Origin of the sequence: Rouxiella sp. S1S-2 (genome assembly GCF_009208105.1) — a bacterium.
Taxonomy (GTDB): domain Bacteria; phylum Pseudomonadota; class Gammaproteobacteria; order Enterobacterales; family Enterobacteriaceae; genus Rouxiella.
In genome coordinates this window covers 1,555,930-1,612,926 of record NZ_WFKL01000001.1, presented here as the reverse complement: position 1 = coordinate 1,612,926, position 56,997 = coordinate 1,555,930, and the positions used below count along the sequence as shown (strand labels likewise).

At 51.1% G+C, this 56,997-nt stretch carries 54 protein-coding genes, 7 tRNA genes and 3 other RNA genes (2 of these 64 cut by a window edge); 34 read left to right on the top strand and 30 right to left on the bottom strand.

Annotated elements, in window-relative coordinates; all coding sequences use genetic code 11:
* The 5 genes from lspA to GA565_RS07465 all read right to left on the bottom strand — a co-directional run.
* A protein-coding gene (gene lspA / locus GA565_RS07485; RefSeq protein ID WP_152197955.1) for a signal peptidase II crosses the window boundary here: on the bottom strand, positions 1-419 show its 5' portion. It extends 82 nt beyond the left edge of the window; the window shows 419 of its 501 coding nt (coding positions 1-419); the start codon lies at positions 417-419; its stop codon lies beyond the left edge, outside the window.
* Between the two features lie 471 nt (positions 420-890).
* Complete coding sequence (locus GA565_RS07480) at positions 891-1,742, bottom strand: MurR/RpiR family transcriptional regulator (RefSeq protein WP_152197954.1); 852 nt, start codon at positions 1,740-1,742, stop codon at positions 891-893.
* Between the two features lie 173 nt (positions 1,743-1,915).
* Entirely contained in the window at positions 1,916-2,440 is a 525-nt protein-coding gene (locus GA565_RS07475; RefSeq protein WP_152197953.1) for a cytochrome b, read from the bottom strand.
* Positions 2,441-2,607: 167 nt separating this feature from the next.
* Positions 2,608-3,873, bottom strand: a complete 1,266-nt coding sequence (alaC, locus tag GA565_RS07470) for an alanine transaminase (RefSeq protein WP_152197952.1) — start codon at positions 3,871-3,873, stop codon at positions 2,608-2,610.
* A 126-nt stretch (positions 3,874-3,999) separates the two neighbouring features.
* Positions 4,000-4,563, bottom strand: a complete 564-nt coding sequence (locus tag GA565_RS07465) for a GNAT family N-acetyltransferase (RefSeq protein ID WP_152197951.1) — start codon at positions 4,561-4,563, stop codon at positions 4,000-4,002.
* Between the two features lie 206 nt (positions 4,564-4,769).
* Here GA565_RS07465 and GA565_RS07460 point away from each other — a divergent pair, with 206 nt between their 5' ends.
* Both GA565_RS07460 and GA565_RS07455 read left to right on the top strand, forming a co-directional pair.
* Complete coding sequence (locus GA565_RS07460) at positions 4,770-6,428, top strand: LytS/YhcK type 5TM receptor domain-containing protein (protein ID WP_370518093.1); 1,659 nt, start codon at positions 4,770-4,772, stop codon at positions 6,426-6,428.
* Positions 6,425-7,162 (top strand): LytTR family DNA-binding domain-containing protein, encoded by a 738-nt coding sequence (locus GA565_RS07455; RefSeq protein WP_152197949.1) that lies wholly within the window; start codon positions 6,425-6,427, stop codon positions 7,160-7,162. The genes GA565_RS07460 and GA565_RS07455 overlap by 4 nt, the downstream gene beginning before the upstream one ends.
* Before the next feature lie 58 nt (positions 7,163-7,220).
* On the opposite strand, the gene glk is transcribed toward GA565_RS07455, so the two are convergent.
* Positions 7,221-8,186 (bottom strand): glucokinase, encoded by a 966-nt coding sequence (gene glk, locus GA565_RS07450; RefSeq protein WP_152197948.1) that lies wholly within the window; start codon positions 8,184-8,186, stop codon positions 7,221-7,223.
* Positions 8,187-8,476: 290 nt separating this feature from the next.
* Between glk and GA565_RS07445 the strand changes: the two genes are divergently transcribed.
* Positions 8,477-9,745: an ion channel protein gene (locus GA565_RS07445; protein WP_152197947.1), complete on the top strand. Its 1,269-nt coding sequence runs from the start codon at positions 8,477-8,479 to the stop codon at positions 9,743-9,745.
* A gap of 25 nt (positions 9,746-9,770) precedes the next feature.
* Here the strand turns inward: GA565_RS07445 and GA565_RS07440 are convergent, their stop codons facing one another.
* Positions 9,771-10,460 carry an aspartate/glutamate racemase family protein gene (locus GA565_RS07440; protein ID WP_152197946.1) on the bottom strand — a complete coding sequence of 230 codons (690 nt, stop codon included), beginning with the start codon at positions 10,458-10,460 and terminating at the stop codon, positions 9,771-9,773.
* A 98-nt stretch (positions 10,461-10,558) separates the two neighbouring features.
* Positions 10,559-11,041, bottom strand: coding sequence for a multidrug/biocide efflux PACE transporter (locus tag GA565_RS07435; RefSeq protein WP_082457406.1), 483 nt, complete (start codon positions 11,039-11,041; stop codon positions 10,559-10,561).
* A 150-nt stretch (positions 11,042-11,191) separates the two neighbouring features.
* Between GA565_RS07435 and GA565_RS07430 the strand changes: the two genes are divergently transcribed.
* The 3 genes from GA565_RS07430 to GA565_RS07420 all read left to right on the top strand — a co-directional run bounded on the left by GA565_RS07430 (position 11,192) and on the right by GA565_RS07420 (position 14,000).
* Positions 11,192-12,070 carry a LysR family transcriptional regulator gene (locus GA565_RS07430; protein ID WP_152197945.1) on the top strand — a complete coding sequence of 293 codons (879 nt, stop codon included), beginning with the start codon at positions 11,192-11,194 and terminating at the stop codon, positions 12,068-12,070.
* Between the two features lie 150 nt (positions 12,071-12,220).
* Entirely contained in the window at positions 12,221-13,210 is a 990-nt protein-coding gene (gene mgrA, locus GA565_RS07425) for an L-glyceraldehyde 3-phosphate reductase (protein ID WP_152197944.1), read from the top strand.
* Between the two features lie 256 nt (positions 13,211-13,466).
* Positions 13,467-14,000, top strand: a complete 534-nt coding sequence (locus tag GA565_RS07420) for a DUF2502 domain-containing protein (RefSeq protein ID WP_152197943.1) — start codon at positions 13,467-13,469, stop codon at positions 13,998-14,000.
* Between the two features lie 463 nt (positions 14,001-14,463).
* Here GA565_RS07420 and GA565_RS07415 read toward each other — a convergent pair whose 3' ends face one another.
* On the bottom strand, positions 14,464-15,183 hold the full coding sequence (locus GA565_RS07415) for a LuxR family transcriptional regulator (RefSeq protein ID WP_152197942.1): 720 nt from the start codon (positions 15,181-15,183) through the stop codon (positions 14,464-14,466).
* 200 nt (positions 15,184-15,383) lie between these two features.
* Positions 15,384-16,613: an Nramp family divalent metal transporter gene (locus tag GA565_RS07410; RefSeq protein WP_152197941.1), complete on the bottom strand. Its 1,230-nt coding sequence runs from the start codon at positions 16,611-16,613 to the stop codon at positions 15,384-15,386.
* Positions 16,614-17,017: 404 nt separating this feature from the next.
* Here GA565_RS07410 and GA565_RS07405 point away from each other — a divergent pair, with 404 nt between their 5' ends.
* Entirely contained in the window at positions 17,018-18,205 is a 1,188-nt protein-coding gene (locus GA565_RS07405) for a NupC/NupG family nucleoside CNT transporter (protein ID WP_152197940.1), read from the top strand.
* Positions 18,206-18,342: 137 nt separating this feature from the next.
* Here GA565_RS07405 and GA565_RS07400 read toward each other — a convergent pair.
* Positions 18,343-18,418, bottom strand: a tRNA-Ala gene (locus GA565_RS07400).
* A 76-nt stretch (positions 18,419-18,494) separates the two neighbouring features.
* Positions 18,495-18,570: transfer RNA gene (locus GA565_RS07395), tRNA-Ala, on the bottom strand.
* Positions 18,571-18,928: 358 nt separating this feature from the next.
* Between GA565_RS07395 and GA565_RS07390 the strand changes: the two genes are divergently transcribed.
* On the top strand, positions 18,929-19,726 hold the full coding sequence (locus tag GA565_RS07390; RefSeq protein WP_152197939.1) for a formate/nitrite transporter family protein: 798 nt from the start codon (positions 18,929-18,931) through the stop codon (positions 19,724-19,726).
* A 100-nt stretch (positions 19,727-19,826) separates the two neighbouring features.
* Here the strand turns inward: GA565_RS07390 and gltX are convergent, their stop codons facing one another.
* On the bottom strand, positions 19,827-21,242 hold the full coding sequence (gene gltX, locus GA565_RS07385) for a glutamate--tRNA ligase (RefSeq protein ID WP_152197938.1): 1,416 nt from the start codon (positions 21,240-21,242) through the stop codon (positions 19,827-19,829).
* Between the two features lie 405 nt (positions 21,243-21,647).
* Between gltX and GA565_RS07380 the strand changes: the two genes are divergently transcribed.
* The 14 genes from GA565_RS07380 to GA565_RS07315 all read left to right on the top strand — a co-directional run bounded on the left by GA565_RS07380 (position 21,648) and on the right by GA565_RS07315 (position 29,109).
* Positions 21,648-21,723: transfer RNA gene (locus GA565_RS07380), tRNA-Val, on the top strand.
* Between the two features lie 41 nt (positions 21,724-21,764).
* Positions 21,765-21,840: transfer RNA gene (locus GA565_RS07375), tRNA-Val, on the top strand.
* 39 nt (positions 21,841-21,879) lie between these two features.
* A tRNA-Val gene (locus GA565_RS07370) sits at positions 21,880-21,955 on the top strand.
* 38 nt (positions 21,956-21,993) lie between these two features.
* Positions 21,994-22,069: transfer RNA gene (locus GA565_RS07365), tRNA-Val, on the top strand.
* Between the two features lie 40 nt (positions 22,070-22,109).
* Positions 22,110-22,185, top strand: a tRNA-Lys gene (locus GA565_RS07360).
* Positions 22,186-22,262: 77 nt separating this feature from the next.
* Positions 22,263-22,388, top strand: a non-coding RNA gene (locus tag GA565_RS07355) — RtT sRNA.
* Positions 22,389-22,465: 77 nt separating this feature from the next.
* A non-coding RNA gene (locus tag GA565_RS07350) (RtT sRNA) lies at positions 22,466-22,591 on the top strand.
* 77 nt (positions 22,592-22,668) lie between these two features.
* A non-coding RNA gene (locus tag GA565_RS07345) (RtT sRNA) lies at positions 22,669-22,783 on the top strand.
* A 356-nt stretch (positions 22,784-23,139) separates the two neighbouring features.
* Entirely contained in the window at positions 23,140-23,913 is a 774-nt protein-coding gene (locus GA565_RS07340) for a glutamine amidotransferase (RefSeq protein ID WP_055773811.1), read from the top strand.
* 18 nt (positions 23,914-23,931) lie between these two features.
* Positions 23,932-24,705 (top strand): ATP-binding cassette domain-containing protein, encoded by a 774-nt coding sequence (locus GA565_RS07335; RefSeq protein ID WP_152197937.1) that lies wholly within the window; start codon positions 23,932-23,934, stop codon positions 24,703-24,705.
* Between the two features lie 34 nt (positions 24,706-24,739).
* The gene (locus GA565_RS07330) at positions 24,740-25,744 is read left to right on the top strand and encodes an autoinducer 2 ABC transporter substrate-binding protein (RefSeq protein WP_152197936.1); all 1,005 of its coding nucleotides are present in this window, start codon (positions 24,740-24,742) and stop codon (positions 25,742-25,744) included.
* A gap of 52 nt (positions 25,745-25,796) precedes the next feature.
* Positions 25,797-26,810: an ABC transporter permease gene (locus tag GA565_RS07325; RefSeq protein WP_226950923.1), complete on the top strand. Its 1,014-nt coding sequence runs from the start codon at positions 25,797-25,799 to the stop codon at positions 26,808-26,810.
* Positions 26,807-27,796, top strand: coding sequence for an ABC transporter permease (locus tag GA565_RS07320; protein WP_193311882.1), 990 nt, complete (start codon positions 26,807-26,809; stop codon positions 27,794-27,796). Before GA565_RS07325 ends, GA565_RS07320 begins: the two co-directional genes overlap by 4 nt.
* Positions 27,796-29,109: a M20 family metallopeptidase gene (locus tag GA565_RS07315; protein WP_152197935.1), complete on the top strand. Its 1,314-nt coding sequence runs from the start codon at positions 27,796-27,798 to the stop codon at positions 29,107-29,109. Before GA565_RS07320 ends, GA565_RS07315 begins: the two co-directional genes overlap by 1 nt.
* A gap of 518 nt (positions 29,110-29,627) precedes the next feature.
* Here the strand turns inward: GA565_RS07315 and eutC are convergent.
* The gene (gene eutC / locus GA565_RS07305; protein ID WP_152197933.1) at positions 29,628-30,428 is read right to left on the bottom strand and encodes an ethanolamine ammonia-lyase subunit EutC; all 801 of its coding nucleotides are present in this window, start codon (positions 30,426-30,428) and stop codon (positions 29,628-29,630) included.
* Entirely contained in the window at positions 30,428-31,816 is a 1,389-nt protein-coding gene (locus tag GA565_RS07300; protein WP_152197932.1) for an ethanolamine ammonia-lyase subunit EutB, read from the bottom strand. The genes eutC and GA565_RS07300 overlap by 1 nt, the downstream gene beginning before the upstream one ends.
* Positions 31,817-32,048: 232 nt before the next feature.
* Here GA565_RS07300 and GA565_RS07295 point away from each other — a divergent pair, with 232 nt between their 5' ends.
* Entirely contained in the window at positions 32,049-32,591 is a 543-nt protein-coding gene (locus GA565_RS07295; RefSeq protein WP_084983221.1) for a nucleotidyltransferase family protein, read from the top strand.
* Here the strand turns inward: GA565_RS07295 and GA565_RS07290 are convergent.
* Positions 32,588-33,520 carry a LysR family transcriptional regulator gene (locus GA565_RS07290; protein WP_084983222.1) on the bottom strand — a complete coding sequence of 311 codons (933 nt, stop codon included), beginning with the start codon at positions 33,518-33,520 and terminating at the stop codon, positions 32,588-32,590. The two genes, GA565_RS07295 and GA565_RS07290, sit on opposite strands and share 4 nt — an antisense overlap.
* Positions 33,521-33,624: 104 nt before the next feature.
* Here GA565_RS07290 and GA565_RS07285 point away from each other — a divergent pair, with 104 nt between their 5' ends.
* Positions 33,625-34,644, top strand: a complete 1,020-nt coding sequence (locus tag GA565_RS07285) for a bile acid:sodium symporter family protein (protein ID WP_226951021.1) — start codon at positions 33,625-33,627, stop codon at positions 34,642-34,644.
* Between the two features lie 80 nt (positions 34,645-34,724).
* Here GA565_RS07285 and GA565_RS07280 read toward each other — a convergent pair whose 3' ends face one another.
* The 3 genes from GA565_RS07280 to zipA all read right to left on the bottom strand — a co-directional run bounded on the left by GA565_RS07280 (position 34,725) and on the right by zipA (position 38,113).
* The gene (locus GA565_RS07280; protein WP_152197930.1) at positions 34,725-34,961 is read right to left on the bottom strand and encodes a DUF3820 family protein; all 237 of its coding nucleotides are present in this window, start codon (positions 34,959-34,961) and stop codon (positions 34,725-34,727) included.
* A 5-nt stretch (positions 34,962-34,966) separates the two neighbouring features.
* A complete protein-coding gene (gene ligA, locus GA565_RS07275) occupies positions 34,967-36,991 on the bottom strand; it encodes an NAD-dependent DNA ligase LigA (RefSeq protein ID WP_152197929.1) in 2,025 nt (674 codons plus the stop codon).
* Positions 36,992-37,084: 93 nt separating this feature from the next.
* Positions 37,085-38,113 (bottom strand): cell division protein ZipA, encoded by a 1,029-nt coding sequence (gene zipA, locus GA565_RS07270; RefSeq protein ID WP_152197928.1) that lies wholly within the window; start codon positions 38,111-38,113, stop codon positions 37,085-37,087.
* A gap of 238 nt (positions 38,114-38,351) precedes the next feature.
* Between zipA and cysZ the strand changes: the two genes are divergently transcribed.
* The 5 genes from cysZ (at position 38,352) to crr (ending at position 43,303) form a co-directional block, all read left to right on the top strand.
* The gene (cysZ, locus tag GA565_RS07265; RefSeq protein ID WP_152197927.1) at positions 38,352-39,110 is read left to right on the top strand and encodes a sulfate transporter CysZ; all 759 of its coding nucleotides are present in this window, start codon (positions 38,352-38,354) and stop codon (positions 39,108-39,110) included.
* Positions 39,111-39,267: 157 nt separating this feature from the next.
* Positions 39,268-40,233: a cysteine synthase A gene (gene cysK, locus GA565_RS07260; protein ID WP_055773836.1), complete on the top strand. Its 966-nt coding sequence runs from the start codon at positions 39,268-39,270 to the stop codon at positions 40,231-40,233.
* Between the two features lie 403 nt (positions 40,234-40,636).
* Positions 40,637-40,894, top strand: a complete 258-nt coding sequence (gene ptsH, locus GA565_RS07255; RefSeq protein WP_003038086.1) for a phosphocarrier protein Hpr — start codon at positions 40,637-40,639, stop codon at positions 40,892-40,894.
* 124 nt (positions 40,895-41,018) lie between these two features.
* Entirely contained in the window at positions 41,019-42,746 is a 1,728-nt protein-coding gene (gene ptsI, locus GA565_RS07250) for a phosphoenolpyruvate-protein phosphotransferase PtsI (protein ID WP_055773838.1), read from the top strand.
* Between the two features lie 47 nt (positions 42,747-42,793).
* On the top strand, positions 42,794-43,303 hold the full coding sequence (crr, locus tag GA565_RS07245) for a PTS glucose transporter subunit IIA (RefSeq protein ID WP_152197926.1): 510 nt from the start codon (positions 42,794-42,796) through the stop codon (positions 43,301-43,303).
* Positions 43,304-43,394: 91 nt separating this feature from the next.
* Here the strand turns inward: crr and GA565_RS07240 are convergent, their stop codons facing one another.
* The 10 genes from GA565_RS07240 to GA565_RS07195 form a co-directional block, all read right to left on the bottom strand.
* Complete coding sequence (locus GA565_RS07240) at positions 43,395-44,750, bottom strand: ATP-binding protein (protein WP_152197925.1); 1,356 nt, start codon at positions 44,748-44,750, stop codon at positions 43,395-43,397.
* Complete coding sequence (locus GA565_RS07235; RefSeq protein ID WP_152197924.1) at positions 44,731-45,414, bottom strand: response regulator transcription factor; 684 nt, start codon at positions 45,412-45,414, stop codon at positions 44,731-44,733. The genes GA565_RS07240 and GA565_RS07235 overlap by 20 nt, the downstream gene beginning before the upstream one ends.
* A gap of 228 nt (positions 45,415-45,642) precedes the next feature.
* Complete coding sequence (cysM, locus tag GA565_RS07230; RefSeq protein ID WP_152197923.1) at positions 45,643-46,524, bottom strand: cysteine synthase CysM; 882 nt, start codon at positions 46,522-46,524, stop codon at positions 45,643-45,645.
* Between the two features lie 134 nt (positions 46,525-46,658).
* Positions 46,659-47,753, bottom strand: coding sequence for a sulfate/thiosulfate ABC transporter ATP-binding protein CysA (gene cysA / locus GA565_RS07225; RefSeq protein WP_055773848.1), 1,095 nt, complete (start codon positions 47,751-47,753; stop codon positions 46,659-46,661).
* Positions 47,743-48,618, bottom strand: coding sequence for a sulfate/thiosulfate ABC transporter permease CysW (cysW, locus tag GA565_RS07220; RefSeq protein ID WP_152197922.1), 876 nt, complete (start codon positions 48,616-48,618; stop codon positions 47,743-47,745). Before cysW ends, cysA begins: the two co-directional genes overlap by 11 nt.
* Positions 48,618-49,448: a sulfate/thiosulfate ABC transporter permease CysT gene (gene cysT, locus GA565_RS07215; protein ID WP_152197921.1), complete on the bottom strand. Its 831-nt coding sequence runs from the start codon at positions 49,446-49,448 to the stop codon at positions 48,618-48,620. The genes cysW and cysT overlap by 1 nt, the downstream gene beginning before the upstream one ends.
* On the bottom strand, positions 49,448-50,476 hold the full coding sequence (locus GA565_RS07210; protein WP_152197920.1) for a sulfate ABC transporter substrate-binding protein: 1,029 nt from the start codon (positions 50,474-50,476) through the stop codon (positions 49,448-49,450). The genes cysT and GA565_RS07210 overlap by 1 nt, the downstream gene beginning before the upstream one ends.
* A 219-nt stretch (positions 50,477-50,695) precedes the next feature.
* Positions 50,696-51,595, bottom strand: coding sequence for a Dyp-type peroxidase (locus GA565_RS07205; protein WP_152197919.1), 900 nt, complete (start codon positions 51,593-51,595; stop codon positions 50,696-50,698).
* A 130-nt stretch (positions 51,596-51,725) separates the two neighbouring features.
* Entirely contained in the window at positions 51,726-52,316 is a 591-nt protein-coding gene (locus GA565_RS07200; RefSeq protein WP_152197918.1) for an RpoE-regulated lipoprotein, read from the bottom strand.
* Between the two features lie 120 nt (positions 52,317-52,436).
* The gene (locus tag GA565_RS07195) at positions 52,437-52,880 is read right to left on the bottom strand and encodes a DUF2919 domain-containing protein (RefSeq protein ID WP_152197917.1); all 444 of its coding nucleotides are present in this window, start codon (positions 52,878-52,880) and stop codon (positions 52,437-52,439) included.
* A gap of 290 nt (positions 52,881-53,170) precedes the next feature.
* On the opposite strand from GA565_RS07195, the gene GA565_RS07190 reads away from it, so the two are divergent.
* Positions 53,171-53,560: a YgiW/YdeI family stress tolerance OB fold protein gene (locus GA565_RS07190; RefSeq protein WP_193311973.1), complete on the top strand. Its 390-nt coding sequence runs from the start codon at positions 53,171-53,173 to the stop codon at positions 53,558-53,560.
* A gap of 86 nt (positions 53,561-53,646) precedes the next feature.
* Here the strand turns inward: GA565_RS07190 and GA565_RS07185 are convergent, their stop codons facing one another.
* Positions 53,647-54,072, bottom strand: coding sequence for a GNAT family acetyltransferase (locus tag GA565_RS07185; protein WP_152197915.1), 426 nt, complete (start codon positions 54,070-54,072; stop codon positions 53,647-53,649).
* Between the two features lie 224 nt (positions 54,073-54,296).
* On the opposite strand from GA565_RS07185, the gene amiA reads away from it, so the two are divergent.
* The 4 genes from amiA to rbsK all read left to right on the top strand — a co-directional run.
* Complete coding sequence (gene amiA, locus GA565_RS07180) at positions 54,297-55,181, top strand: N-acetylmuramoyl-L-alanine amidase AmiA (protein ID WP_055773868.1); 885 nt, start codon at positions 54,297-54,299, stop codon at positions 55,179-55,181.
* 69 nt (positions 55,182-55,250) lie between these two features.
* Complete coding sequence (gene hemF / locus GA565_RS07175) at positions 55,251-56,174, top strand: oxygen-dependent coproporphyrinogen oxidase (protein WP_152197914.1); 924 nt, start codon at positions 55,251-55,253, stop codon at positions 56,172-56,174.
* Positions 56,174-56,626, top strand: a complete 453-nt coding sequence (locus GA565_RS07170; RefSeq protein ID WP_152197913.1) for a YaiI/YqxD family protein — start codon at positions 56,174-56,176, stop codon at positions 56,624-56,626. Before hemF ends, GA565_RS07170 begins: the two co-directional genes overlap by 1 nt.
* Before the next feature lie 233 nt (positions 56,627-56,859).
* A protein-coding gene (gene rbsK / locus GA565_RS07165) for a ribokinase (protein ID WP_152197912.1) crosses the window boundary here: on the top strand, positions 56,860-56,997 show its start. Its footprint extends 1,077 nt past the window's final position; 138 of the gene's 1,215 nt are visible here — the first part of the coding sequence; the start codon lies at positions 56,860-56,862; the stop codon falls past the right edge of the window.

The following is a 56,997-nucleotide window of genomic DNA, read 5'->3' as shown; positions in this document are numbered from 1 at the left end:
ACGTTAAACACGCCGGTATGCAAACTGCCCGCACTAACGTTCATAAAATCAACCACATAACCGCCATAAACAATACGATCCAGCAAGTTGCTAATGCCACCCGAGAACACCATCGTCAATGAGGCCACAGTGATTGCATCCGCACGTTTGTTAAACAGGGTATAAAGCAGTAACGCCAGTAAAAAAGCGCCGATCCCGACAATCATCAGACCGTAACGCAGGTTGGCGGGCAAGGTGCCGCCCAGCCCCAGAAACGTGCCAGTATTGTGGGTTAGTAATAATTTAATGCTGCCACCGAGGTATTCTCGTACCGAATCCATCGACAGCGTTGTTTTCGCAATCGTTTTGGTAATTTGATCAACACCAACACACAGTGCAAAAACGACAATCATCAGGCCAAGCCGTTTACTAAACTTCATGATTTACACCAAGGTAGGAAAAGTTATTCCAAGTATAACCAGCCATGATGGCCTCAGCCAGACAACAAATGCCCACGCAATAGCCGGTAACCTTTTACGTCTTATCATTACCCTACAATAAAATGACCTGACAAAAATCGACACCAGCCTGACCGTTATGCGCCCTGCGTCATAAAAATAAATATTCCAATAAAAAATATTTGAAATTTAAATTCCGAATGATTACATTCAAATGGACGTTACGGCCATTCTTTTCATTAAGAATCTCATATCGGTCACTCCCCATGAAGGCGTTTCCTGAAGACGGTGCGGTCGTCACGTTACACGGAGGGCTTAGAAATAAAATGTACCTCAAAGAGCGGGCGTAACTCGTCTCGGCAACGGCAGCGCTTCCTGTAGGTGCCGAGGTTACACCGAAAAACGCCGGCTCTTTGGAGGTGCGGCCTTTACGACAAGGACGTCGTAACGGTTTTACTTGGTCAATGTCGTTATTTTATGCGCATTTTTTAAAGCCAGTGACATCATCAGGGTCTGCGCCAGGCACATGGAGGCGATCTGCGATCGGAAACCGTCAACCTGGGCCTCACGAACGATGAAACATACTTCACTAAAGGCGGTAAGCGGACTGACCAGACTGTCGGTAATCGCTATCTGCTTAGCCCCCTGCGCGGCCCCCATTGATACTAAGTCCACCACTTCCTGCGCGTAAGGTGAATTACTTATCGAGATAACCACATCAGTCGGACGAACCATATTCAACTGTTCGGTAAACATGCCGCCCAGCCCGTCGATCAGAAAAGTGCGACGTTCAAGATGGCGAAATGCGTAGGTCAGGTAAGCGGCAATACTGAATGAGCGGCGAAAACCAATGACGTAAATATTCTCGGCCTCATCCAGCAGCTTAACGGCACGCTCAAGATCATCAGCTTTGATTTGGCCGCTTAACTGCTGCAGCGCCTGCTCGTTGACCATGCTGAATACTTTGAGTATTTCGGCAGGCGTTTCAGGCGCACCGGGATCGTCACTCGCCGTTTGACGCGACAGACTGGCACGCTCGGCATAGTTTACCGTACCTTCCATCAGGTGCTGACGAAACACCTGCTTCATCTCGTTGAAACCATCAAAGCCATAATTATTGGCAAATCGAATTAGCGTCGAGGGCGGAACGTCGGCTTTATCGGCAATAGAAGCGATAGTTTCGAAAGGAATGGTGTTGCCGTTATCCAGAATATAACGGGCAACCTGCTTGAGCCTCTTGCTCAAAGAATCATAACTGGTGCGAATTTGTTCTTGCAGCTGCGCGAGTTGTGATGGAGTAGCCATAATTATCAGATGTACCTTAAGTCAAACTATCATGGCAGCTAGGGAGCCCCTCTCTGCGCCAACCTCATGTCTTTATAAGGGTAAGTTTACCCTTTTCAATGAGTGACAAATAGGACTCAGATCAGAAAACCTAAAACACTCGATGATAAACAAGCAGTTAAGCTGAAAAGCGTTTATTTGCCCGGCATCATGCGTTTGAAGGTGTCATCTTTAATGAAATAGTGGTGAAACAGCGCGGCAAGCGCGTGCAGACCCACCAGATAATACCCTACCGTTGCCACCAGTTCATGGGTGTCTCTTAACACCGGACGTAGCTCGGGACGAGGGGTAATAAACTGCGGAACTTCCCATCCAAACAGGAAAATGGCGCGACCGGCAAACATCACGGTCAAAAAACCCAGCGTTGGCAAGGCGAGAAAAAGCAGATACAGCGCCCAGTGGGTAAGCGTTGCGACGTGTGCCTGCCAGCGCGGCAGTGGCGGGACGATCGGCGGTGTGCGAAAACGATGGCGCAGGATGATACGAATTAGCACCAGCGCCCATACGGTCAATCCAAAGTTGTAATGCAGTTGACGCACCAGTAAACGGTATTCATCGGGAAAATAGTCTCTTCCGAGCATCACGCTGTAAGCGAGAATTATCATCAACAACGTCAGCCAATGCAGGCTAATCTGCAACAAAGAGTAGCGGTTTTTCATCTATTTTCCCTATACGCGCAAAGAGTTACAAAATACGTCAGTCTCTGTAGAAATAATAGCGCCAAATTAAGGGGTATTTATGAAAAAACGATTATTTACGCCGCGTTCATGACGAAAAAAAACCGGGCGATTAATGGCCCGGTTTTAATACTCTGCGCCGTTGGTGCTTACACCTCGTCGCTAAGCGATTTCTTATCCTGACTCACCGCATCGGCGGTGATTTTCTTCTGCGGGATCAGGCCATCGGCGCGGAACATGGCTTTAATCCCGCGCACCGCCTGACGAATACGATCCTGATTTTCAATCAAAGCAAAGCGCACGTGGGTGTCGCCATAGTCACCGAATCCCACGCCCGGCGAGACGCAAACTTTGGCGTCGGCAAGCAAGCGTTTGGCAAACTCCAGCGAGCCTAAATGGGCATAGGCATCGGGAATTTTGGCCCAAACGTACATTGACGCCTTGGGATTATCAACCATCCAACCGGCCTCATGCAGCCCACGAACCAGCACATTGCGGCGCTGACGATACTGTTCTGCAATGTCTTTAACACACTGCTGGTCCCCCTCAAGGGCCGCAATAGCTGCCACTTGCAACGGCGTAAACGTGCCGTAGTCGTGATAGCTTTTAATACGCGCCAGGGCATTCACCAGCTCTTCGTTGCCGACCATAAAGCCAATGCGCCAACCGGCCATATTGTAGCTTTTCGACAAGGTGAAGAATTCAACCGCGATATCTTTTGCGCCTGGAACCTGCATAATCGACGGCGCTTTCCAACCGTCATAAACGATATCGGCATAGGCCAAGTCGTGGATAACCATCACATTATACTGCTTGGCCAACGCGACAACCCGCTCGAAAAAGTCCAGCTCCACGCATTGCGCAGTCGGGTTGGACGGGAAGCCTAAAATCATCATTTTTGGACGAGGAATACTTTCTTTGATTGCGCGCTCAAGCTCGCCGAAGAAGTCCACCCCTTCGACCAGCGGCACGGAACGCACCTGCGCCCCAGCAATGACCGCGCCGTAAATATGAATGGGATAGCTAGGATTGGGCACCAGCACCGTATCGCCGTGGTCTAAGGTAGCCAGCATCAGGTGAGCCAGGCCCTCTTTAGAACCGATGGTCACAATCGCTTCACTTTCAGGGTCGATATCAACCTGGTAACGATCGGCATACCAGCGAGAAATGGCACGACGCAGGCGAGGAATACCGCGTGAGGTCGAATAGCCGTGCGTGTCTTCACGTTGGGCAACGGTAACCAGTTTCTCGACAATGTGCGGCGGCGTTGGGCCATCCGGATTACCCATGCTGAAATCAATAATATCTTCGCCGCGACGTCGCGCAGCCATTTTTAATTCAGCGGTAATGTTGAAAACATAAGGGGGAAGACGATCGATACGTGTGAAACGACGTTTAGGACTGGATTCAGCCATGATTTCCTCGATTAACGTTAGCGCCCGGACCCTCCGAGCGACGCTGGTCTGTTTTTTCTGCCATTGAGGGCAGCCGCCACAGACCGATAAATCAACATATCGCAGTGTTCAAAAACTGTCGATAGATTAATCTAATTTATTTTCAGGCGCGGCTGCGGGCGCATTGTCCGTTTTGAGTAATCCCAGTACCCAGTCATTTTTCCATTCAGCGCCCAGCCGATAACTTTCGCGCAGACAGCCTTCAAGTTGAAAACCGCACTTCTCCAGTAGGCCACGCGAGGCCATATTGCCTTCCAGTACGTTGGCCTGAAGCCGGTGAAATCCACACACCTCAAAGGCGTACTTCACCACTTCGCGCAGAGACTCCTCACCGTAACCTTTGCCCTGATATTCAGGCAGTAACATAAAGCCGACCTCTGCTTGCTTATAAGGTTTCCAGTCGGGGAAGAATCCAGTCAGCCCGATCGCGACACCGGTTTCCCGCTCGCGAATCACCATACACAGCCAAAAGTCGGCATATTTGTCCCAGCGGCCCAAACGTTGGTCAAAACGGTGGCGGATCTCACCGGATATCTCGATATCATTGATGAATCTCATCACCGCAGGGTCCTGATGCAGGGTTAAAAAAAGCGGCCAATCTTCACGCGCAATCGACTTCATGGTCAGTCTTGGCGTAGTCAGCAAAATCATGCTGCTTCTCCTTGTTTATACGGATTATTTTTTCTGAAAAGAGGAAACCAGTGCGTCATTAACCCTGACCGTTTAGAACACTTTATTGAGATGAATCAGCTTATTGTAGATTAACCACGCTGTGTATAGCGTGCGCCAGTTCATTTCCTTATAATCATCACTACGCCCGCACCCACCGAGAGTCTGCTGTGCAAAACGTCTTTGATATGACGCTGGCGGTGTTTGATCGCGCCGCGTTAATGCTGATTTGCCTGTTTTTTCTGACCCGAACCCGCCTGTTCCGCAGACTGCTGCAAAAAGAGAGCGATGCGCATACGCCGCTCGAGCTGGCCGCGGTGACGGCTATTTTCTCACTTTTCGCCATATTCGGCACACTTTCCGGCATTAACGTTGAAGGGTCATTAATCAACGTTCGCACCATCGCCATTGTCTCCGGCGGGATACTTTTTGGCCCCTGGGTCGGCATTATTACCGGGCTAATTTCCGGCTCCCACCGCTTCCTGATTGATATTCACGGCGTTACGTCAATCCCCTGCCTGATAACCAGCATTATTGCCGGATTTCTTTCAGGTTATATCAATTTAAAAGTAAAAAAACAGCATCATTGGAAAGTGGGTATTGTCGCGGGCATGCTGTGTGAATCGCTGACCATGCTGTTGATTCTGCTGCTCTCTCATCCTTTCTCGCTCGGGCTGGACATTGTGATGAGCATCTCTGCGCCGCTGATCCTCGGGGCTATTTCAATCGGTCCGATTGTGCTGTTGGTGCAAAGCGTCGCCGATGAAAAAGAGGCCATTGCCGCCCGCCAGGCCAGGCTGGCGCTGGATATTGCCAATAAAACGCTACCCTATTTTCGCAATATCAATGCCGAATCGATGGCGACGGTGTGCAATATTATTCGTGAAGATATCAACGCCGATGCCGTAGCAATCACCGACACCAAAAATATTCTCGCCTACGTCGGTACAGGTGCGGATCAGTATAATATCGGCCACGAAATTATCAGCGATAATACCAAAGAGGTGATCACCAGCGGGAGGATCACTATTAAAAACAATGATGAAATGGACAGAACGCCGCAGATCCACTCGCAAATGATCATCCCGCTGTGGGAGCAAGGGGTTATCACCGGATCGTTGAAAATCTATTATTGCCACTCGCACCGAATTACCTATTCGCTCAAAGTGATGGCGGTCGGACTTTCACAAATAATATCGACGCAGATGGAAGTTTCCCGCGCCGAACAGCTGCGAGAAATGGCCAACAAAGCCGAAATGCGCGCCCTGCAAAGCAAGATAAATCCCCATTTTCTGTTTAACGCACTCAATGCCATCTCGTCGTCGATCCGAATTAATCCAGATACCTCGCGCCAGTTGATCATTAACCTGTCGCGCTACCTGCGCTACAATCTTGAGCTTAACGATGAAATGATCGACCTGCGCAAAGAGCTGCATCAGGTTCAGGATTATATCGCGATTGAACAGGCAAGATTCGGCAGCAAGCTGACGGTTATCTACGACATAGACGACGATATTTCGGTGTCTATCCCAAGCCTGCTTATTCAACCGCTGGTAGAAAATGCCATCGTACACGGCATTCAACCGTGCAGGGGCAAAGGCGTGGTGGTGATTGCCGTGAAACATGCCGGAAACAAAATTAAAGTGTCGGTAAAAGATACCGGCCAAGGTATTCTGCAGTCGATTATTGAGCGGGTCGCAAATAACGAAATGCCCGGCAATAAAATTGGTCTGCTCAACGTACATCATCGCGTCAGCCTGCTTTACGGGCAGGGGTTACAGATCCGCCGGCTTGAACCGGGCACAGAGATCTCATTTTTGATTGACAGGGAAAAGAAACGCGCTTGAAAGCCATAATTGTCGAGGATGAATTTCTGGCTCGGGAAGAGCTAAGTTACCTGGTGGGCGCGCACAGCACCATCGACGTCGTCGGCAAATTTGATGACGGTCTTGAGGTGCTTAAGTATTTGCAAACGCATCAGGTCGACGCCATTTTTCTGGATATCAATATTCCCTCCCTCGACGGCGTGTTGCTGGCGCAAAACATCAGTAAATTCGCCCACCGACCTTACATCATTTTCATTACCGCTTATAAAGAACACGCCGCAGAAGCCTTTGAAATAGAAGCCTTTGACTACATCCTGAAGCCTTATCACGAGTCGCGAATTGTCACCATGCTGCAAAAGCTGGAGGCACATTTTAAGCGTGACCACCAAGTAGATGCACCGGCGAACACCGGCAACCCTCGCGTGAGCCACAGCATCAATTTGATTAAAGATGAGCGCATAATCGTGACGGATATCAATGATATCTATTACGCGGCGGCGCAGGAAAAAGTGACGCAAGTTTATACCCGACGTGAAGAATTCACGATGCCGATGAACATTTCAGAACTGTGTCATCGACTGCCGGAAGAGCATTTCTTCCGCTGCCACCGTTCTTACTGTGTGAATTTGTCGAAGATCCGCGAAATCGTACCTTGGTTTAACAACACCTATATCTTACGTTTAAGCGATCTTGATTTTGAAGTGCCTGTGAGCCGCAGCAAGGTCAAAGCCTTCCGTCAGCTGATGGGGCTGTAATCCGCTGCCTTCGCCCCCAAAAGAGGGTGTGAAGGCAGAGGTTTTAGACGGTCATCGATTAAATTTTCATACCGATTGACTGACGCAGGTAAGCACCCGCGCCGAGCAGACCTGGATTATCGTGGGTTATCAGATAAACCGGGATGTCGTGCAAATAATCTTTGAAACGGCCTTTATCTTCAAATGCCGCACGGAAACCCGAGGCCTTAAAGAACTCAAGGAAACGAGGCACGATACCGCCTGCAATATAAACGCCGCCAAAAGTTCCCAGGGTCAACGCCAGGTTGCCGCCAAAACGTCCCATAATCACGCAGAACAGCGACAGTGCACGGCGGCAGTCAAGATTGTCTTCTAAAGCCAACTTGGTTACGTCTTTGGGGGCGTAGTTTTCTGGCTCGCGATTGTCGGACTTAACGATGGCGCGATAAAGATTCACCAGCCCCGGTCCCGAAAGAATTCGCTCGGCGGACACGTGCCCCATTTCGGTACGCAGCTGCTCGAGAATAATATCTTCTTCTTCACTGTTAGGGGCGAAATCAACGTGACCGCCTTCACCCGGCAGACTCAACCAGCGGCCGTGCGCGTGAATAACGTGGGCAACGCCTAAACCTGTGCCCGCACCGTAAATTACCGCCGGTTTGCCGTCTTGTGGCTTTTTGCCCCCGAACTGCATCAGGTCAGCGTCTTTGAGCATCGGTATCGCCATGGAAACGGCGGTAAAGTCGTTAATAACTTCCAGATGCTGCAGGCCCAGACTTTTTCTCATCTCGGCAATGGAGAATGCCCAGGTATGGTTAGTCATCGCGACCCAGTCACCTACGATTGGGCAGGCGATGGCAATGCAGGCATCTTCAACTTCCTGATGCTGCTGCAACTCCAGATAATGGCGAACGGCCGCTTCAAGACTGTCGTAATCCAGGCCGGAAAACGTCTGGGCCTGAGAAATCTCACCGCTGTCCAGAGCGCAAAGCGCCAGACGGCAGTTAGTGCCTCCGACATCGCCCACCAGAGAGTACTTGGTCATTTTTTTCTCCGCAAAAATTAAATTGCTCGCCCTGCTTTCGGCTCGCATTCAGTGATGGCAGTCAGCCTTTTCCAACATGTCCGATTATGGGCTGGAAAAAGCCCGCCAGCAGGACTATAAGTGCTTACAGATTTGTGAGGGCAAAATAGCGGTAATTACCCTATGCTGCAACGCCGAATTAGCCTATTGGTGATTTAAGCAGCGGCATTGCGCAAAATAAATTGCAATTAAAACAAAATTCAGACGATCCTGTGTACCACGGAAGCCCAGAATAATAAGGGAATTGTTGCATGCTGCATCCCCGTGCAAAAACCATGTTGACCTTCGCCGTGCCCGCGCTGATTATCGGCTGCGGCTCCAGTATCATTTTGGTTGCCGTCATGCGATTTGCCAGCGCGCTGCAACAGCTGCTTTGGCTTCACATTCCGGACGCCTTAAACATTAGCACGCAATCAGCAGGTTGGGTGCTGTTTATGTTAACCCTCACTGGCATTGCGGTTGGCGCGCTTATCCGTTATATGCCTGGGCATGCGGGGCCGGACCCGGCCAGCGACTCGCTCATTAGTATGCCGGTTTCTCCCGTGGCTATTCCGGGATTAATGCTGGCGTTGGTGATTGGCCTGGCCGGCGGCGTGAGTCTTGGACCTGAAAATCCGATCATAGCCATCAATATTGCCGTGGCGGTTACCGCTGGCAGCCTGCTGTTTCCCCGCGTGGCTTCTACCGACTGGATTATTCTCTCGGCAGCAGGCACGTTGGGCGCACTGTTTGGCACGCCGGTTGCGGCAGCGCTTATCTTTTCGCAAACCTTAAATGGTGGAAAAGACGTGCCGCTGTGGGACCGGCTGTTTGCTCCCCTGCTTGCCGCAAGCGCCGGCGCACTGACCAGTAATCTGTTCTTTGAACCCGACTTTTCGTTGAGTCTCACCCCCTACGTTGAAACAAATTTCCTTGATATTATCAGCGGCTCAATCGTTGCGTTAATAGCGATAGCCTTAGGGATGCTGGCGGTGTGGTGCTTCCCGCACGTACATCGCCTTTTTCACGCTATTCCCAATCCGGTTATCATGCTGGGAATTGGCGGCTTTTGCCTCGGATTACTGGCGCTGATTGGCGGGCAAATCACGCTGTTTCGCGGGTTCGATGAGATGAAACTGCTGGCATTGAGCAGCGACAGTCTTTCTTTAGGCCAACTGTTGGCGATCACGCTCAGTAAACTGGCCGCGCTGGTGATTGCGGCCGCCTGCGGCTTTCGCGGTGGGAGAATTTTTCCTGCGGTGTTTGTAGGCGTATCACTCGGCATTATGCTGCACAATCACGTCGACTCAGTACCTGCGGCAATCACGGTTTCTTGTGCAGTCATGGGGTTGGTGTTGGTCGTGACGCGAGACGGCTGGCTGAGTCTATTTATGGCCGTTGCGGTGGTGCCCGACCTTAAACTGCTGCCGATATTGTGTATTGTCATGCTGCCCGCGTGGCTGGTATTGGCCGGAAAACCGCTGATGCTGGTTATCCGTACCGAAAGCCCTTCACAGGACGACGCACCGCGAGAAGATTAATATGGCTGCATCCGCGTCATGGCTTTTAACTGAGCGAATAGGCTGCCGCCGCGTAGGCATGGATGGCGGTGGTATCAAATACTGGCACGCTGGCGTCCTGTGGTCCCACCAGCAGGGTGATTTCGGTACAGCCTAAAATGATGCCCTGCGCGCCCTGCTGCTCCAGCGAACTTATTATGCGGCGATATTCATCGCGCGAAGCATCAACAATTTTCCCCAGGCACAGCTCTTCATAAATAATGCGATGCACGATGGCGCGATCTTCCTCATTGGGTGTCAGCACGTCTATGCCCTGCGCCTGCAATCGGCCGCGATAAAACGCTTGTTCCATCGTAAAACGGGTACCCAACAGGCCGATTCGGCTTAGGTTCTGCTCAATAATCGGCTTCGCGGTGGCGTCGGCAATATGCAGCAGCGGCAGCCCGCCGATACGCTCTATTGCCTCGGCCACTTTATGCATAGTATTGGTGCACACTACAATAATTTCAGCACCGGCCTTGTTTAAAGACCTGGCCGCTTCGCCCAACACTTGCCCCGCCTTTTCCCAGTCGCCCTGCGCTTGCAGTTGCTCAATCTCATAAAAATCAACGCTAAAAAGCACCAGCTTGGCAGAATGAAGCCCGCCAAGCTGCTGTTTGATTTGTTCGTTGATGGTTCGATAGTAAGGCAGAGTAGATTCCCAGCTCATGCCGCCAATCAGGCCCAGGGTTTTCATGTGCTTGTCCTTCGCTACTGCATAAAATTAAGTCGTCGAACAAACATAACCGAGCCTGATGGCACAAACAAGCCAACAGATTTGCCCACTGTGACTGTTTAACGACTGCTGGCCTGTGGCTTCACTGATGCCCGTTTATCTCTGCTTATCCAACGCTGGCGCAGGGTGTCGTAGAGCCAGTTGTAGGCAATGGTGTACGGCAAAAAGAACAGGAAAAAGCCAATTTCGAGCACGAAGGCGTCGATCAGGCTAATCTGAAGCCATCCGGCGGCAATTGGCAGGCCGAAGAGAATAAATCCGCCTTCAAACCCCAGTGCATGGCAAACGCGGATAGGAAAACTGCGCGTTACTCGGCTTACCGGCCAGAAATAATCAAAAACGCTGTTGTAGACCACGTTCCATACCATCGCCGTGGTAGAGAGCAGCAGCGCCAGTACGCCCATGTCGAAAATGGATTTGTTCATTATCCAGGCGGCGGTGGGTGCACAGATAATCAGCGCCAGCGCTTCGAAACCGACAGCGTGAAAAATACGCTCAGAGAGACTTTTGTTGGCCTTCATTGAGGCTTTTACCGATGACATTTTGACCTGCCTATCCTATTCCAATGTTTAACAGTGACCCTTCACGGTCAGATTGGCGTCATTTTCATCTAAAATAGAGATAGAATAAAGATAGTAAGTATCGATAAAATAGATGGGTTGAACTGTCATTTTCTCTTGAGGAAATATGTTATGCGTTATTCTCCGGAAGCACTGCTGGCGTTTGTAGAAACTGCGGCCAGTGGTTCTTTTTCTGCTGCTGCCAGGAAACTGCATAAAAGTCAGTCAAGTATCAGCACCGCCGTGGCAAATCTTGAGGTCGATTTAGGCATTACGCTGTTTAACCGCAAAAGCCGTCAACCCAGCTTAACGCCTCAGGGTCAGCGGGTATTAACCCACGTTCAGGCAATATTGGCGGCCAGTGAAAAACTTGATGAATTGGCCGTCCGTTTATCCACTCAAAGTGAACCCAGACTGACATTTGTCCTTTCTGACACTTATCAGCCTACGCATTACGAAATGCTGCTGGGCCGTTTTGAGCAGCGTTATCCTGATATTGAATTCGAGTGTTTGATTGCCGAAGACCAAGACGTGATAGATCTGCTGCAAACCGGCCGAGCACACATAGGCATGCTTGAGGTTCAGCAGCATTATCCGCCGGATATTGGCTATGCCAGGCTGCCTGACCAAACAGAAATGGCGCTTTTTGTCGCGAAAAAGCATCCGCTAGCCACCCTGAAAACGTTGCAGCACGAGAGTCTCAATACCTACCGGCAGCTCTGCCTGCAAACCTACGGCAGGCAGCAGAAACCTCAGGCACAGGGACAAACCTGGTCGGCACCGAGTTATCTGATGCTGCTTGAAATGGCCGAGCAGGGTTTTGGCTGGTCTCTACTGCCTCGATGGATGGTGGCGCAGTTTGGTCATCATAAATTGGTCGAACTTGAGCTGCGAGGCTGGCCAAAACTGATATCAATTGATGCTGTGTGGTCTAAAAACAATCAACCAGGTCCTGCTGGTCGGTGGTTTATAGATAACCTGCTGGATCCTTTACTCTTACAAGGTCAATAAGCCGGTGTTGATGAGCTAGCGCAGTGTTAAGAGTTTTCCTTTGTTATTAAAAAAGAGTGGCGGGTGTGATCGAGACATCTGAAAATGAGAGTGAAAGCGCATACACTGAAACGCTATTTTACCTCATATTACCCTTGCACAAGGATCCCTATGTCTTATCAAGCCAGCCCCGCTCGTTATGAAAATATGCTTTATCGGCGCCTTGGAAACAGTGGTCTTAAGCTTCCGGCTATTTCATTGGGCCTGTGGCACAATTTTGGTGATGCGACGCGTTTTGAGACGAGTAGAGAGTTGATTCATCACGCTTTTGATCACGGGATCACGCATTTTGATCTAGCGAATAACTATGGGCCACCACCGGGCTCGGCGGAGGAGAATTTTGGCCGCATCCTGCGTGAAGACATATTGGCGTGGCGTGACGAGCTGATTATCTCCTCTAAAGCCGGCTACACCATGTGGGACGGCCCGTACGGCGATTGGGGTTCAAAAAAATATCTGGTGGCAAGTCTGAATCAAAGCCTCAAAAGGCTCGGTCTGGACTACGTTGATATCTTTTATCACCATCGTCCCGACCCGAATACGCCGCTTGAAGAAACCATGTCAGCACTGGATCTTATCGTCCGCCAGGGGAAAGCGCTTTATATCGGCTTATCAAACTACCCTGCCGAACTGGCGCAGCAGGCCTTTGATATACTTAAGCAACTCGGGACACCTTGCCTGATTCATCAACCTAAATACTCGATGTTTGAGCGCTGGGTTGAGGCTGACCTGCTCGATACCCTACAGCAAAACGGCGTAGGTTCTATCGCCTTCTCTCCTCTGGCCGGTGGCGTATTGACCGACCGTTATTTGGCGGGTATTCCTCAAGACTCGCGCGCGGCCAGCAGCAGCACGTTCCTTAATGCCGATCAGATTACCCCTGAAAAGCTGGAAAAAGTGCGCAAGCTCAATGACATCGCGCTGGCTCGTGGACAAAAGCTTTCTCAAATGGCGCTGGCGTGGGTGTTGCGAGGCGATCGCGTGACATCAGTATTGATTGGTGCAAGCAAAACCAGCCAAATTGATGATGCGGTAAACAGTTTGAATAATTTGCAATTAAGTGAGCAAGAAATCAGTGACATTGAAAAAATTCTAATGTAACCGCTTACCCTCAATACAGTAAGTCTGTAAAAAAAGCTTTCCAGGGCTTACTGTAAGTAAATCGTTAAACAGGGTAAATCAATCAAAACAGGATTGCAGGCAATAGATTACCCCCCGTTTACACCTTATAACTGTCATTATTGAAAACGTTAACTAACGAATTAATGCAGCCCCAATTATTTCATTGTTCAGTAAAGCGCTAAACGCCCCCTGCGGCATGAAAGAAGTCGGGCATAAGGTTGAATGGAGAAACACGATGAAAACATTACCCGTTGTAAAAATTGCTTTGGGTGCCCTGTTATTCGGCCTGTTGCCAGCCACAATGCCGGCTCACGCTGACGGCATCAGCATCAGCGTTCCTGGCCTGTCCATCAATATTGGTTCGCGCGATAACCGCGGCTACTACTGGGACGGGTATGACTGGCGCTCTCCATACTGGTGGCAGCACCGTAACGAGTACTATGGTCACCGCAACGACCGTGGCTACTATTGGGACGGTGGCCGCTGGCGCGACGGCGGTTGGTGGAATAATCACCGCAACGACCGTCCGGGCCCTCGTCCAGATTTCCACTGTGGCCCTAACTACGGTCACGGCGGTCCTGGTGGCCCAGGCCCAGATCGCGGTCACGGTGGTGGTGGTGGTGGTTACGGCGGCGGTGGTGGTCAGGGCGGTGGCGGTGGTCACGGCGGTGGCGGTGGTCACGGCGGCGGTGGTGGCCAAGGCGGCCAAGGCGGCGGAGGTGGTCAGTACCGTCCTCCTCAGGGCGGACCTGGCGGCAATAACCACTAATCGCCTTATGACCCTCGCGCACTGCGTAGTGTGAAAGATTACAATAATCCGTAGCCTCTTAAAGGTTACGGATTTTTTATTTATAGAAGGTCGTTTTAGCAAGGGAAAAATTACGCTTGTGTCAATAAATCACTCAAACCTTAGAGTAAAATAGCGTCCTTAGAACCCACTTTTTTCAGTTAATTAACGCCGGTGATCCCTCTAGGTTCTCGCCAGATTGGGAAAAGTTTAGGGAAGCCATCAATGTGCAAAGGGGAACCAGCATCACGATATCCCCATCGTCTGAGCAAGGTCCTTGTACTAAACCTTGTACACTCGGCGTAACAGGGTAAATTATCTTTATCAAGCATTGAGTTTAATGCATTTAAATAGGCAATATCACTCACGCTATTTAACACATATAAAACAGGCATGCTTTGTGAACTATTAATAAAGATTTAAGATAAGACATAGACTCTAAAATTCATCTCATCAATGGATGATAAACAATGCCAATCTCATTTGCTAAGCTAATTGCATGCTTTGCATTTTTTACTCCCATTTTTTTTACGATATTTGCCATATGAAACTTAACAGTACTAACGGTAATTATTAAAATTCTTGCCACTTCAGCATAGGTTTTTCCTGTACTGCTCCAGTAAAGTATTTCAGCCTCACGGGTGGAAAGTATATTTTTTGTTACTTGCCTTTCCTCTTGGTAGCTTTCGAGTAGCATTTCGTGGATGTAAATCAACAGCCCTTGAATTTCATCTCTATACTTAAAGATGACTTTATCTATATAAGGTATTAATAGTTTATCTATATACAATACTAATGTGGCCAAGCAATTTTTATGATCGTGGAGTACAAAAGCATGGCCGCGAATAATATCATAATTTTTTATTGCATCAATAAGCCTTCTAACCGTCCACTGAGAGTTGATTCCCAAGTTTTCATCCCACCCAAAAGACGAGATGCGATTAAGTGCATTGATAATGACAGGATCAATATTTTGATATTTATTAGAAAGATAATTATCAATAATCCCACTTGGGAAGTTACTGATAATTAACATCTCATCCATATCCCTCTTATTCATCACACCATAGACATAACTTATTTCACCATATTTAACCAATCGTCTTTCTAAAGACATCTTGATGTGAGCATTTTTCTCAGAATTTGAATAAAAACATTTACTCATTGATGTCCTAATCCTTTTTAATAGCGAAATTGAGTTCCAACATCTTAAAAGCACTAAAAAAAGGTGTCAATGTGAGGATAACGTTTACCAACAGACCAGCTCCGCTGTTTTTACCATAAAAAGCAGGTTTCATATTCACTTTAATACAAAAAAAGACACTTCACAGTGCCCTCTTTTTTAATTCGTTTAACTCCCAATCTTTATTTCAGCATACCGATCAGCAGATAACCGTTCAGGGCTATGACGATCGCCACGATAACGCGTCCGGCCCACTGCATGGCCTTTGAGTTGACCATATCGCCCATCAGCTCGCGATTGCCGGTAAATGCCAGCAGCGGCAGCAAGGCTAGTGCAATACCAAAGCTCAGCAATACCTGACTCATCACCAGTATTTTTGTGGCGTCCATTCCAAGCAGAATAACGATAAACGATGGCGCCATTGTCACCGCGCGACGTACCCACAGAGGAATATAAAACTTCACAAATCCCTGCATCACCACCTGCCCCGCCAGTGTACCCACCACGGTAGATGAAAGTCCCGCTGCAACCAGGCTCAGTCCAAACGTCGTTGCCGCCGCGTGTCCTAATAAAGGTGTTAGGGTTAGATAGGCGTCTTCAAGCTCGCTAATCCCTTTATGTCCGCTGAAGTGAAACGCCGCCGCCGCCGTTGCCATCATCGCCAAATTAACGAAACCTGCAATGGTCATGGCAATCGCCACGTCGAGCTTGGTCGCAGAATAGCGCTGCTCTTTAGAGGATTTGCTTGAGCGCTGCGTGAGGGAAGAGTGCAGATAAATAACGTGCGGCATAATCGTTGCGCCAAGCACGCCGGCGGCAAGATACACGGCGTTGCTGTCCGGCAGACTCGGGGTCAGCATGCCTTTACCCAGCTCGAGCATTTTGGGTTGAGAGAAAAACAGTTCGACAAGATAGGCCGCCGCCACAAACAACAGCAAACCGCCAATCACCAGTTCCAGTGGTTTTTGACCCCGCTTTTGCAGGCCGAGAATAATAAAGGTCGCAATACCGGTCAGCACCGCCCCTTGCAGCAGGGACACACCCAGAAGTAGTTTAAATCCAATGGCCGCGCCGATAAACTCGGCCAAATCAGTTGCCATTGCAATAATTTCGGCCTGAACCCAATAAGCCCAAACGGCGGGCCGGGGAAAGCGGTCGCGAATGTGTTCGGCCAGATTCTTGCCGGTAGCTATGCCTAATTTGGCAGACATCAGCTGAATCAGCATCGCCATCACGTTTGCCCAAACCACCACCCACAGCAGTTGATAGCCGTACGAGGCTCCTGCCTGAATATTGGTCGCAAAGTTACCCGGATCGATGTAGCCAATGGCGGCAATGAAAGCAGGCCCCATTAAAGAAAGCTTTATCTTCCTGGAAGAACGGCGGGAGGACTCAGCTCGGCTATTCAACATATCAGTTAACCCTTACATTTATTGCGCTTATAGAGATAATAAACAATTGAGAATGATTATCAAGCGCATTTAGATAGACCTTGGTTATTTCTCTGATAGGGAACAAGCAGCTAAGTAAAACAGACAGGTTTCATGCGTTAGAAGCCAAAAGAACCAATGATGACTCGCTTTCCTAATACAGACTTTTTAGAATACTCGGGACGTACTACGGCTTTTAATAAACCTAGCACAATAAATCCAACTATGCGTCGTTTTCTTAACATCTTCACTTTTCGTGTTATGTTGCTGGAAATGTTGCTTTTTATCAGCTTAATTCCTATATTTGCAATAGATATCACATTTTTTATGTACGTGTTACATAAAATGTCCGTCGAAATATTGCCTGCCTCAAATTTGGAGCACACATGTCCCGAATACTGCACTTTGTATTAGCATTAGCCGTTGTCGCAGTACTGGCCTTACTGGTGAGTCGTGATCGTAAAAATATTCGTTTACGTTTCGTTGTTCAGTTATTGGTCATTGAAGTCTTATTAGCCTATTTCTTCCTTAATTCAGAAATTGGATTAGGTTTTGTAAAAGGTTTCTCAGACTTGTTTGAAAAGCTTTTGAAATTCGCAGCAGAAGGGACAGGTTTCGTATTTGGAGGCATGAACGAAAAAGGATTAGCGTTCTTCTTCCTCAATGTACTGTGCCCAATCGTCTTTATCTCTGCACTGATTGGTATTCTGCAGCATGTCCGCATTCTGCCGGTAGTTATCCGCATAATCGGTACTATTTTGTCTAAAATCAATGGTATGGGAAAACTGGAATCCTTTAATGCCGTGAGCTCGCTGATCCTTGGTCAGTCAGAAAACTTTATCGCGTATAAAGATATTCTGGGCAAAATGTCTGAAAAACGCATGTACACCATGGCCGCAACGGCAATGTCGACAGTTTCAATGTCGATTGTCGGTGCTTACATGACCATGTTGGAACCTAAGTTCGTTGTTGCGGCGCTGATCCTGAATATGTTCAGTACCTTCATCGTTCTTTCACTGATCAACCCTTATAAGGTTGAGGGTGAAGAAGACCTGCAAATGACCAATGCACACGCAGGACAGAGCTTCTTTGAAATGCTGGGTGAATATATCCTGGCCGGTTTCAAAGTAGCAATTATCGTTGCAGCCATGCTGATCGGCTTTATTGCGCTGATCTCTTGCCTGAACGCCCTGTTTGATACTGTGTTTGGCATCAGCTTCCAGGGTGTGCTTGGTTATGTCTTCTATCCGTTCGCATGGGTGATGGGTGTTCCAAGCCACGAAGCGCTGCAGGTTGGCAGCATCATGGCCACCAAGCTGGTTTCCAACGAGTTCGTTGCGATGCTTGATTTGCAGAAAGTCGCTCACGATCTGTCACCGCGCGGCGTCGGTATTCTGTCGGTGTTCCTGGTGTCGTTCGCCAACTTCTCGTCGATTGGTATCGTTGCTGGTGCAATCAAGGGCCTGAACGAGCAACAAGGTAACGTGGTCTCTCGCTTCGGCCTGAAACTGCTGTACGGTTCAACGCTGGTGAGCGTGCTGTCTGCGTCTATCGCCGGTCTGGTACTGGCATAACGTTATCGGCAGAAACTGTATGAAAAGGCGCTTCGGCGCCTTTTTTTATGGGCGCAAAATAGCGCTAAGGGAAGTTCTGGAAACTAAAAAGCAGAATATAGAAAAGCAAAAACCCGCCGAAGCGGGTTCTTTAAATTTGGTGGAGATAAGCGGGATCGAACCGCTGACCTCTTGCATGCCATGCAAGCGCTCTCCCAGCTGAGCTATACCCCCACGGGTGTTCCGATTTACTGTCTTCTGCTTACATCTTGGGAAGATGTAAGCGACCAACCTGCTCTGAGAAGAAGATTGGTGGAGATAAGCGGGATCGAACCGCTGACCTCTTGCATGCCATGCAAGCGCTCTCCCAGCTGAGCTATACCCCCGTTCCAGACACATTAAATCTTGTGAACGGGGCGCATAATATGAAACCCCGCCTAGCCTGTCAACGGCTAAATTTGATTATGTAATTAAGCGCTGAAAAAGACGCCAAATACTGGCTGCGAAAGCGATTTTTCACTTACCTTGAACAAAAGATGCGCACACGGCCAACTCTGCCTTATCATTTGAGAGCAAACATTCTCCCGCCACTTAATTGATCCCATTACGCATTTCCCTTACAAACTGTGGCCTCTTTATTAACGAACCGTTAACGAGGTGCTTAAGGCATCTTGTTCTCAGAGAATTCTCATAATAAACTTCAATCGCTTTATAACAATTATCAATCACTATTCGAGCCTACTCATGTCCCTGTATTCACCTAAAGAGATAGCTTCACTCGCCGTTGCGGCCGGTGTGAGCAAAAGTCGTTCGTCCGTAGCCAATTTGCTTATCCTTGGTTTTCTTGCTGGTGCCTTTATCGCTATAGGCTTCCTGCTTGACTTGCATGTTGTAGGGACACTGCCTGCAGCCTGGGGTTCATTTGGCGGCCTGCTGGGCGCGGCAGTCTTCCCGGTTGGTCTGATCCTCACCGTCTTGGCGGGCGGCGAACTGCTGACCGGTAATATGATGACCCTGCCAATGGCCTGGTTTGCACGTCAAATCAGCCTGTTCGCCGTCGTGCGCAACTGGTTCTGGGTGACCGTTGCCAACCTTATCGGCAGCATCGCCGTGGCCTACTTCTTCGGCCATGTTTTGGGTATGACCGAAGGCGTATTTCTGGCAAAAACCGTTGCAACGGCACAGGCTAAGGTCAGCGCTGACTTTATGCATTCGTTCATTTCCGGCGTAGGCTGTAACTGGCTGGTGTGTCTGGCGGTGTGGCTGGCTTTCGCGAGTAAAGAGATGGGTGGCAAAGTTATTGGCATGTGGTTCCCGGTTATGGCGTTCGTCGCCATCGGTTTCCAGCACGTTGTGGCCAACATGTTTATCATTCCGGCCGCCATTTTCGCCGGGGCCCTGAGCTGGTCACAGTACTTCCCTAACTTTGTAGCGGTATTCCTGGGCAATGCGGTGGGCGGTGCTGGATTCGTAGGCCTGATGTACTTTATGGCTTACCGTCCAACGGCGGCATCAGCAGAGTCGACTTCTCAGTCTCGCTAAACACTTTTGAAGATTGATTAAAAAAGGCCAGTGGATCGCTCCACTGGCCTTTTGTCTATCTGGCGTTTAAGGCCAGATTAGGTGTGATAATGAGCAGGACTTAAGCCTGAGCTTCTCGCTCGGCGATGTAAACCAACGCCTTGTCGATGCGAGAAAGTGTGCGGCTCTGACCGATAGCGTGCACGGTAACGTCCATGCCCGGAGACATGCCTGCGCCGGTAACGGCAACGCGCAGTGGCATACCCACTTTGCCCATGCCCACACCTAATTCGTCTGCGGTGCCCTGAATCGCGTTATGCACGTTTTCAGGTGTCCAGGCAGTGATGGCCGCAAGATTGGCACGCACGGCTTCCAGAGGCTGACGTGCAACGGGACGCAAATGTTTTTTAGCTGCGGCTTCGTCAAACTCGCTAAAATCCTGATAGAAGTAGTGGCAAGATTCAGCCATTTCTTTCAAGGTCTTACAGCGCTCACCCAGCAGTTTTACCAGGTCGGCAAGTTCAGGACCGTTGCGGGTCTCGATGCCCTGCTGTTCAATGTGCCACTGCAAATGGGTAGCAACGTACTCCGGCGGCAGGGAGTTAATATAATGATGGTTCAGCCACTGCAGCTTTTCAGTGTTGAAGGCGCTGGCAGACTTGCTGACGTTGTCGAGGCTGAACATCGCCTTCATTTCGTCAACGCTGAAGATTTCCTGATCGCCGTGTGACCATCCCAAACGCACCAGGTAGTTCAGCAGCGCTTCAGGCAGATAGCCGTCGTCGCGATACTGCATAACACCCACTGCGCCGTGACGCTTGGACAGCTTTTTACCGTCATCACCCAAAATCATCGAGACGTGTGCGTAAATTGGCACCGGCGCGCCCAGCGCTTTGAGGATGTTAATCTGACGCGGCGTGTTGTTGATGTGGTCTTCACCACGAATAACGTGGGTGATTTCCATATCCCAGTCATCGATAACGACGCAGAAGTTATACGTTGGGGCACCATCAGTACGGCGAATAATCAGATCGTCTAGCTCAAGGTTGCTGAATTCGATCGGGCCACGGATTTGGTCGTCGAAAATAACAGAACCTTCCTGCGGGTTGCGAAAACGCACTACGCATGGCTCATCGTCGGCATGATGCTCATGGCTATCGCGGCAGCGACCGTCGTAGCGAGGCTTTTCATTATTCGCCATTTGCTCTTCACGCAGCGCTTCGAGACGCTCTTTAGAGCAGTAACACTTATAGGCCGTGCCATTTTCCAGCATCTGATCGATAACGGCGTTATAACGGTCAAAGCGTTTGGTCTGGAAGTACGGACCTTCATCCCAATCAAGATTCAGCCAGTTCATGCCATCCATAATCGCATCGATTGCCGCCTGAGTGGAGCGCTCCAGATCGGTATCTTCTATACGTAACACAAACTCTCCGCCCAGATTGCGCGCATAAAGCCAGGAGTAAAGTGCTGTACGAGCGCCGCCAACGTGCAAATAGCCGGTTGGACTGGGAGCAAAACGGGTTTTGATTTTCATCGGGAAAGCAGCCTTAACTATGTTTCAAATAGATGTCGCGTTAAAACGTGACACTCATAATACGATACTTAACGTAAATAGAAGTGCGGCAAGGCCGCTGCATCTTCATATACGAAGGGTATAAAGTGGGCTCATTCTACCACCCTGCACTGGATCCTCAACGTTGATAGGTGGAAAGATAGCAATATCCTTCCACATTCGTTGGGGATAGCGCGAATTGAATGCAACCGGCAGCGGGTTAATTTCTGTGATAAACGGCTTTTTCAGGTCGTTGATGCATAAAGAATAGACCGGATTGCATAATTTTTTGGCGTCTTGTCTAGTTTTACGCCGAACAGTCATTTTTGTTTTTAAAAACCGTTGACTCAATTCGAACTATCCCTATAATGCGACTCCATCACGACGGGGCGATTAGCTCAGTTGGTAGAGCATCTCCTTTACACGGAGGGGGTCGGCGGTTCGAACCCGTCATCGCCCACCACTCATTACGAGTGACCGCGTTGTGATAAGCCATCTTATGATGGGCGATTAGCTCAGTTGGTAGAGCATCTCCTTTACACGGAGGGGGTCGGCGGTTCGAACCCGTCATCGCCCACCACTCTTATGAGTGATGGTGCAGTAAGAAGAAATGAGAAATGGGCGATTAGCTCAGTTGGTAGAGCATCTCCTTTACACGGAGGGGGTCGGCGGTTCGAACCCGTCATCGCCCACCATTTCTCGGTAATCTTCTTACGAAACAGTTTTCAGAAGTGGGCGATTAGCTCAGTTGGTAGAGCATCTCCTTTACACGGAGGGGGTCGGCGGTTCGAACCCGTCATCGCCCACCACTTCTGATAAGCAGTTAAGCAGTAAAAGCCACTAAACAGTGGGCCGTTAGCTCAGTTGGTAGAGCAGTTGACTTTTAATCAATTGGTCGCAGGTTCGAATCCCGCACGGCCCACCACTTAGTAAGAAAAAAGCGCCTAACGGGCGTTTTTTGCGTTTCAGCGATACTGAAAATTTTGCTCGCTCAAAACCCACAAATTCCGCTAGCCGCGTGGGTGAGAAGCTGCGTTCAGGTTCGAGCCGAGCGAAGCGAGACGACAACGCACTCGCGTTGCCCGAAGGGTGAGGCCAAAGGCCGAATCAATCCCGCACGGCCCACCATTTAGTAAGAAAAAAGCGCCTAACGGGCGTTTTTTGCGTTTCAGCGATACTGAAAATTTTGCTCGCTCAAAACCCACAAATTCCGCTAGCCGCGTGGGTGAGAAGCTGCGTTCAGGTTCGAGCCGAGCGAAGCGAGACGACAACGCACTCGCGTTGCCCGAAGGGTGAGGCCAAAGGCCGAATCAATCCCGCACGGCCCACCACTTAGTAAGAAAAAAGCGCCTAACGGGCGTTTTTTGCGTTTCAGCGACACTGAAAATTTTGCTCGCTCAAAACCCACAAATTCCGCTAGCCGCGTGGGTGAGAAGCTGCGTTCAGGTTCGAGCCGAGCGAAGCGAGACGACAACGCACTCGCGTTGCCCGAAGGGTGAGAAAATATTTCGTGCTCAGCCGCAGAATATAACGCCGGATTTTATGCCAAACACCGCCCTCTTAACTCTCCCTGCCCTGACCCAAAGTCTCATAAACACTGGGCTGCTTATTAACCAAAAAGTCCCCTTTCCATAAGTAAATCCTTTCAACAAAAACGGCTTTTCGTGACCCACCATACATTTGGCTTATATTTCACCAAATAGCTCAATTTACCACCACTAAACCGCTTTACTAAACCGGTTTACTTTGATATCAACCTGTAATGAGCCGTAAAGATGCATGTGGATCTCTTCTCGGATCCGGGCGAAAACCACGTAATCGAACATTTCTATTTTCAATCCCTGAGGTGAAATAAACACCTCGTTCAGGAGAAAGCAGTATGAGCAAACGCGTATTGTTGTTAGGTGAAAGCTGGGTAAGTTCGGCCACCCATTACAAAGGATTTGATCAGTTTGGCAGTGTGACTTTTCATCTCGGCGCTGAACCGTTAGTAAAAGCGCTGGAAAATACTGAATTTGAACTGACTTATATGCCGGCTCACGAGGTGGTCGAAAAGCTGCCGTTTGATATGGAAGGCCTCAAAGCCTACGACGCAATTATTTTATCCGATATCGGCGCCAACTCTCTGCTGCTGCCCCCTGCGGTTTGGATGCACAGCAAACCGATGCCCAATCGCCTGAAGCTTTTGCGCCAATGGACCGCAGAGGGCGGCGGCCTGATGATGATTGGCGGTTATTTCTCTTTCCAGGGAATCGACGGCAAAGCGCGCTGGCGCAATACGCCGGTTGAAGATGCACTGCCGGTCACCTGCCTGCCGTATGACGACCGCCTTGAGATCCCTGAAGGATTTTCGGCAAAAATCACCGCCCCGCAGGATCACCCTATTCTCAACGGCATTACCGGCCAGTGGCCATTGCTGCTCGGCGCAAACGAAGTATTGCTAAAAGAAGGCGCTGAAGTGCTTGCCACACTGCCTGACGACGAAGGCGGTCACCCGCTGCTGGTGAGCGGCACCTATGGCGAAGGCCGTTCGTTAGTTTGGACTTCCGATATTGGCCCACACTGGGTACCCGGAGAGTTCATTCAATGGCCCGGCTACGACCAGCTGTGGAAAAACTGCCTGAGCTGGCTCACCCGGCTTGAAGACGCCTGATAACTGAGGGGATTGCGCATGAGTCAGCCCTACGTTCAGGCCAAACATATCACCAAACGCTTTGGCGCCCTGACTGCACTTAACGATATTAATATTGATATCTATGCCGGGGAAGTGTTGGCGTTGCTCGGCGATAACGGTGCCGGAAAGTCTACTTTCACCAAAGTGCTGGCCGGTGCCTACCCAGCGACGGAAGGCCAACTGCTGGTTGCGGGGAAACCCGCAGTATTTTCCTCACCGAAAGAGGCGGCAGACAGCGGTATTGCGACAATTTTTCAAGAGCTTGCACTGTCTGAAAATCTGTCGATAGCCGAAAATGTGTTTCTTGGCCGTGAGCTTAAACGCCACTTTTTGGGCATTCCTTTTTTACGCCAACAGGCAATGCAGACCCGCGTTGCAGAGTTGCTGCTCGAACTTGAAGCCCATATCACCGATCCTCAGGCGCCGGTGGGCAGCCTTTCTGGCGGTCAACGTCAGGCGGTCGCGATTTGCCGCGCGCTGAACCTCAATGCTCGCCTGGTGATTATGGATGAGCCAACGGCAGCGCTCGCGGTGGCAGAAACGCGCAAGGTATTGTCTCTGACCCGCAAGCTGGCAGAGCGAGGCTGCGCCGTCGTATTGATAAGTCACAATATTTCTGACGTCTTCGACGTTGCCGACCGCATGGTGGTATTCCGCCGCGGCCGAAAAATCGCCGAACGACGTCGTTTGGACACCACTCCCGAAGAAATTGTTTCGTTAATCACGGGCGCTCATCCCGACGCGCGGGCGTTCGATGCTGTCACTGTTTAGCCGCGTTTATCCCTTTACCGATGGTGGAACCGTTATGTTAAAGACTTCACTGATAGCAAAGACGCTCACAGCAACGTTAGTCGCTTCGGCGCTGATGGCAACGAGTGCCGCAGGTGCCTGGGCTGCTGACCAACCCAAAGTGGCGTTTGTGCCCCAGATAGTCGGTATTCCTTACTTCAAGGCAATGCAGGACGGCGGAGAACGCGCGGCCAAACAGTTTGGCGTGGATTTTATCTATTCCGGCCCGGTTGATACCAACCCGATGGACCAGTTACAAATTGTTCAAAATCTGATTGCTCAGGGCGTTAACGCAATTTCCGTCAGTGTGCTCGACGCGTCAAGCATTGCGCCGGTAGTGGCTCAGGCCAAAGCTAAAAATATCAAACTGTTCACCAGTGACAGCGATGCCCCAGACAGTGGCCGAGCGGTGTATGTCGCCCAGGCTACGGACGAGGGACTCGGCGACACCATTATCGATCAAATGGTCGACCGCGTCGGTGACCACGCCACCATTGGCATTGTTTCAGGTGAAGCAACCGCCTCTAACCTCAATGCCTGGATAAGCTTTATGCAAAAACGGGTGAAAGAAAAATATCCAAATGTCACTCTGTTGAAACCGCAGTTCGCCGGCGGCACTGCCAGTCGTGCTGCACAAATATCCACAGACCTGATGTCCTCACATCCGGATCTTAAAGGCATTATTGCCGTCGCTTCAACCACCTGTCCGGGCGTGGCGCAGGCCATCGAAACGGCTGACAAAATTGGCAAAGTGATAGGCGCCGGATATTGCAGTCCAAACACCGCACGTTCGTATCTTAAGAGCGGATCCTTTGGCTACTCCGTGCTGTGGGATCCAGAAAAACTCGGTTATTTAACCGTTTGGGCCGGAAAACAGCTTATCGACGGTAAAAGTTTCAGCGCCGAAAACCACGTTCCTGGACTGGATCAGTCGGTTAAATATGACGCCAAAACCGGCGTGCTGCTGCTGGGTTCCCCGGCGGTCTTTACCGCGAAAAACGTCGATCAGTTCCATTTCTGATCCCCGTTTAACGCTGAATAATTCAATTTTATTCAACGGAGAGCACAACGCTGTGGCAAACCCATTGAGCCTTAAATCGATAATTTCGTTATCCGGGCGCGAGATAACGCTGGCCGCAGTGTGCATTCTGGCCATGGTCATTTTCACACTGGCCTCGCCCTATTTCGCCACGGTGGATAATTTAACCACCGTGATGCGAAACAGCGTAGAGCTGCTGTTGATAGGCCTTGGAATGACGCTGCTGCTGGCCATGGGCGGCGTCGATGTTTCAGTCGGCGTGGTCATGGGTCTGGCGGCCATTGGCGTCGGACAACTGCTAAATACTCCGCTTAACCCAACGCTGACGGCGCTGGCGGGTCCGGTTATCGGCATTATTGCCGGATTGATTACCGCCTGTGTGGTGGTACTGGGCAGGATCCCGCCGATTGTCGGCACGCTTGGCTTATATGGCGTCTACCGCACGGCGGTGTTTGCCCTGCTGGGCGGCCAGTGGCTTTCAGGCCTGCCCTCAACGCTGACCCACCAGCTGGGTAAACACCTGCTGGGGCTGCCGGTAACCGCGTGGGTCATTATTCTAGCCTATCTGCTGGTGTGGATTGCACTGCGCCGCACGCCGTTCGGCCCGCATCTTTTGGCGATTGGCCACTCGCCCGACAAGGCACGATTGTCCGGTATCGCCGTCGTTCGCGTCAGATTTGCCACCTTTATCATCAGCGGGGCGCTGTGCGGTTTAGCCGCCACCTTCTATGTTGCCACCTATCGCAACGTAGAGATGACCATCGGCAGCACGCTGGCGCTGGAGGCCATCGCCGCCGTGGTACTGGGGGGAACCGGCATTATGGGCGGACACTGCAGCCTGCTCGGCACGGTGCTTGGCGTTTTCCTGCTGCGTATTTTGCAAAACGGCCTGTTGCTGATTGGCGTGCCTTCTCTCTGGCAGACGGTGGTGACCGGTGCGCTGCTGCTGTTGGTGTTAATTGCGGAGGTTGCCACGGGACGGCTTAAATATCACTCGTGGTTCAGACGGCCTAAAAGTGTGTCAGGACTTGGGGGGCATTCATCATGAAGTCTGCGGTAAATTTCGGCCTGGCGCGCTGGTGTCAGAAAAATTTGGTGTTGAGCATTCTGGCCGCGCTGTGGCTAGTGCTGGCGCTGGTTATCCTCGTGGCCCAGCCCTCTATTCTCTCCGGCGCGACGTTGAGCAGTATTCTACAGTTCGCCACCCTGCTGGCGCTGGTCTCTCTCGGTCAGGCGCTGGTGGTGCTGTGCGGCGGAGCGGGTATCGATCTTTCCGTCGGCGGCAATGTCTCACTTTCGGCGATCGTCGGCATTATGAGCCTGCAGGCTGGACTTCCTCCCATGCTGCTGCCGGTGGTTTGCCTGCTGTGCGGCGGCTTGCTCGGTGCGCTGAACGGCATTCTGGTCGCCAGGCTGCGCATTTATCCGCTCATCGTCACGCTGGGAACCTTTTATCTGTACTCCGGGTTGGCGCTTTGTTTAACCGACGGTTCGGCGCAGTCAGGCGTGCCCGATTGGGCTTTGCCTTGGGGTCGCGGCATGCTCGGCGATATTCCGCTGCCATTTTTGACCTTAGTTATCCCCGCGTTTGTGATTGTCGCTGTCATTCTTTCATTCACTAGTTGGGGTCGCTGGATTTACGCCATGGGGTTTAATGAAAACTCTGCGCGACTGGTTGGAATTCCGGTGGATAAAGTACGCATCCTGCTTTACAGCCTGTGCGGCCTGCTGGCCGGTGCTGCCGGGTTTGTTTCCCTCTCATGGCTCGGCAGCGGCAGGCCCGATGCCGGCGTCAATCTTGAACTTGAATCCCTGACCGCCGCACTGCTGGGCGGCATGGCAATCTTTGGTGGCAAAGGTGGCGTCAGCGGTGTTTTCGCCGCTGTGCTGCTGCTGGTCGCCTTGAAAACCAGCATGTTGCAGTTTGGAATCAACAGCGTATGGCAGGTTGGCGTAGTTGGCCTGTTACTGATTGCCGTACTGCTGGCCGATCGTCTTTCATCCCGCGTATCGCAAACTAACGGAGCCCGATAATGCGCCTTTCAGAGAAAATTTCTGCTCATATTGAAGCGAATCAACAGCGCATCGTCGATACGCTGTGCGACATTTTGTCTTTCCCGTCGATTGTGCTGGTGGACCCTACTCAGGCAGGGCCTGGAGAGCGTGACTGCCAGCTCTATTTGCAAAAACGCCTTGAAAAACTGGGCATGACCACTGACCTGTGGGATCCGGATGGTCCGGCGCTGTATGAAAAATACAAAGGCAGGCCGGGCGCTAACAAAGGCAGAACCTTTGAAGGCAGGCCGAATCTGGGTGGCACCTTAAAAGGCACCGGCGGCGGTAAGTCAATCATGCTGACGGGGCATATCGATGTCGTTCCGCCCGGTGCACGTGCACATTGGAACACCGATCCCTTCTTGCCACAGGTGATTGATCAACAAGTCTTTGGCCGAGGCGCGGTTGACATGAAAGGCGGCGTCGCCTGCATGCTGATGGCAGTAGAGTTTTTGCAAGAACTGGGCATCGAACATGCCGGAGACATCGTGTTTACCACCGTTGTTGACGAAGAAATTGGTGGCATGGGATCGCTGGCGATGGTTGACCGTGGATTTAAGGCCGATGCCGGTATCATGACCGAACCGAGTGCTAATCGGATTGCCCCTCTTTGCCACGGAATATTGTGGGGCAAAATTCTGGTCAACGGCGTGGGAGGCCATGCGGAACTGATGCCTAACTCATGGGACAGTACCGGGCCGGTGGATGCGGTACAGCTTTGCCGCCAGATTATGGACGGCATAGATATCATCAACCGCCGCTGGCAGTTTGATCCGAAGAAAAATCATCCCCTGATGGAGCTGCCGAACCAGATTTTGGTCACGCAGTTGAAAGTGGGAGAACATCCGTCATCGACGGCGGGCTATGGCGAAATCATCATTGATGTGCAGTATCTGCCGTCTGAAAAAGACTCGTTTGGACTTGGTGGACATGTGAAGCGTGAGGTAGAAGAGCACCTGGCGAACATCTGCCTTGCCGATCCTTACCTTCGCCAGCATCCGGCCAAAATGGAGTGGATCCTCGACGCGGACTGTGCAGAAATCCCTGCCGATCATCCGTTTGTGCAAACTTTCCAGCAGGCCGTGATTGAGGCCGATCTGTCTCCGGCATTGTCTGGTTTTGGTGCGCACAGCGATATTGGTTTACCCACCGGTTTAGGCAACACGCCGACGGTAAACTTTGGTCCCGGCGATCCGGCGCAGTCGCACCAGCCGAACGAGCGTGTGCCGGTCATTGATCTGGTGAACTGCACTAAGGCCATCGCCATCGCCATCGAGAAGTGGTGTAAATAGTTGGCTTAAAACGGAGGGGTGATGTCATTTAAGATGTGAGGATAAAGGTAAGTGCAGATACGGGCATGGTTGCAATCTATGACGATCCTTTAGTCGGCCGTGGCTATGACCCGATTCTGCTGGCACGCAATGCGTCTCAACTGCCCGCTAAAAACGTTACAGATATCATTTGAGACTTAAAAAGGGCTGACACTGCTTTACTCTGCGGGCTTTACTATACAGTCTGACGATTGAACCTTGAGGCAAAAGGATATGAAACCGAGACTCAGCTTTGCGGTGCTTTTTATCTTCATCACGTTCGGCGCGATGGCAAAAGAAAGGATCCATTTAAAATCAGCGCTCGCGCACCCTGGCGGCTTTCACAGCCACAATAGATTCGCGGATACCGCAGAAACGCCGGATGAAAACATACGGGAAGACCATCACAAAACGGGTCACATTACATCCTGACAGCAAGCCTCAGAGCTAATAATCAACGGATAAAAAACCAGTCTTAAGGGTGAAGTAAAATCTTTACCCTAGTTTATAAACACGACCTTTCCCTGCAAGGCAGGATTATCACTCTCATCTTTGAGATTCACCCCAGACAGTTGGCGATGGAATGCCTGCTCCAGTAGCCAGGCGAGCTTAAACGCCGCCTGAGGATAGTCCAGCCCTTCGGGACGTACGTTTGAAATGCAATTTCTCTCTGACTCCATACGCCGAATGTGTGGCCCCCAAGTCATGTAGATGCCCAGGCTGTCGGGCGATGAAAGACCGGGACGCTCACCGATTAAAATAGCGACCGCTTTGGCTTTCATTGACTCGGCAATGTCATCACCCATCGCAACGCGAGACTGATGTGCCAATATCACCGGCCCTACCTTTAGGTTTAGCTGATCAAGATAAGGCAACACCGCCTTAATCAAGGGCACGGCCTGCCGGTGAACGGCCTTTGATGATAGACCATCAGCCACCACCAGCACTAAATCTGCCGGCTCATGAGGCAGGGACTGTAAAAAATCTCGACTGTCAGAGGACAGTCTGCGCCCCAGGTCAGGACGACAAAGGTAGGTAGTGCGATCGGCCGCCGCGCTTTCAACGCGCAGGGTCTTCAGGCCCAAGGCGTGAAGTTCAGGTTCTAGCTCCTCACTGTGAAAAGGCTGATGTACCGCGTCCCGCGCCTGTGCGTGAGCCAAACCAAAACGCAGAACTTCGTCGGTTGGCAAACTTGCACCCGTGCGGCCTAATGCAATTCTGGCCGCGGTAAATTTGCGCAATGTTTCCCACGGATTGGCATGCACCAACTGCAGCGCCTGCTTTTCTTCCTCTTTGCTCATTATTGGACTCCCAACTGCGGAAGTTGGCTGAGCAACGGGTGTGATGCCCGTGCATCTCGCAGCCTGCCTACCTCATCGATTATTTTCATTTTCTCGAGCCACACAGCAAACTCCGGCGCATGTTTCAGGCCCAGCAGCTCGCGAATGTACAGCGCATCGTGAAATGAAGTGCTCTGATAATTCAGCATAATGTCGTCGGCGCCGGGCACGCCAATCAGAAAAGTCAGACCCGCCGCGCCCAGTAGAGTCAGCAGGGTATCCATGTCGTCCTGATCCGCCTCGGCGTGGTTGGTATAACACACGTCGCAACCCAGCGGCACACCCAGCAGCTTGCCGCAAAAATGGTCTTCAAGACCGGCACGAATAATCTGCTTACCGTCGTAAAGATATTCCGGGCCGATAAAACCGACCACAGTGTTCACCAAAAGTGGCGAAAATCGACGAGCGATGGCGTAGGCGCGGGCTTCGCAGGTTTGCTGGTCAACGCCAAAATGCGCATTGGCCGAGAGACAGCTGCCCTGTCCGGTCTCAAAATACATCACGTCGTCACCCAGCGTGCCGCGCTTAAGGCTCAGCGCCGCCTGCTGTGCCTCTTCAAGCAGCGCCAGATTGATACCAAAACCGCTGTTGGCCGCCTCACTTCCCGCTATAGACTGAAACACCAGGTCCACCGGGGCACCACGTTCAATAAGCTTTATCGTATTGGTCACGTGGGTCAAAATGCACGACTGGGTCGGGATCTCAAAACGGCTAATGACGTCATCGAGCATGTAGTTGAGATTTTCCAGCAACGGCAGGCTGTCACTGGCCGGATTAATGCCAATGACCGCATCACCTGAGCCATAAAGCAACCCGTCCAGCATGCTGGCCGCGATGCCCTGTAGATTATCGGTTGGATGATTAGGCTGCAAACGCACACTCATGTGCCCAGGCAGTCCAATGGTGTTGCGAAAGCGGGTGATCACTCGGCATTTTTTCGCCACCAAAATCAGGTCCTGATTGCGCATCAGTTTGCTGACTGCCGCCGCCATCTCAGGGGTGATACCTTTCGCAACCCGCGCCAATGCCGCCGAGTCAGTTTTTTCGCTGAGCAACCAGTCTCTAAAATCACCTACGGTAAGATGCGATATTTCCTGAAAAGCCACGGCATCGTGGCTGTCAATAATCAGCCGCGTGACCTCGTCCTCTTCATAGGGAATAAGCACCTGCTGAAGAAAAACGTTTAGTGGCAATTCGGCCAGCGCCATTTTCGCCGCCATCCGCTCTTCTGCACTTTCGGCGGCAATCTCGGCCAGATAGTCACCAGACCGCGCTGGTGATGCCTTGGCCATCAGATCTCGTAAATCACGAAACCGATAGCTGCGATGACTTAAGGTGGTCTGGTACATAGCACTCCCTAAAAACCGTGAATTACCCCACTGCTTCATATACAGCGTAGCTATTTTTCACCACCCAAGCTGTGAGTCATGCTCGACTAAACTTTAGCCGTGCGGGCTACAAAAATAGCATTCCGTCAGAAACGGGACGTCATATGAAATTCAGATAACAAAAGAGAGTATTTTTCATAGGCATGAAATATCGTTCTGCTAGGATAATTCAGTCACGTTATGGAGAGACGACATGAAGCAGAAAAAAATTATCGAATGGATAAAGCAGGACGAGATGCGCATGCAGGCCTTGCAGGCCGCACAAACGCTGAACTTGAATGACTGGTGCCTCGCCGCTGGATTTGTGCGTAATCTGGTGTGGGATCGGCTACACGGACTTGCGCAAAACACTCCGCTTAATGATATTGATGTGATTTATTTCAACCCTGCCAACCTGAGTCCTGAAGCAGACCGCGAATATGAGCAACGGCTAAATGACTTGATCCCCCTGCCGTGGTCAGTGAAAAATCAGGCAAGAATGCACCTGAAATATGGTCGCGAGCCATATACGTCTAGCAGTGATGCCATCAGCTACTGGGTCGAGGTTGAAACCGCCATTGGGGTTAAACTCGACGCTAACAGTCAGTTGGAGCTGGTGGCTCCTTTAGGTATTGAAAGCCTGTTTGGTTACACCATCAGTGCCAATCCTAAGCATGGCCAGCCCGACGTGCTGCTTGCGCGAGCACGCGAAAAAGGCTGGATCCGCCGCTGGCCTGGCTTGAGCGTAAAAATTTAGGTCGAGTGAACGTTTAGGCCAACCCTTTCTCGCTTGTCGGTCAGTGCCTGTGCCTGCTGTTTTACCACCTGCCAAATGGCTAACGCAGCGGGCGTTAAAGAACGATTTTTTCTTTTCACCAACATCAATGCGCGGTTTACCTCGGGTAACAGCGGGCGAATCACCAACTGACTGCCAGAGGGAAGCGGCAGTGCCAGTGCGGGGAATATGCTGATGCCAATCCCCGCTTCCACCATTGGAAACAGCGTTGCTGGGTGGCCTATTTCCTGAATAACCTGAGTTTTTACTGAGAATTCCTCAAGCGCCTTGTCTATCAGTTGACGGCTTCCCGACGAGTAATCTTGCAGCACCAATCGAGCCTCATTCAATGCCGTCCAAGGCACGGAACTCATCTGTGCAAAAGGGTTATCCTCGCGGCACAGCAGCAGGAACGGCTCGTGCAGAATCACTTCCGTATCAAGGTCGGTGCTGTAGCCAGGATCGATGACAATGCCAAAATCCACCTCGGCGTTTCGCACGCTGTTTAATACCAACTGCTGTGATTGATCCCTGAGTAAAATCTGAATATCAGGAAACAGATCGCCACCGCTGGCGATACACTGCGGCATGAGATGGGCAGAAATAGTCTGACTTGAGGCTATGCGTACCCGACCGTTCTGCTCAGTGCCAAAACTGCGCGTGTCCAGCAGCATGGCGTGCAGTTCATCAAGCAGCGGCTCAACGCGGTTTGCCAATCGGCGCCCCGCATCGGTAAGCGCCACCTCTCGCGTGGTGCGGTCAAGCAGTCGCACGCCCATTTCTGACTCTAACTCTTTGATGCTGTGGCTAATTGCCGACTGTCCGAGGCCGATAACCTCGCCGGTGCGGCTAAAACTGCCGTAGCGGGCGACGGCGATAAATACCTTAAGCTGTTTGAGAGAATAATTCATGAAAAAAATTCATTAATGGATTAAATAAATCAATTTTATAATTCTACTCGAAAAGCACAAAATAGCCCCATTGATTACAAAATAATGAGACCGTTATGAAAGTCCTGCGTTTTTTGCCTGATACCTTTACCATGATGCTGGTAGCCACTGTTCTTCTGGCGACCTTCCTGCCAGCGCGCGGCATTTATATTACTGCCTTCAATGACCTGACGATTTTCGCCATCGGCCTGCTGTTCTTTATGCACGGTGCCAAACTGTCGCGCGCCGCAATACTTGAGGGCAGCAACAACTGGCGCCTGCATCTTTGGGTGATGTTCAGCACTTTCATCCTGTTCCCTATCCTTGGCCTGCTGTTCCAGTGGTGGCACCCGGTTGATGTCAGCCCGCAGATTTATTCTGGCTTCGTATACCTGTGCGTTTTGCCTGCCACCGTGCAGTCGGCGATTGCCTTTACCTCAATGGCAGGCGGCAACGTCGCGGCGGCCGTATGCAGCGCCTCGGCTTCTAGCCTGCTGGGTATTTTTGTTTCCCCACTGCTGGTGAGCATGCTGATGCACGTTCAGGGCGATACCGGCAATGGTCTGGAGCAGATGTGGCACATCATTCTGCAACTGCTGGTGCCGTTTATGGCCGGACACCTGCTGCGTCCGCTGATTGGCAAATTTGTCGATAAACATAAAAAGATGATCGGTAAAACTGACAGAACCTCGATTTTGCTGGTGGTTTACACCGCCTTCAGCGAAGCCGTAACGCAGGGGATCTGGCACAAAGTCGGTCTCGGTTCATTCGCATTTATCGTCGTAGTCTGCGTGATTCTGGTGGCGATCGTTATCGTATTTAACACCTACATGGCGCGCTGGATGGGCTTTAATAAGGCGGAGGAAATTACTATTGTCTTCTGCGGTTCTAAAAAGAGTCTGGCAAACGGTATTCCACTGGCCAACATTCTGTTCCCTGTCAGCGCGATTGGGATGATGGTGTTGCCGCTGATGATTTTCCATCAGGTTCAGCTGATGATCTGCGCCGTACTGGCAAAACGCTATCACAATAAGCAGGTAAAACTGGAAAATGAAAAGCGAGAAAAGAGCGATACTGCCGCGCCCGTTCAGGCAAAATTGAATTGATAGAGTGGGTTCAAAAACTAAAAAGCCGGTCAGTAAAATGACCGGCTTTTTTAATGGCGACGTCTTAAATTATTAACGAGTTACTCAGGGTGCGATTTATGACCACCGCGTTTGAGCGGCGTGAGCAAATCCTGCAGTCCTTCAATTTTAATCGCCAGCGCCATTTCCATCAGCATGCCAAGCTTCCCCTCGGGAAACTCACCTTTGCGGGCAAACCACAGCAAATACTCCTCCGGCAGGTCAATCAGCACTCTTCCCTGATATTTGCCAAACGGCATCACAGTATTGGCGATGTCGATTAAATTTTCTTTTTCCACTGTTGTTACCCCCCTTCGCTCTCTCCCAGCAAACGGATCATCTCTTCTTCATCGATAACCTGAATGCCCAGCTCAAGCGCTTTCGCCAACTTGGATCCCGCGGCTTCACCGGCGATCACCATATCGGTTTTTTTAGACACGCTGCCGGTCACTTTTGCGCCCAGCGCCGTTAAACGATCTTTTGCTTCATCGCGTGAGAGGATCGACAGCGAGCCGGTGAGCACCAGCACTTTGCCGGCAAACGGACTGTCGATTTCTTCCGCAATAATGACCTGCGGCGCAGGCCAGTGAACGAAAGTCAGAAGATCGTCAATCACCTTAATGTTGTGCTCTTCGGCCAGGAAGTTGACCACATGTTTTGCCACCACGTCACCCACGTCCTGCACCTGCTTAAGAGAATCAACGTCGGCGGCACGCAGAGCATCAATGCTGCCATAATGCGCCGCCAGATTCGCCGCGGTGGCTTCGCCAACCTCACGAATTCCCAACGCATACAGGAAACGAGCAAAGGTGGTTTCTTTGGCCTTATCTAGCGCCTTTGCCAGATTTTGTGCCGATTTTGGCCCCATTCTGTCCAGACCGGTCATAATACCGGCACTCAGGCGAAACAAATCAGCCGGCGTTTTGACATACTCTTTCTCAACCAGCTGGTCGATAATTTTATCGCCCATGCCGTCAACGTCCAGCGCGCGACGAGAGACAAAGTGTTTGAGCGCCTCTTTACGTTGCGCACCGCAGAACAGGCCACCGGTGCAACGCGCCACCGCCTCGCCTTCTACGCGCTCAACGTCGGAATTACACACCGGACAGTGCGTTGGGAACACGACTTCACGGGCGTCTTCAGGTCGCTGGTCAGCAATAATCCCTACCACCTGCGGAATAACATCACCGGCGCGGCGCACGACAACCGTGTCGCCAATGCGCAGACCCAGACGTTCAATCTCATCGGCGTTGTGCAGCGTGGCGTTACTGACCATGACGCCCGCCACCAGAACCGGTTCAAGACGCGCAACCGGTGTAATCGCCCCCGTACGCCCGACCTGAAACTCGACGTCTTTCACCTGCGTGATTTGCTCTTGGGCAGGAAACTTGAAAGCCGTGGCCCAGCGAGGTGCACGGGCGACAAAGCCCAGCGTCTCCTGCGTTTCAAGAGAATCAATTTTGACCACCACGCCATCTATGTCGAAACCGAGCTGCGCGCGGTCCTGCTCGACCTGGCGATAAAATGCCAGCACTTCATCACTGCCGGTGCAGAGTTTTACACGGTCGCTGACCGGCAATCCCCACTGTTTGAACTGCAGTAAACGCTGCAAATGGCTGGCAGGAAGTGTACCGCCCTCAAGTGCGCCAACGCCGTAACAGAAAAAGGTCAAAGGACGTTTGGCGGTGATACGTGGGTCAAGCTGACGCAGTGAACCGGCAGCGGCGTTGCGCGGATTGGCAAACACTTTTCCGCCCGTGCGGCGCGCTTCGTCATTCAGTGCTTCAAATCCAGGCTGAGGCATAAACACTTCACCGCGCACCTCGAGCCGTGCCGGGATATTGTCACCGGTCAAGCGCAGCGGAATAGCGCGAATAGTACGCACGTTCATGGTGATATTTTCGCCGGTCGTGCCGTCACCGCGCGTGGCGGCTTGCACCAGTTCGCCATTTTCATACAGCAGACTTACGGCCAGACCATCGAGTTTAAGCTCGCAGCAAAAAGTCAGCGCGGTAGAAATTTTAAGCCGGTCCTGAACGCGTTTATAAAACGACAGGAAACTTTCTTCATCAAAAACGTTGTCCAACGACAACATTGGCACCTGATGTTTGACCTGGTCAAAAGCTGAAAGTGGTGCGGCGCCCACGCGTTGGGTGGGTGAATCTGGGGTGATAAGCTCGGGATGTTGTTCTTCGAGTTGGCGAAGCGCGCGCATCAACCGGTCGTATTCGGCGTCGGGAACCTCGGGGGTGTCCAGCACGTGATACTGATATTCATGGTGACGCAGCTGACTGCGTAGTTGATTTATTTGTTGTTGAATTGTGGCCATAGCTCACCATCATGAAGATAAAAAACCCCCGACAGGCGGGGGTTAGTAAGAAGTTTGGCAAATTGTAGCGCATACATAGCGCGTTCGAAGAACTTAGGCAGTGGCTTCCAACACTTCACGGATGCGTGCTTTATACGTTTCGAGCTTCTGCGGCGTAATCATTCGACGCTCGTCGTCCCACACTACAGCCCCTACGTCGTCAGCAATGCGCTGAGCAGACTGAAGCAGCAGTTTGAAGTTCTGATGCGCATCACCAAAGCACGGCACCATCATAAAGAGCGTGATACCCGGCGTTGAGAAATCAGACATATTCTCTGGGTCGAATGAACCCGGCTTCACCATGTTAGCCAGGCTAAACAGCACAGGACCGCTGCCAGCAGGGCTTACGTGGCGATGGAAAATGTTCATCGCGCCAAACTGGAAACCAGCCTGCAATACGCTCTGCAACAATACTTCGCCACCGATTACGCCCCCCTGATGCGCTGCAACGTGCAACACAAGAACGGTTTCTTTCAGTTTTTCTTTAACCGGCAATGCCTCGGGCTCGGCGAGCTCGAAAGCCTGCGGTTCAGCGCGGGCAGCAGGCGCGGCGTCCGCGTGAATTTCGGCCGGAGGAACAGGCGCTGAATGTGCATGAGCATGTTGAGCGTCGTGATGATGCTCAACCGGCACTTCGCGGCGCGGCGCATGTACAGGCTCGGCAGCCGAATACCCGCTTAACAGCGGATCGTCTTGCTGAGCGGCAGAATGCGGCGGCTGAACCGGCGCCTGAGGAGGCACTGGTCGAGGCTGCGGTGCATGCTGCACGGGCTGCTGCTGAGGGGCAGGTGCCTGCGGTGCATGTTTTGGTTCAGCATGCATCGGGGCATATTTCTCAGCTTCGTCATAGCTTCCCAGAGAAGGTTCCTCATGAGGGTGGGCTGCACGCACACGCACTTCACCCACCCCATCAGCGAAATCTTCGCTCGGGGATTGCTCTCGTTCTTTTTTCACTCGTTTAGCTGGACGATCGCGAAAAAGCGAAGAGCGTTCTTTACGGCTGGTCCACAAACCGTGCAATAACAACGCAATTATGGCGATCGCACCAACAACGATTAATATCAGACGCAAGTCCTGCATCATTGCTATCTCTGTTGTTCTTTACCGATAAGGTAATTATTCATTGCCAACGCGGCAAACATTCACCTATCTAACTCTATTTGCCTGAGTTGATAAGTGCAAGTCTGGACACTGTTTTATACTAATAAACATGATTGTTGCATCCTGTTTGACTACTTTTCACTCAACAAGTGCCTAGTCAGTGCAAAATCATATCGATATGATAGCCCAGCCTATTCAATTTAGAGAGAAAATTTCTGTTATGTCGTCATCGGAAGCCAATGGTGTGCACTATTTCACGCAAGGATGGAAATTAATCTCCCTGCCGGGTATTCGTCGTTTTGTCATCATTCCGCTTATCGTCAATATTTTATTGATGGGTGGCGCCTTCTGGTGGCTGTTTACCAAGATGGGTCAGTGGATCCCGTCATTGATGTCACACGTGCCGCAGTGGCTGCGCTGGCTGGACTATCTCATCTGGCCGATTGCGGTCATTTCGGTTTTGCTGGTGTTCAGCTTTTTCTTCAGCACGCTAGCCAATTTGATTGCCGCGCCGTTTAGCGGCCTGTTGGCAGAACAGCTTGAGGCACGCCTGACCGGTAAAACGATCCCCGATGCCGGTATCTGGGGAATAATGAAAGACCTGCCGCGCATCATGAAACGCGAAATGCAAAAGCTTGCCTACTACCTGCCGCGCGCGCTGCTGTTGCTGATACTGCATTTTATTCCCGGCGTGGGGCAAACGCTGGCGCCTGTGCTGTGGTTCTTTTTCAGTGCCTGGATGTTGTCTATTCAGTATTGCGACTACCCTTTTGACAACCACAAGGTCAGTTTCGCCGACATGCGCCGCTCACTGGGTCGCAATAAAATCGACAACCTGCAGTTTGGCGCGCTGGTGAGCATATTTACGCTGGTGCCTGTCCTTAACTTACTTATTCTGCCGGTGGCCGTCTGTGGCGCTACCGCGATGTGGGTCGATCGTTATCGTCACCTCCACCTCGCCGAAACAGGCAGGCCTTAAGGCTTTTGTACTAGAATCAAAACATATTTCATATTCACATATCTTATACTAATTCTTTACTTCACTGGGGAGGGCGTTCGAGTATGCTTTTTACGTTTCCCTCGTAATTTCAAAACATTGTCCCCAAGAAACTTCGACATAAGGTTAAGGACAGGCTATGAGCAAGATCTTTGAAGATAATTCATTAACAATCGGCCATACGCCGCTGGTTCGCCTGAATCGTATTGGCAATGGTCGCATTCTGGCTAAGGTCGAATCACGCAATCCGAGCTTCAGTGTAAAAGACCGCATTGGCGCAAATATGATTTGGGAAGCTGAAAAAAGCGGCATTCTGACTAAAGACATCGAGCTGGTTGAACCGACTAGCGGAAATACCGGCATTGCGCTGGCCTACGTTGCCGCCGCACGCGGATACAAATTGACCCTGACCATGCCTGAAACCATGAGCGTGGAACGCCGCAAACTGCTTAAAGCGCTGGGCGCCAATCTGGTGTTGACAGAAGGTTCCAAGGGGATGAAAGGTGCTATCGCAAAGGCGGAAGAGATTCAGGCCAGTGATCCGGTGCGTTACCTCATTCTGCAGCAGTTCAGCAACCCGGCCAACCCGGCAGTTCACGAAAAAACCACCGGTCCTGAAATTTGGGAAGACACTGACGGTGACGTTGACGTGCTGATCGCGGGCGTAGGCACCGGCGGCACCATCACCGGTACCGGTCGTTATCTGAAAAGTAAAAAAAGCAGCGTGACGCTGGTTGCCGTCGAGCCTACCGATTCACCGGTTATCACCCAAACGTTGGCAGGTCAGGAAGTGAAGCCCGGCCCGCATAAAATTCAGGGCATTGGTGCCGGTTTTATTCCTGGCAACCTGGATTTAGAGCTGGTGGACCGCGTTGAGCTAATTACTAACGACGAATCTATCCAGTACGCACGTCGCCTAATGGAAGAAGAAGGCATTCTTGCCGGTATTTCTTCTGGTGCCGCCGTCGCCGCCGCCGTTAAATTGCAGCAGGAACCCGAGTTTGCCGACAAGACTATCGTGGTCATCCTGCCGTCCTCTGGCGAACGTTATTTAAGTACCGCACTGTTTGCAGATTTGTTTACGGAAAAAGAATTGCAACAATAATGCCACTTCGCTTCAACTGATTAAAAAAGCACCTTAACGGGTGCTTTTTTGTGGCCTACGTCAAAGTTTATAGCACTTCGTGATTGATTTTCACCGCTAGGTTTAGTATTTAACCCATCAATTATTTCGATGCGCAAAATTAATCGCCGAAAGAATTGCTGACTGCTGAATCGATTTACTAATTTGTTACAGCATAGTAAATGGCGGCATAATGGAAACGGAACGGAAAAAGCTTTTACGCAGAGTTAGCAGATTTATCGCTGCGTGCGAATTTTTGTTTTTTCTGTTGCATCGGAGCTTGCGCATGGTCAATAGTCAGGCGCTATCTCATAAGCTAAAGTGGAGTCCTTGGACTAGACTATAGCTCCACAACATTACTTTAAATTAAGTTGGGGAAACATCAATGTTCCAGCAAGAAGTTACTATTACTGCTCCAAATGGTCTGCATACTCGCCCTGCTGCACAGTTTGTCAAAGAAGCCAAAGGCTTCACTTCAGACATCACCGTGACCTCTAACGGTAAAAGCGCCAGCGCCAAGAGCCTGTTCAAACTGCAAACTTTGGGTCTGACTCAGGGTACTGTTGTTACTCTTTCCGCAGAAGGTGAAGACGAGCAGAAAGCCGTCGAACACTTGGTAAAACTGATGGCAGAGCTCGAGTAAGAAGCTTAGTCAGAGAGACTGTTATCAGGACGTTTTTACTCTCTAAGCCAATAACTTATATCCCGTAATAATGTCCTGAACGGTCTCTAAAAGAGTTAACACCAGTCAACAGTAAGGTAGGGTTATGATTTCAGGCATTTTAGTATCTCCCGGTATTGCTTTCGGCAAGGCGTTGTTGCTGAAAGAAGATGAAATTGTCATCGACCGGAAAAAAATCTCTCCTGAGAACGTCAGTCAGGAAGTTGAGCGTTTTCTGTCTGGCCGTGCGAAAGCTTCTGCACAGTTGGAAACGATCAAGACCAAAGCCGGCGAGACCTTCGGTGAAGAGAAAGAAGCCATCTTCGAAGGCCACATCATGTTGTTGGAAGACGAAGAGCTAGAACAAGAAATCATAGCCCTCATCAAAGATGACAAATCCACTGCCGACGCTGCCGCCTACTCCGTTATTGAAGGCCAGGCCAAGGCGCTGGAAGAGCTTGACGATGAATATCTCAAAGAACGTGCGGCCGACGTGCGTGACATCGGTAAACGCTTGCTGAGAAACATCCTGGGCATGCCGATTATCGACTTGGGTACTATCCAGAGCGAAGTTATCCTGGTGGCTACCGACCTGACCCCTTCAGAAACCGCACAGCTGAATCTGAACAAGGTTTTGGGCTTTATCACTGATTTGGGTGGCCGCACTTCACACACCTCAATCATGGCGCGTTCACTGGAATTACCTGCAATTGTAGGCACCAGCGACGTAACCAAACAGGTTAAAAACGATGATTATCTGATTCTTGATGCCGTAAACAATAAAATCTACGTCAACCCGACGCCAGAAATTATTGAGCAGCTGAAAGCAGATCAAAACCAGTACATCAGCGAAAAAGACGAACTGACCAAGCTGAAAGACCTGCCGGCGATTACGCTGGACGGGCATCAGGTGGAAGTTTGCGCAAATATCGGCACTGTGCGTGACGTGGCCGGTGCAGAGCGTAACGGCGCGGAGGGTGTAGGCCTGTACCGCACCGAGTTCCTGTTTATGGACCGCGACAGCCTGCCAACCGAAGAAGAGCAGTTCCAGGCTTATAAAGCCGTGGCTGAGGCCATGGGTTCTCAGGCGGTTATCGTTCGTACCATGGACATCGGTGGCGACAAAGAATTGCCATACATGAACCTGCCGAAAGAAGAAAACCCGTTCCTGGGTTGGCGCGCAATCCGCATCTGTCTGGACCGTAAAGAGATTCTTCACGACCAGTTGCGTGCCATTTTACGTGCTTCCGCCTTCGGCAAACTGCGTATCATGTTCCCAATGATTATTTCCGTTGAGGAAGTACGTGAGTTGAAAGCCGAGCTGGAGCTCTTAAAAGGCCAGTTGCGTGAAGAATCTAAAGCCTTTGACGAGACAATCGAAGTTGGCGTGATGGTGGAAACACCGGCCGCAGCAGTGATTGCTCACCATCTGGCAAAAGAAGTTGATTTCTTCAGTATTGGTACAAACGACCTTACCCAGTATACTCTGGCAGTAGATCGCGGTAATGAACTGATTTCTCATCTTTATAATCCAATGTCCCCGTCAGTTCTTGCACTTATCAAGCAAGTTATTGATGCATCGCATGCCGCAGGAAAATGGACTGGCATGTGTGGAGAGCTAGCAGGTGACGAACGTGCTACACTTCTCTTATTGGGCATGGGTTTAGATGAGTTCAGCATGAGCGCGATCTCGATCCCACGCATCAAGAAAATTATTCGTAATACAAACTTCGAAGATGTGAAAGCGCTGGCAGAAGAGGCTCTGGCCCAACCTACGGCGCAAGAGTTGATGAATTTGGTTAACAAATTCATTGAAGAGAAAACACTCTGCTAATTGCGCGTTGCTGGAAAGCTGCCCAAATTAATGCTTAGGAGAAGATCATGGGTTTGTTCGATAAATTAAAATCATTGGTTTCTGATGATAAGAAAGACGTTGGCACAATAGAAATTTATGCGCCAATTTCTGGTGAGATTGTCAATATTGAAGACGTTCCCGATGTTGTATTTGCTGAAAAAATCGTTGGTGATGGTATTGCTATCAAACCAGCGGGCAACAAAATCGTCGCGCCTGTAGATGGTACCATCGGTAAAATCTTTGAAACTAACCATGCTTTCTCAATCGAATCCGACAGCGGTATTGAGCTGTTTGTTCACTTCGGTATCGACACTGTCGAACTGAAAGGTGAAGGCTTCAAACGCATTGCCGAAGAAGGCCAGCGTGTGAAGAGAGGCGATTTGATTATCGAGTTTGATCTGGCGCTGCTGGAAGAGAAAGCCAAGTCGACCCTGACTCCGGTTGTTATCTCCAACATGGATGAGATTAAAGAGCTGATTAAACTTTCTGGTACTGTAATTGTTGGTGAAACACCCATCATTCGTATCAAAAAGTAATATCATGCAGATAAAAAACGGCGCCTTGAGCGCCGTTTTTTTTTGCCTGTCAGCTTGTTCAGCCGATTGTCAGGCCATACTCAGAGCATAGTCAGACCAGATGTTTCCAGTGTGGAACTTTGAGGTCGATAATAAGCCCCCTGGGTGACCCATTACGCGCTTCAATTTTACCATGGTGCGCTACCATCACTTTCTTGGTGATCGCCAGCCCAAGGCCGTATCCTTTGCCTGAGAGCGGAGACATAACTCTGACGAATGGATCGAAGATGCTCGACAACTTGTCTTCCTCAACGCCCGGCCCCCGATCGGCCACTTCAACGCACAAATAATCCTCTTCGGTTGATAGCGAAACGTTCACCGCGTCTCCGCGTGCCGAAAAACGCAGCGCATTGCGCACCACATTATCAATCGCACGGCGCATCAGCTCGGCGTTGCCCTTGACGGTAAAGTCCTGATCCACAAGGTCGTGACTGTTCAAAACAATATCAACCCCCGGAAGCTGCGCCTCATAGCGCGCATCGTTGACTACTGCCTCAACCAGCCCGTGAAGGTCAAAATACTCCTCGTCCGGCATAGTGCTGTGCTCGGTGCGCGACAGCGCCAACAGCTCGCCGATCATCTTGTCGAGCCGCCCCGCCTCGTGTTCTATTCGCTGCAGTGATGTTTCGACGTTGAGCGGATTTTGCCGCGCCAGCCCAATCGCCAACTGCAGTCGCGCCAGCGGTGAACGCAGTTCATGTGACACGTCGTGCAGCAGCTCTTCGCGGGCTTTTACCAACACCTGCAGACGCTCGGCCATCGAGTCAAAATCGCGGGCCACTTCAGAAAGCTCGTCGTGTCGACGGCCCATCGTCGCAAAAAGCCTTACCGATAAGTCCCCGTCGGAAACACGTCCAAAAGCCTTGCGCATTTGCAGCATCGGACGCGTCAGATTCCAGGCCAGCACGGCGCTGAACAACAGCCCACCGATTCCCCCTATCCATAAAAACGGAGGTGGCATATTGAACACGTGTCTCTCCCTTTTAGGTCGATACTCATCCATCAGTCCATCAACGTTGTAGCGCAGTCTGTAGCCCTGCCCGTTGGGTGCCTGAACGAATTCGACAATTTCGTGAGGGATTTGTCCTGGCTCCAAGTCGTCCAGCGTCTGCCCTTTAACCGGGATCATTGAAGGTTCTACCGAAAACAGACGCCTGTCGTCAGTGGGCCAGTCGGCTATCATGGCATTTAGCGCCGGCAGTCCACCGGTGTGCAACGTCGAAACCGCCGAAGTAATTTGCAGTTTGACGAAGCGACGGGCGATGCTGCTCTCCGGTGGCTCGTGGTGGTAATAGAAGGTAAATACCGCCCACAGCACTTGAGTCATGATGATGAAGGTTAACCAATAACCCAGCAATATCTTCCAAAATAGCCTGCCACGCAGGCGTTTACCTGATTCGATAACCAATGCTTCGCACCGTCTCGATCGTCATTATTTCTCCACCGTTAAGCGAAGCCAATTTTTGACGAATGTTGCTGATATGGACATCAATACTGCGGTCATAGGCTTCACGAGGACGGCCCAATCCTTTTTCGGACAGCTCGTCCTTAGACACCACGCGCTCTGGAGAGCGAAGCAGCAGCTCAAGCAGGTTAAATTCGGACGCGGTCAAGTCAAACGCTACGCCCTGCCATTCGCTGCTGCGGGTGGCAGGATTGAGCGTCAGGTCACCGTAATGAATGCTGGATGAATCCGAGTGCGTATCCTGTTGTTCTTCAACGCGGCGTAAAACGGCGCGCAGACGAGCCACCAACTCACGCGGGTAGCAAGGCTTTGGCATATAGTCATCGGCGCCCATTTCCAGCCCGATAACACGGTCAATATTGTCGCCTTTTGCCGTCAGCATGATGATTGGCAGACGGCTGTTTTTGCGCACCTGGCGCAGTACGTCGATACCACTCATATCCGGCAGCATAATGTCGAGGATCATCGCGTTGTAATCGCCCGACATCGCGCCTTCTATTCCCGCTTTGCCGCTCAATACCAGATTGGCATCAAACCCTTCGGCAATCAGGTATTCGCATAGCATGGTACCCAGTTCAAGATCGTCATCGACTAACAGAATTTTCATTATTTTTTTCCGCCTAACATATTTCCGCCTATTTTTACCGCTATCTGGCAAAGTCGCAGCAGCTTTTACTCTATTTTTACCCTTTACCGGCTTTGGTCATAGAAAGTCGACTTTTTTGCCCGATAAAATCACTGATATTGCACGAAATGGCCAATATCAGTCTGCGGGACGGGCTTTTTGGAGACTATCAGGAGAGTAGTATAGAAATAGCGTTATGGCCTGCCGAGGTTAATCAAACACGCCAGTGGAAAGGTAACGGTCGCCACGGTCACAAATTATGGCCACGATAACCGAGCCAGGATTGCTTTTAGCCACCCGTAAAGCCCCTGCCACCGCCCCGCCCGAGCTCACGCCGCAGAAAATACCTTCCTGTTGGGCCAGCAAACGCATGGTCGTTTCGGCTTCCAACTGCGCCATATCGATGACCTCATCGACCAGATCCGGTTGGTAAATCCCCGGCAGATATTCCACCGGCCAGCGGCGAATACCGGGAATACTGCTGCCCTCGTCCGGCTGTAAACCCACGATACGCACGTTAGGGCTCTGCATTTTAAGATAACGACTTACGCCGGTAATGGTGCCGGTCGTGCCCATGCTGGAGACAAAATGGGTGATGCGTCCCGCCGTCTGCTGCCAGATTTCAGGGCCAGTGGTGGTGAAATGCGCCAGCGGATTATCGGCATTGTTGAACTGGTCCAGCACTTTGCCTTCGCCGCGACTGCCCATTTCCTGCGCCAGGTCACGTGCGCCTTCCATACCAAGCGAACGACTCACCAACAGCAGTTCGGCACCGTAGGCACGCATCGCAGCCTGGCGTTCCAGACTCATGTTTTCAGGCATTAACAGTTTGAGTTTGTAGCCTTTAAGCGCGGCAATCATCGCTAGCGCAATGCCGGTGTTGCCGCTGGTTGCTTCAATAAGCGTGTCACCCGGACTGATTTCACCGCGCTTTTCGGCCCCCTCGATCATGAAGAACGCTGCGCGATCCTTCACTGAACCTGCCGGATTATTGCCTTCCAGTTTGACCCAAATTTCGCTATCAAGATCCTTTGACAGTCGCTGTAACCGCACTAGAGGCGTATTGCCGATAAATTGTTCGAGCGTGCTCACTGTAGCTGCCTTATTTCAGTTTGGTATATGTACCGCACTAAAACGAATAAATGGATATAAGACGTTAAAAAGGGCGGTGAAAAACCGCCCTTCTGTTTAATTCTACGCAATAACGTTGAATAATTTTAAAACTATTAGGCCGTTTTGGCGAGCTCAACCGACTGTAACTGACGATCGCCAGCATACAGCCGCCCGTTAAGACCGCCCACAAAATAGCGATCGCCGCGCTGTGGCGCGCGATTGTCCGATGTTTCAGACAGCACGACAGAAATCGGCTCGTCGTGCCAGCCCTGCGGCTGCACAGTTAACTGCCAGAAATGGCCGCGCGGGCTTACTTCCAGCACCTGTACCGGCAGAGGACAGCGCGCATTACTCTGTGGCGTGATTTCCATTTCCCACGGACGCAGGAATAAATCGACTTTTCCCTGATGCAGCGGCGCTATCGCCAACGGCCAGTGATGCTGTCCCACGTAAAGCTGCGAACCGCGAATTTCACCGCCAATACGGTTAACTTCCCCCATAAACTCCAGCACAAAACGAGTAGCCGGTTCACGCCAAATTTCAATTGGGGTGCCGACCTGCTCAATGTTGCCCTGACTCATCACCACCACCCGGTCGGCGACCTCCATGGCCTCTTCCTGATCGTGGGTCACGAATACGCTGGTGAATTTCAGCTCTTCATGCAGTTGACGCAGCCAGCGACGCAGCTCTTTACGTACTTGGGCATCCAGTGCCCCAAAGGGTTCATCAAGCAATAAAATCTGTGGCTCCACCGCCAGCGCGCGCGCCAAAGCGACGCGCTGTTTTTGCCCACCGGAAAGCTGGGCCGGGAAACGGTTACCCAAGTGGCTAAGCTGCACCATTTCCAGCAGTTTCGTGACTTTCTGTTTAATGGCTTCGGCGTTCGGGCGCTCGCGGCGCGGTAACACTGTCAGACCAAAGGCAATATTATCGAAAACAGTCATGTGGCGGAACAACGCATAGTGCTGGAATACGAAACCCACCTGACGGTCGCGCGCATGCAGACGCGTGACGTCCTTGCCGTGAAAACTCAACTGCCCTGCACTCTGGTTTTCAAGGCCGGCAATAATGCGCAGCAGCGTAGTTTTACCTGAACCCGAAGGCCCCAGCAGCGCAACCATCTGGCCAGAAGGAATATCGAGCGAGATATCATTGAGCACCTTGGTGCGGCTAAAATATTTGTTGATACCTTTAATTTCAATGCTCATTTTTTTCCTCCCGTTCAAGACGGTCGTTGGTGCGTGCCAGACGCCACTGCAGCCCGCTTTTCAGAAATAGTGTGACGATTGCCATCAGGGTCAGCAGTGCCGCGGCGGTAAACGCACCCGCCACGTTGTAGTCCTGATTCAATAATTCAACCTGTAAAGGCAGGGTGTAGGTCTCTCCACGAATCGAGCCAGAAACCACCGACACCGCACCAAACTCGCCAATGGCGCGGGCGTTGGTCAACACCACGCCGTACAGCAGCGCCCAACGAATATTGGGCAGCGTCACGCGGCGAAACATCTGCCACCCCGACGCGCCGAGCAGCACCGCCGCTTCATCTTCGTGACTCCCCTGACTCAGCATCACCGGCACCAGCTCGCGAATAACAAACGGACAGGTGACAAAAATGGTGACCATGACCATGCCCGGCCAAGCAAACATAAACTGAATGTTGTGGGCGTCCAGCCAGCCACCCAGCGGACCGTTGGTGCCATAAAACAGCAGATAAAGCAGCCCTGCCACTACCGGCGAAACCGCAAAAGGAATATCGATCAGCGTCAGCAGCAGTTGGCGGCCTGGGAAGTTGAATCGCGCTACCAACCAGGCTAGCAACGTTCCGAAAATCAGATTCACCGGCACCGTGATAAGCGCCATCAGCAACGTCAACCCAATAGAATGCAGCATGTCAGGGTCGACAATATTCTTACCCACGGCGGCAATGCCATCAGAAAGTGCCAGCACAAAGATAGAAATTAATGGCACCACTAACAGCAGCAGGCAAATAATCATGCCCACGGCGATCAGCGTCCATTTCATCCAGTCGATGCGGCGCGGTTCTGCGTTTTCAACCTGCGTCAATTGCGACATTAATGGCCTCCTAAACGACGGCCGTAGCGGCTTTGTAAGGTATTAATGGCAAACAGCAGAATCAGCGACGCGGCTAAAATAACCGACGCAATGGCGCTGGCTGCCGCGTAGTCAAACTCCTGCAGGCGGATAAAAATCATCAGCGAGGTCACTTCCGTTTTCCAGGCGATGTTGCCCGCAATAAAAATAACTGCACCGAACTCGCCGAGGCTACGGGTGAATGACAGCGCCGTTCCGGCCATCAGCGAAGGCATTAACTCTGGCAATACCACACGACGGAAGCTCTGCCAGCGCGATGCGCCTAACGTTTCTGCGGCCTCTTCGTATTCAGGACCCAGCTCTTCAAGCACCGGCTGCACTGTACGCACCACAAAGGGAATGCTGGTAAAGGCCATCGCAACCGCAATACCAATCCAGGTGTAGGCCACTTTAATATCAAAATGCGCCAGCCACTGGCCGTAGAATCCGTTAACCGAGAACAAACCGGCCAGCGTTAAACCGGCCACGGCGGTAGGCAGTGCAAAAGGCAAATCCATTAACCCGTCGAGAATGGTTTTGCCGGGAAATTCATAGCGGGTCAGGATCCACGCCATCAGCATGCCGAAAAAGCAGTTAAATATGCTGGCAACGCCGGCAGACAGCAGCGTGACCTTATAAGCAGCCACTACCTGTGGGTCGGAAACCACCGCCCAATATTGGGCTAATGTCATGTGTGAAAGCTGAATAACCAGAGCACTGAGCGGCAACAGCAGCACCAGGCAAACGAACAGCAGACTGCTTCCCAGACTTAAGGTAAAGCCGGGCAATACGCGTTTGGTCGACAACAACATTACTGGTGTCCCTGCGCGATCAATTTGTCCAGCTCACCGCCGGTATTGAAATGTGTTTTCATCACTTCTGGCCATCCTCCAAATTGGTCTTCAACTTTAAACAGCTTGGTATCAGGGAATTGCCCCTTCGCCTCGTCCATGACTTTTTTGTCGTACACGCGGTAGCTGAAACTGGTAATGATCTTCTGCGCCTGCGGGCTCCACAGGTAATTCAAATACTCTTTCGCTGCCTTTTCGGTGCCATTTTTCTCAACATTCTTGTCGACCCATGCCACTGGGAACTCCGCCAAAATATCGACCGGCGGCACGATAACTTCATACTTGTCGGCACCGTATTGCTTACGAATATTGTTCACTTCCGACTCAAAGCTAATCAGCACATCACCCAATCCGCGATCGACGAAAGTGGTGGTTGCACCGCGGCCGCCGGTATCAAAGACCTCAACGTTTTTGATAAAGCGCGCCATTTTTTCGCGGGTCTGTGCGTCATTTTTGCCGTCTTCAATATTGAACGCGCCCCAGGCACCTAAATAGGTATAACGGCCGTTGCCCGAGGTTTTAGGATTTGGAAACACCAGCTTGACATCGCTGCGGGTCAGGTCGTCCCAGGTATGGATATTTTTAGGATTGCCTTTGCGCACCAGAAACGCCATGGTCGAATAAAACGGTGAACTGTTGTTAGGCAGGCGGCTTTGCCAGTTGGCCGGGATAAGATCCCCCCGGTCATGCAGAATTTGTACGTCGGTCACCTGATTGTAAGTCACCACGTCCGCCCTCAGCCCCTGTAAAATAGCCAATGCCTGCTTCGAGGAACCGGCGTGAGACTGTTTTATCTCTAACTTGTCACCGTTATTTTGCTCGGCCCACTGCTTTTGAAACGGCGGATTGAGCGCGGCAAAAAGCTCGCGAGACACGTCATAAGAGCTGTTGAGCAATTCAGTAGCCGAGGCCGATGCCACGCCACCGGCAAGCAGCAGAATGGCAAACGCGCCCTGCAGAGTTTTATTCTTGACCAACGTATTTTTCATTCTCTGTCCTGGTCTGAAATCACTGTCGACGTGGCGCGCGGACGCAACCCTAGAGTTGTAGTGTATTTATAACTCGGGGTAGAGCAGTAACGGTTTTATATACTATTTGGTGATTTACAAGCATGAAAAGCTATAAGCCATGATGATTGAGCGGGAATTTTGCCAAAGGAGGGGAACGCGATGCACAACCTCGGCGGGCTGGCATCGCGAAAACAGAGTTTACAGCGACTGTAACTGGGTTAATGACGGGGCAAAGTAGTAACTTCCGGTCAGCGGACGGGTAAAACGCAGCATCGCGTCGCGCTTGCCGTCGAGGTCCCCAAACATGCTTAACAGTTGTTTTTCAATGTTATACAGGCGGGCGCAGTAGGTAATGAAGTACAGCCCGTGCTCGCCGCTGGCGGTACCGTACGGCAGGCTTTGACGGAGAATTTTCAGCCCTTTGCCATCCTCTTTGAGATCGACGCGACCGAGGTGCGAGGTTTCTTTGCGTACATCGCCCGGCAGTTCTTCATCGGTCTGCTTGGTGCGGCCGATAATCTCTTCCTGCTGCGCGACGCTAAAACGCTGCCACTGGTTCAAATTGTGTTTCCAGCGCTGAACCATAACATAGCTGCCGCCCGCATCAGGTTGGCCTTCGGCGATAGCGGCTACCTGCGCACGGTCTTCGCCCTTGGGATTTTCAGTACCGTCGACAAAGCCACTCAAATCGCGGTCTTCAATGCCGCGAAAGCCGTGCGTTTCTTCTTCTACGTGCAGACAGTTACCAAACGCCGCTACGGCGGCCTGGGCCAGCAGAAAGTTAACGTCGTGACGCAGAGATTGAATGTGAATCAGCACATCGCGCTGAGTGGCAGGCGCCAGCCCCTTACCCAATGGCGCAAAAGGTTTGAGCTCCTCAGCCCCAACGCCGGCGGACAAATCCCGCCATACGTCGTGCCCAAAGGCCACGACCGCGCCTACACTGTCATCAGGAAATGTTGACTGGATCTTTGCCAGTGACTGACAAAAAGTGCGGCATCCGCTGCGAACATCGTCGAGTTCACCCTGAACTTTAGCTTCGATGTAGATAGCAAAACGGCAGTGCTCAAGCAGAATGCCGCCTTGAACCTGGTTCATAATAGTATTTTCCTCGCGTCAGCGGCGACCGTCCCAGACTTTTAGTCGCTAAAAGCCTGTCGTCGCATCGGCGGGTATTATACCCAAGTTTTTTTACTAAACCCTGTGTTGAAACAGGGTATTAGAGGATTTAATTCGCCTTTGCGTGCCAAACGATTTTGCTGACTTTCCAGCTTTTCAGCGCATCATCGGAAGGCATCAACTGGTCCGGACCGTCCCAGACGCCGGTGAAAATATAGCTTACATGCTGGCTGCCGGGCGCTTTACACTCAATGTTCTGCGCGTCATCGCCCTGCGCTTTCTGGCAGGCGTCAAAGGCTTTGGTATAAAGCGTACTAAACGGTGTACCGATTTTAACCCCCCACTGGCTTGCAACGTTAGGGTCGGAGACTTCAATACGGTCAACTTTGCCCTTCGGCTCGCCCGCCACGGTGATTTTAACCGTCTTATCGTCCATTCCCTGATAGAACGAACGCATTTTACCCTCGTTCATCGACATTCCGCTGCGCAGGTGATAGTTGCCGTCGAGGCCGTCATTGACTGCGGTTTCAGTCAGCGGCGTATTGGCGGTGATTTTCCCCACGCCCTCATCCGTTACCTCAAGGCTGCTGCCAAACCAGTTGATTGGATTCAGGCTTGACCACGACATGTGTGCGTTCGCCATCGTTGAACAGCCGGTCAGCATAAGCGGCAGCGCCAGCCACAGTGGGCGGATAGTCATGTAATACACTCCTTGATGGTCATACAGCGAAAAGTGATACCGGTTTTATCGTATCGGGCAATTGGAGTACAACGACCGCAAAAAGTGCCGTAGATTTTTGAGCCAATTCAATTTGATCGTTTAAACCCGTCGACGCTCTTCGTCAAAACAGGCGCGCAGGCGACGGCTCATTAGCCAATAGGCCAAAGCGCCCGCATCGAGCAACGCCAGCGAAAAGTCGAGCAGGTTTGGCTCTTCCATCGACTGCCACATCCCCACGCCCTGCAGGGCAAAGGTGGCAAACATGCCGGCTAAAAGCAGCCAATAGCTCATCTGCCAAATGTTTGGCAGCAGGTGACGACGCCCGCTGAGCAGGAAAATCAGCACCGGAGGAATGCCGAGAAATATACCGTACCAAAAAGAGTGTCGGTCAGGATAAAACAGCGTTAACAACCCGTTACCCTGCTGACGTGATGCACCGGCCATAATAAACAATAACCAGGTACGCGCCTGTAATACCAATATTGCCCAAAACCATAACGGCAGACGGAGCATGCCGTGGCTGTTGTATTCGTCAGGATTCATAGCCAGGAAAAATCTTCCTTAAATTAATAAAAACGCAAAGAGGCAGCGTCGGAAACCCAAGCTGAGCGCGCGTTAAGCCTGTTGGCCATTTTACTTCTGCTCGTTATACATCAGCGCGACCGGCCTGAAAGCCGTATCCAGCATAAATTAATACACCTTAAGAAACTGTTAAGAACAGTCTGCTTTAATTGTTTTCAAGGCAGCGAAGCGTCATCGAGATATTTTGACTCCACTCTTGATGACGTTGCCTGATTTTTACCGAAAACTCAAAATTAAGGATGACTATTATGATGAAGAAGATAGCTCTGGCAAGCCTCATTGCACTCTCTGCCCTTCCTGCTTTAGCACAAAGCGGCGGTGGTTTTAACGATCCGAACGCCCCTCAGGTGCAGCAAAAAGGCGGCTTCTCCGGCGATAGCACGGCATTAAGCAGCATAAAAGACGTTAAAACCATGAAAGATGACCAGTGGGTGATGCTTGAAGGGCACATCGACAAGCGCACCGGCGACGAAAAATATATTTTCCGCGATGCTACCGGTACGCTGACGGCCGAGATTGACGACAAACGCTGGAATGGTCAAAACGTGACGCCGAAGGATAAAGTGCGTCTGGAAGGGAAAATCGATAAAGACTGGAATTCTGAAGAAATTGATGTGAAACGAATAAATATCATTAATTAATCACAAAACCCACATTGACACTCCTGACCTGCTCAGGTCGGGAGTGTCGGGCAGGATTAAAAAAGCGCTGCCCGGCGGTTGAAAAATCAGTACTCCTGATCGACGATCAGCCGTTTACCCAGGCTGATGCTTTCAATCACTTCGTAATCCAGTTTCTCATACATGCTAATGACGGCGTCATTTTCGGCACGCACCATCAGCTGGATTTTAGGGCAACCGCGCGCGATCAGCTTTTTCTCCAGGCGATTCATCAGCGCATTGGCAATGCCACGACCGCGATACTCCGGGTGAACGCCCAGATAATAAGCCGAACCGCGATGTCCGTCGTAACCGCCCATCACTGAGCCGACCACCTCTCCACTGACCTCTGCAACCAAAAAAAGCTCCGGATCGTGGTTGAGTTTGCGCTCGATATCTAATTCGGGATCGTTCCACGGGCGTAACAAATCGCAGCGCTCCCACAGGGTCAGCACTTCTTCATAATCTTCTTGTTTAAATACGCGAATTTCCATCACTCTTCGCCGCGGTTAATAAGTTATTTATTGATTATCGCGTGATCTTCCCGATACGCAATATCAAAATGGCCGCCATTAAGAAAAAAATCAGATAAATATCAGACTGCGGAATGATTAAAAACGCACACATTGTTAATAAACAGCAATAGTTCTCATGTCGATTATGCTGGTTGGATACTATATAACATCCGCATTCTGCTATAAAAAAAGGCTGCGGACAGATGTTAAATCCCCTCAATAAATTCCTTCATTTCCAACCGCTTCCTCGCTCAGCAACGCGTCGTCAGGTATTACTGACCGGCCTCGGGCTGGCCTTTGGCGCGTTTGGCAGTCGCTTCGCCTCAGCGCAGCAGACCGAGCACGTGACCAAAGTCGCGCCAAAGCCCAAACCGCCGGGTGCAAAACGTCTGGTGATGATTGACCCAGGCCACGGTGGCATTGATTCTGGCGCGATCGGCCATGAAGGTTCGGAAGAGAAACATGTGGTCCTCGAAATTGCTAACTACGTTCGCGAGCACCTGTCGCAGAACGACCATATCGAGGTGAAATTAACCCGCGATTCCGACCACTTTATTCCGCTTTATCAGCGAGTAGAGATTGCTCACCAGCATCAGGCAGACTTATTTGTTTCAATTCATGCCGACGGTTTTACCAGTCCTGAAGCCAGCGGCGCTTCAGTATTTGCCCTGTCCAATCGTGGTGCGAGCAGTACCATGGCGCGTTACCTCTCTAAAAGGGAGAACGATGCTGACTTGGTGGCGGGCGCAAAATATCAGGAAGCCGACAACAATTATCTGCAACAGGTGTTGTTTGATCTGGTGCAGACTGACACCATCAAAAACAGCTTGACGCTGGGACACCACGTGCTCGAAAGGATCCGCCCGATTCATCATCTGCACAGCCAGCAAACTGAACAGGCGGCTTTTGCGGTATTAAAATCACCCTCAATCCCGTCGATTTTGGTGGAAACCTCGTTTATCACCAATCATCAGGAAGAGCAGTTGCTCAACACCACCGCATTTCGTCAGGAAATTGCTCAGGCGATTTCTACAGGCATCGTCAATTTCTTCGCTTATTTTGACGCCCACGAACGAAAACCGCGCTGACGGTGCAATCCTACGGACAAATAAGGCTATAATGATGCCCTATTTGTCCGAGAGCTTACGAGTTAGCCCGTGAATCAATTACCCGATATCAATCAAGTAAAAGCCTTTCTGCTGTCCCTGCAAGACCAAATTTGCCAGAAACTCAGCGCCGCTGACGGCAGCGCGCAGTTTAAACAGGACAGTTGGGTCAGAGAGGAAGGCGGCGGCGGGCAGAGTCGAGTAATGACCGGCGGGGCCGTATTCGAACAGGCCGGGGTAAATTTTTCCCACGTTTCGGGTGCTACCCTTCCGGCCTCGGCGACGGCGCACCGTCCTGAACTGGCCGGACGCAGTTTTCAGGCTATGGGCGTCTCGCTGGTTATTCATCCGCTCAGCCCCTATATCCCCACCAGTCATGCCAATGTGCGCTTTTTTATTGCTGAAAAGCCCGGCGAAGATCCAGTGTGGTGGTTTGGCGGCGGTTTCGATTTAACCCCCTATTATGGTTTTGAAGAGGACGCTCACCACTGGCATCAGACGGCGGCCGATCTGTGTCAGCCTTTTGGCGAAGACGTTTATCCACGCTACAAAAAATGGTGTGATGACTATTTCTTTATCAAGCATCGCAACGAGGCGCGTGGGATAGGCGGCCTGTTCTTCGATGATTTAAATACGCCGGATTTTGCACACTGTTTCGATTTTATGCAGGCAGTGGGCAACGGATTCACCGATGCTTATTTGCCCATCGTTGAAAAACGCAGGGCGCTAACCTGGGGCGAACGCGAACGCGACTTCCAGCTTTATCGCCGTGGCCGTTATGTAGAATTCAATCTTGTTTGGGACCGTGGCACGCTGTTTGGCCTGCAAACCGGCGGGCGAACTGAGTCTATACTGATGTCAATGCCACCGCTGGTGCGTTGGGAATACGGTTTTGAGCCACAGCCAGAAAGTCCTGAAGCAGTCTTGTATCGCGATTTCCTGCCCGTTCGCGACTGGCTGGCGGGGGTGAAATAATGCAAATTTGGGTTGATGCCGACGCCTGTCCAAACGTAATAAAAGAGGTGCTTTTTCGCGCCGCCGAGCGGACCGAAGTCATGGTTACGCTGGTCGCCAACCAGATAATCCGCACTCCTCCCTCACGATTTCTGCGCACGCTGCGCGTTGAGGCCGGATTTGACGTGGCCGATAATGAAATCGTTAAACGCGTGGAAACCGGTGATTTAGTGATAACCGCTGATATTCCCTTAGCGGCTGAGGTGATTGAAAAAGGCGGCGTCGCGCTGAATCCGCGCGGAGAGCGCTATACGACTGAAACCATTCGTGAACGCCTGAATATGCGCGACTTTATGGACACCATGCGCGCCAGCGGTGTCCAGACTGGCGGGCCACCGGCGCTTAACCAGCGCGATCGCCAGCAGTTCGCCAATGAACTGGACAAATGGCTGGTGCAGGCCAAGAAAAGCTAGTTACCCTCCTCGATGCCTGCCTTCCCTACCCTAACCCTCCTATTCATGAGGAGGGAATCCAGCCCCTTAAAAATTGCGACTTCATTTCCCCCAATGACATCCCTCTTTCTAACGTAACGAAACTCATACGCCCCAATTTTTGTTTACTTCCGTTTTGCCTACCAAGCTATGAGAAACATCACTCTTTAATTAGTTTGTTACATTTATTCTAAATAAAGAAAAGGCGGGTAAATATGTTTCTTGAAGAGCGTCGGCAGCAAATTCTGGAGTATCTCGATAAATACGAACGGGTAAAGGTCGAGGTTTTAGCGTCCCTGTTTAACGTAACCAGAGAAACCATCCGCAGTGACCTAAACGCACTAGCGGCTGAA

What these genes read in the sequence shown, in the direction of transcription:
- GA565_RS07480 (WP_152197954.1), bottom strand. Translation starts at nt 1,742, where the DNA reads ATGGCTACTCCATCACAACTCGCGCAGCTGCAAGAACAAATTCGCACC.
- GA565_RS07475 (WP_152197953.1), bottom strand. Translation starts at nt 2,440, where the DNA reads ATGAAAAACCGCTACTCTTTGTTGCAGATTAGCCTGCATTGGCTGACG.
- alaC (WP_152197952.1), bottom strand. Translation starts at nt 3,873, where the DNA reads ATGGCTGAATCCAGTCCTAAACGTCGTTTCACACGTATCGATCGTCTT.
- GA565_RS07465 (WP_152197951.1), bottom strand. Translation starts at nt 4,563, where the DNA reads ATGATTTTGCTGACTACGCCAAGACTGACCATGAAGTCGATTGCGCGT.
- GA565_RS07460 (WP_370518093.1), top strand. Translation starts at nt 4,770, where the DNA reads ATGACGCTGGCGGTGTTTGATCGCGCCGCGTTAATGCTGATTTGCCTG.
- glk (WP_152197948.1), bottom strand. Translation starts at nt 8,186, where the DNA reads ATGACCAAGTACTCTCTGGTGGGCGATGTCGGAGGCACTAACTGCCGT.
- GA565_RS07445 (WP_152197947.1), top strand. Translation starts at nt 8,477, where the DNA reads ATGCTGCATCCCCGTGCAAAAACCATGTTGACCTTCGCCGTGCCCGCG.
- GA565_RS07440 (WP_152197946.1), bottom strand. Translation starts at nt 10,460, where the DNA reads ATGAAAACCCTGGGCCTGATTGGCGGCATGAGCTGGGAATCTACTCTG.
- GA565_RS07435 (WP_082457406.1), bottom strand. Translation starts at nt 11,041, where the DNA reads ATGTCATCGGTAAAAGCCTCAATGAAGGCCAACAAAAGTCTCTCTGAG.
- GA565_RS07430 (WP_152197945.1), top strand. Translation starts at nt 11,192, where the DNA reads ATGCGTTATTCTCCGGAAGCACTGCTGGCGTTTGTAGAAACTGCGGCC.
- mgrA (WP_152197944.1), top strand. Translation starts at nt 12,221, where the DNA reads ATGTCTTATCAAGCCAGCCCCGCTCGTTATGAAAATATGCTTTATCGG.
- GA565_RS07420 (WP_152197943.1), top strand. Translation starts at nt 13,467, where the DNA reads ATGAAAACATTACCCGTTGTAAAAATTGCTTTGGGTGCCCTGTTATTC.
- GA565_RS07415 (WP_152197942.1), bottom strand. Translation starts at nt 15,183, where the DNA reads ATGAGTAAATGTTTTTATTCAAATTCTGAGAAAAATGCTCACATCAAG.
- GA565_RS07410 (WP_152197941.1), bottom strand. Translation starts at nt 16,613, where the DNA reads ATGTTGAATAGCCGAGCTGAGTCCTCCCGCCGTTCTTCCAGGAAGATA.
- GA565_RS07405 (WP_152197940.1), top strand. Translation starts at nt 17,018, where the DNA reads ATGTCCCGAATACTGCACTTTGTATTAGCATTAGCCGTTGTCGCAGTA.
- GA565_RS07390 (WP_152197939.1), top strand. Translation starts at nt 18,929, where the DNA reads ATGTCCCTGTATTCACCTAAAGAGATAGCTTCACTCGCCGTTGCGGCC.
- gltX (WP_152197938.1), bottom strand. Translation starts at nt 21,242, where the DNA reads ATGAAAATCAAAACCCGTTTTGCTCCCAGTCCAACCGGCTATTTGCAC.
- GA565_RS07340 (WP_055773811.1), top strand. Translation starts at nt 23,140, where the DNA reads ATGAGCAAACGCGTATTGTTGTTAGGTGAAAGCTGGGTAAGTTCGGCC.
- GA565_RS07335 (WP_152197937.1), top strand. Translation starts at nt 23,932, where the DNA reads ATGAGTCAGCCCTACGTTCAGGCCAAACATATCACCAAACGCTTTGGC.
- GA565_RS07330 (WP_152197936.1), top strand. Translation starts at nt 24,740, where the DNA reads ATGTTAAAGACTTCACTGATAGCAAAGACGCTCACAGCAACGTTAGTC.
- GA565_RS07320 (WP_193311882.1), top strand. Translation starts at nt 26,807, where the DNA reads ATGAAGTCTGCGGTAAATTTCGGCCTGGCGCGCTGGTGTCAGAAAAAT.
- GA565_RS07315 (WP_152197935.1), top strand. Translation starts at nt 27,796, where the DNA reads ATGCGCCTTTCAGAGAAAATTTCTGCTCATATTGAAGCGAATCAACAG.
- eutC (WP_152197933.1), bottom strand. Translation starts at nt 30,428, where the DNA reads ATGAGCAAAGAGGAAGAAAAGCAGGCGCTGCAGTTGGTGCATGCCAAT.
- GA565_RS07300 (WP_152197932.1), bottom strand. Translation starts at nt 31,816, where the DNA reads ATGTACCAGACCACCTTAAGTCATCGCAGCTATCGGTTTCGTGATTTA.
- GA565_RS07295 (WP_084983221.1), top strand. Translation starts at nt 32,049, where the DNA reads ATGAAGCAGAAAAAAATTATCGAATGGATAAAGCAGGACGAGATGCGC.
- GA565_RS07290 (WP_084983222.1), bottom strand. Translation starts at nt 33,520, where the DNA reads ATGAATTATTCTCTCAAACAGCTTAAGGTATTTATCGCCGTCGCCCGC.
- ligA (WP_152197929.1), bottom strand. Translation starts at nt 36,991, where the DNA reads ATGGCCACAATTCAACAACAAATAAATCAACTACGCAGTCAGCTGCGT.
- zipA (WP_152197928.1), bottom strand. Translation starts at nt 38,113, where the DNA reads ATGATGCAGGACTTGCGTCTGATATTAATCGTTGTTGGTGCGATCGCC.
- cysZ (WP_152197927.1), top strand. Translation starts at nt 38,352, where the DNA reads ATGTCGTCATCGGAAGCCAATGGTGTGCACTATTTCACGCAAGGATGG.
- cysK (WP_055773836.1), top strand. Translation starts at nt 39,268, where the DNA reads ATGAGCAAGATCTTTGAAGATAATTCATTAACAATCGGCCATACGCCG.
- ptsH (WP_003038086.1), top strand. Translation starts at nt 40,637, where the DNA reads ATGTTCCAGCAAGAAGTTACTATTACTGCTCCAAATGGTCTGCATACT.
- ptsI (WP_055773838.1), top strand. Translation starts at nt 41,019, where the DNA reads ATGATTTCAGGCATTTTAGTATCTCCCGGTATTGCTTTCGGCAAGGCG.
- crr (WP_152197926.1), top strand. Translation starts at nt 42,794, where the DNA reads ATGGGTTTGTTCGATAAATTAAAATCATTGGTTTCTGATGATAAGAAA.
- GA565_RS07235 (WP_152197924.1), bottom strand. Translation starts at nt 45,414, where the DNA reads ATGAAAATTCTGTTAGTCGATGACGATCTTGAACTGGGTACCATGCTA.
- cysA (WP_055773848.1), bottom strand. Translation starts at nt 47,753, where the DNA reads ATGAGCATTGAAATTAAAGGTATCAACAAATATTTTAGCCGCACCAAG.
- cysW (WP_152197922.1), bottom strand. Translation starts at nt 48,618, where the DNA reads ATGTCGCAATTGACGCAGGTTGAAAACGCAGAACCGCGCCGCATCGAC.
- cysT (WP_152197921.1), bottom strand. Translation starts at nt 49,448, where the DNA reads ATGTTGTTGTCGACCAAACGCGTATTGCCCGGCTTTACCTTAAGTCTG.
- GA565_RS07210 (WP_152197920.1), bottom strand. Translation starts at nt 50,476, where the DNA reads ATGAAAAATACGTTGGTCAAGAATAAAACTCTGCAGGGCGCGTTTGCC.
- GA565_RS07205 (WP_152197919.1), bottom strand. Translation starts at nt 51,595, where the DNA reads ATGAACCAGGTTCAAGGCGGCATTCTGCTTGAGCACTGCCGTTTTGCT.
- GA565_RS07200 (WP_152197918.1), bottom strand. Translation starts at nt 52,316, where the DNA reads ATGACTATCCGCCCACTGTGGCTGGCGCTGCCGCTTATGCTGACCGGC.
- GA565_RS07195 (WP_152197917.1), bottom strand. Translation starts at nt 52,880, where the DNA reads ATGAATCCTGACGAATACAACAGCCACGGCATGCTCCGTCTGCCGTTA.
- GA565_RS07190 (WP_193311973.1), top strand. Translation starts at nt 53,171, where the DNA reads ATGAAGAAGATAGCTCTGGCAAGCCTCATTGCACTCTCTGCCCTTCCT.
- GA565_RS07185 (WP_152197915.1), bottom strand. Translation starts at nt 54,072, where the DNA reads ATGGAAATTCGCGTATTTAAACAAGAAGATTATGAAGAAGTGCTGACC.
- amiA (WP_055773868.1), top strand. Translation starts at nt 54,297, where the DNA reads ATGTTAAATCCCCTCAATAAATTCCTTCATTTCCAACCGCTTCCTCGC.
- GA565_RS07170 (WP_152197913.1), top strand. Translation starts at nt 56,174, where the DNA reads ATGCAAATTTGGGTTGATGCCGACGCCTGTCCAAACGTAATAAAAGAG.